This is a genomic window from Paenibacillus sp. FSL H8-0332, from assembly GCF_037963835.1.
GTDB classification, from domain to species: domain Bacteria; phylum Bacillota; class Bacilli; order Paenibacillales; family Paenibacillaceae; genus Paenibacillus_AQ; species Paenibacillus_AQ rhizoplanae.
Window position 1 is genome coordinate 1,613,490 of the sequence record NZ_CP150145.1, and the last position, 57,671, is coordinate 1,671,160.

Sequence of the window (57,671 nt, forward strand, 5' to 3'; positions counted from 1 at the left end):
GTGCGACTGGCTATGATCTCCTGGTAGATGGCGAGGTTCTGAATAATGAAGAATCGTTATCCTATAAGCATACTGGATTGGAACCCTATTCCTGGCATAATTATCGGGTCAGAGCGAAGCAGGGAAGCTTCCTTGGAGAATGGAGCGAACCGCTTACGATTTCAACAGTGCTCGGGATTCCGGGAAACGTAAAGACAGAGACCAAGAGCAATCAAATCCGATTATCCTGGGATTCAGTTAAGGGTGCTACCGGCTACGAAATTGAAGCTGACGGTACAATGATTGACAATGGCAGCAAGATTGCTTTCACACATACCGGTTTGTTGCCTAACACTAAGCACAATTATCGGATACGGGCCAAGAACACTCAGGTCGTCAGTGATTGGAGTGAATGGACTACGATTGTCACTGGGATTACAGCTCCAGAGGTACCTAAGAACCTTAGAGGCGAAGTTACTGTGAATTCGGTCCAGCTTGCCTGGGATTCAGTGAATGGTGCATCCGGCTATGATTTGGAAGTAGATGGACAGCTCATTTCGAATTCCAACCAGTTGGAGTACACACACAGCGGACTTGAGCCCAATACAATGCATGCTTATCGCGTTCGGGCTAAGAATGCAGGAGCGACCAGCGACTGGTCAGAGCTTTTGAAGAAAACAACGACTCCAGCATTAACGATTAAGCCGGATAAGGATTCTCAGCTTAATTTCGTAATGATCATCCCTTATAAAAGTGACAAATCCGAGCGCAGGGTTACCGTCACCTATAATGCCAAGGATCTTGAGGTCATGGATTTGCGTGCAGAGACTCCAGACATGGAGCTTGGGATTGGCAGTATTGCAGGTACACCAATCAATATAATCCAGTTTGAACCGGGAAAAATAGTCTTCAGCGTGCAAATGAGCAATAAGGCGGCGATGAACACTATTATCTTCACTGCCCTGACTAATCAATTTACTAAAGTAACCTATACCATAGAGTAGATTTTATAGCGGTAGGAGAGGAACTATGAAAGATATGCTGAAAAGATGGATATCTATTTTATGTGTTTTTGTAATGGTTACGTTAATTCTATTCCCAGGGGGATCACAGGTTAAAGCAGCGGGAGAGTCTAATATTATCAGCTTTGCTGATCTCCACTTTGATGGTTTCATAAAAACTGCTGGATGGGTTCCAGATATGGGCGAAATTGACTATATAACGTTAGATATGCCAGGAATTACTGTGAAAAACATACGTTTTGATTTATCTTCAAGAAAAATGAGTTACGATATTGCCTTGGATAAAGCAGCCATTATGACCTCAGGCTCCAGGACCTATTGGTTCTCAAACAATCAACGTTCCAGATATTTGGATATAAATGTTTATATGAGTAATTCAGGTAGTGGTGCAAGTGCGGGTACCTCCTCACATAGAGTTACCGAAGGCTTGAGCACGGGGGAATCAAATAATACTTTTATAACAAATATTAATGATTTAATTCCATATGAAGGTTTGGGACTATACGGTGAGCTTCCAACAAAGATTAGTGTCTTTGTAAGTGCTGGAGATGCCCAACATATCCCAAATCAATTTTATAATGGATGGAGAAACTCAATGGGTGTACCTCTCCCAGAGCAAAATCTAACCTCCAATGCAGCCCCTACAATAACCATACCAACACCGAACGGACAGCAGCTTAGTCCAAGCTCCCTGTTCATCCCTGTGATAGGGGTATCAGATTCGAACGGTGATGCGCTAGAACTGAAATATTATATAGATTCAGAGGCAGCTGCAAGGGAAAGTAAGACGATAACCAATACAGCTACAACTCAAAATGTATCCTTTAATCCATTGAACATAGCAGCTTTACCGGAAGGCAGCCATACCATCCGCTTTACAGCCAATGACGGAAAAGTCATCACCCAGAATTCTGTAACCATCTTTGTAGATAAATCCCCTCCGGTAATTGGAAATATCAATATTATTTCTTCTGACTCACAGGTTCAGATATCGGGAACAGCCACAGATTCCATATCAGGGCTGGATAACATTCCATATCGTTACACAGTCGGAAGTCAGTCGAGCGGCTGGACCACACAGCCAAGCTTTACGGCAACAGGATTAACTCCAAACACTGCATTTTATACCAAGATTGAAGCCAGAGATAAAGTGGGGAATAGTGCAGTCCATGAGCAGAATGTGTATACAAAAGCACAAGCTCCGGCAATATCTGTTCAGCAAAATGGTGAAACATCCTTAATCATGCAGCTTCATGATCAGAATGCTGCTTCAACCCAATATTTGATTCAAATGGGTACAGCTTATGTTACTTCTTCCGGTACTCTCAGTTCTTCGCCTGTATGGTTTACCCCGTCTAATAAGACGGTAGTTATTAACGGTTTAACAGCAAATACCTCTTACTCCTTCCAGGTAAAAGCAAGAAATAACGAAGGGGTAGAGACAGGGTTCGGAGGGCTGGCAAGCGGAACGACATTAGCCGCTGCACCTGGCGGAATTACTGCAGAAGCTTCACAGCAATGGATTAAGCTTGCATGGCCTCCATCAGCGGGTGCCTTAGGTTATGAGGTAGAGGCAGGTGGAGCGATTATCAATAATGGAACTTCTACTTCCTATACGCATAATGGATTATTACCCAATACTCAGCACACCTATAGAGTAAGAATTATCAACCCGGGAGGTACGAGTAGCTGGAGCCAGGCTTTTACTCAGATGACATTGCCCGAACCGCCGGCTTTTCCTAACAATTTATTGACAGTCCCATCGCAGAAATTCATTTCATTAACCTGGGATTTGGTTCCTCATGCTACGCGGTATGAAGTGGAAGCCGATGGAGTTGTGACAGACAACGGCACGCTTAACTCCTTCACGCACAAAGATCTGGAAGCTTCAACGGATCATACCTATCGTGTAAGAGCAGGTAACTTAGGAGGAGTGAGTGAATGGAGCGCACCTGCCGTACAGCAGACATGGCCTAATCCGCCAGAGACTCCCACGAAGATATCAGCAGTGCAGGATATTCATACGGTAACTGTGAAGTGGGACGAGATGGAACGGGCCAGCGGCTACGAGATTGAAGTGGACGGGCTAATTATCGACAATAAACAATTGACCAGCTATGCCCATGAAGGATTAGATGCACTTAGCGGTCATACCTATAGAATTCGCGCAGTTAATATAGGCGGGAAAAGTAAATGGAGCTCTCCTCTGGATGTAACCACTCATCCGGAAATACCGGATGTACCCACGAACATAATGACGACCGCGGATGAGAGTCAGATTACTGCATCGTGGCGCACCGTTCCTCATACGGATAGTTACGATATTGAAGTGGATGGCGGAACTATAATCACTGTAAAGGATAACCTGTTCGTGCATGACCAGCTCGCTGCAGATTCCAAGCATACGTATAGAATCAGAGCCGCTAATATTAGCGGAACAAGTGAATGGTCCAAACCTATAACTATGGCTACCATGCCTGCAGGAATAAACACAGAATCCTTAACAAATGTAGTAGCGGTAGTGACGAATAAGTCCATTACCCTGTCGTGGGATACTGTTGCAGCAAATGCACGATATGAAATAGAAGTGGACGGCAAAGTATTGGATAACGGTGCAGATACGATTTACAATCATACCGGACTACGTGCAGAAGAGTACCATCTCTACAAAATCAGAGTAAAGCAAGGAAATGAACGTGGAGACTGGGTGGCAGTATTAGCACTCTCTACACTTCCTAACCTGCCTGACTCCCCTTCCAAAATAGAGGGATTTGCCCAAAACAACTCGATTGAATTGCGCTGGGAGAAGATGGACGGGGCGAATGGCTACCAACTAGAGGTAGACGGGAAAACGATAGATGTCGGTAACAATATAACCTATCAGCATAACGAGCTTACTTCAGGAACCGCTCATACGTACCGGGTAAGAGCAAAAAATACATCAGGAGTGACTGCCTGGAGCCCTTCTCTACAGAAGAGTACTACAAGTCCGGATTACGTTCTTAAAGTCAAGAAGGATAAGGAAGCAAGTCTGACTCTGCTGGCTCAGAATGTGCAGGATTTCAGTGAACTGGAATTTGTAGTGACCTATAATCCGGATGAGCTTGAATTAATCGATTCATATGATTTCACTCCAGCCAGAGATCTCTCTAATGGAAGGATTACCGGTTCTAATTTAACTGCAACCTATACCCCTGGGAAAATCACATATTCCATCGATCAGAATGTTGTCCCGGGAACCTCTTGGTCTGGTGAGATTACCACGCTCACCTTCAAGTCGAAAATAACCGGCGAGAGCAACGTAAAAGTTACAGTAGATTGAATGATACTGAAGGAGAATGGTAATGATCCGCAAGCGAAAATACAGATATATATCCATAGCAATCATAGTGGCTCTGCTGGCTGAAGCTGCTATCGTGACCTTTCCAAGACTTAACCGGGATTCAGCAGTAGAAGAGTCTTCCCAGCAGCAAGATGAGCAGACGGCTGCAGAGCTCTCTAACCTTAGCGGAGTTGCGGCAAAACAAATTCTAGCCATGAAAAAGTCAGGTTCTTCATGGAATGAAATTACGGAGACTCTAAAGCAGCAGCTTCCGGCGAACAATACTGAAGACAAGCAGGGGCGTTCAAATCTCCTTCATGAGGCTGGTCTGGGTGAGGAATTACTTAAGGAACTTCGTCAGAAGGGCTTCCAGGATGACGAGATCATGGAAGCTAAAATGCTGACGGAGAGAACTATGCAGCAGTTAAAAGAAGTAGTCAGCAGTGTAGCATCTATTGTGGAGAAGCCGGAAGCAACCTCAGAACCATCCGGTTCGGCTGAGGAGGATTTGCAGTCTGCGTACGTAACGATTAATGAGCAATTTAATGAGGGGGAGGCAGTTACTCTCCTTCTTACCTTGCAACAGGAGTTCGGTTCCATGGAAGCTGTAATGAATGAATACTTACTGTCGCTTCAGATTGGGCTGAATCTCAAGGACTACATTACTGATCCCAAACAGTATCAGGAAAATAAAGAACAACAAACTATTACACTCAAAGAGAGTGAGATTGTAACACTGGACTCTCTTGAAAAGAGGATGCTGGAGCAATTACAGCATGCGAATGAAGCACCCAATCGTGAAGACAAAGAGAAGGCTGCTGACCCGATAAATCTTGTAACGGAAGACAAGGAGTCACTGATTCCGGATATAAACCCGCCTACGGTGCAGGATGTGAGGCCGGAAAATCCGGGTGAAGCGGTCAGACAAGAAATTCAGGCAATGAATCCTAATTATAAATAGAGGAGCTAAGAGGAATGAACAAACGTAAGGTACTTCGGATTTTCGCTTTTATAATCATTCTGATATTGGTGTTCCAGGCAGGGGTAATGGCCTATGCCAAAGTGGCCGTTACTCCTAAAGCGGAGACTGAAGATAGTCATGGAATGAACGCTGGACCTGTACAGTCTGAAGTGGTTCAGAGTTCATATGATCAGTTCCTGAAAGAATTCAGTGTTCAAGAGACCTACCGTAAGCAGATTGAAGAGCTGGTTGCTGGCGGTTATAGCCGTGCAGCTGTTTTGACCGCTTATGACTTCTTATACCACAATTTCGGTAATGTGAATGAGTGGGCTGCTATGCTGGAGGCCAGAAATACAGGCAAGACCTGGGAGGAACTTTTCACACAATACCGTGAGACTCATAAAGAATTTATCCCCAGATCCTTCGAATCAGAAGAGCTTGAACTTCTAATGCAGGTGCAAGGAGCAACCTCTGACGATATTATGATTGCAGACCGACTATCTTTCGTAACCGGTAAGCTGTTTGGAGATTTACTGACTACGAAGCTGAAAAGTGGTAAATGGAGCAGTGTTTTTGAACGGGAAAAGGTATTGTACAGTGGAAATCCGTTTCCAAGAGTTCGGATAACAGAGGAAGAAGTTCGTAAGTATACTGGGGACAGCAAGCTTTCCGATCAGCAGGTTACACATGCTTTTGTATTGGCACAGAAGCTTGGGGAGTCTGCCAAAGTTGTAGTTACCCAAGTCGCGCAAGGAATTTCAGATGAAATGATCATGGCCCAAACCTATACAGAAAAGTACGGGCAATAATTTAGCAGGCAGACGGGGGTAACTTTGTGAAGAAAGCATGTATCCGAATATCATTGGCTTCTTTTATCTTGATGATGTTTTTCTTACCGGCAGCAAGTGCCGAGACCTTACAGGATCAACTTAATAATCTGGTAGGGCCGAAACAAAAGTATAATACTATGCTCTCACCGGCATATTTAAGAACCAATGAAACGGTTGACGAAATTAGCCCTCAGAGTGGTTCACTAACCATCACTCAGACAGATTATGTCCTGCCTGGCAAGAATGGATTGGATCTTGAATTCAAACGAATTTATAAGAATGAAACAGCGAATGTGCAAGAGATGGAAGTGAATTATGTAGACGGAGCCTGGGTAGACAGAGCCTTCTCTTATGCCAAAACCTCCTCCTTCTATGAGGATAGATATAACCTCGGCATGGGGATGCGCTTCTCCTTCCCGAATATTGAAGTGAAGGTGAATTCGGACGGCTCCAGCCATAAGTTTTTGCATACAGACAGCGGTGATGTATATCGCCTTAAGCCTGCTAATCAAGATGGAGCCTATGTATTTTTACCGGAGGGTCAGACTGTGAAAGATGTGGTAGTCCGTGAAGCTGTCACTTATCAAAATGGACAAGCAGACGGAACCTCCAAGTACAAGATGACAGGCAAGGATGGAAAGAATACCTATTTCGCCGAAGACGGCCGGATCTTGGGAATCGTGGACCGGTATGGCAACACTATTAATTTTCAGTATGAGTCATTGAATTATTATATGGATGGTCATTCCATTAACAAGAAGCTGATCTCCAAAATTACGGATTCAGTGGGCCGCGATACAACGATTGAATACAAAGAGGATTTCAATTACACAGTAGGCCCGATCAGCATTGATTCTCCTGTAGGTGCGAACAACTATTATAACGCATCGCAAAGTCCCAATAATACGGATTCCGGAGATCTAAAGGGTAAGTTCCAAGTGATTGTCCATCTTCCGGGCGATAAAAGCATTGTGTATGACAAGTCAGCAGCGCTCGTTAATGATTCCAAGCATGTCATAAGAACCCGGCTGCAAAGGGTATATGACACGGATGCAAAACCGAAATTCATGTTCTGGTATGAGCAGCCTGATCTGGGCTTCACCTACTTCAACAAAGATAAATATTCCGCTTATTCCCGTTACGAGAATCTTGTACTGGTAGATGAAGTAAAGAGCAATAAGGCGAAGAGCTATGTATATAACACCTATACCAAACGGCTTAATGAAGGCAGTATGCAATACAGAAAGATTTTTGAGAGTAGTGATCTGATCAAGAAAGGGTTCGATCCTGCCAAACCAAACTTTCTGGATAAATTCATAACCGAAACCTATAACAAGAAGACCTACACCTATACTAATGAAGCTGACGGCTACGGCACCGCAGACTATAAGCAGGATGATAAGACTTATCTTAAAGATACATACCGTTATTACACAACCATCACAGATGTTAACGGCAGCACTGTCAAATATACATACAACGGTAATCAGGAAATGATTCTCACCGAGAAGCTGGGCAAGAATCACAAGGAGACCGTTACCAGTGAGCATGATGAGCTGAAGCTGGTCAAGAAACAGGAGACGCTTATCTATCAAGTGGCTGGCGGGCAGGCTACAGGTGAGCCGGTTCATTCCATTGAGAACTACCGTTATGATGAGTACGGCAATATGACCAGTCATACCGGACCTATCGCTGAACGTGACAGCAAGGGTTATCCGGTGAACAATGAACACACCGAACTATTCACCTATGATATTAATAAATATCATATTCTGACCCAGAAGACCTGGAAGCTGGATCAGAATAGGGCGGCTCAGACCAATTATGAGCTGGACAGTAAAGGCAATGTAATTAAAGAGAGCAAAGCCGCGAATGATCCGGCGAATCCCTGGCTAATCACAGATTACGTCTATGATTCCTATGGCAATCTGATCCGCAAAACCGTACATGACCGTTCGCAGGATTTCACCACTCACTATGAATATAGTATCGATGCCAATGGTACAAATACCAAAGGGGCTTACCTGACCAAGCAATATCAGCAGGCCGATGGCAAGACTTATGCCAAAACCTACGCCTATGATATGCAGACCGGCAATATAGTCAGCGAGATCGATGCCAATGGCAACAAGACATCGTATCAATACGATGCAGTAGGCCGTGTACTGAAGAACATCCGGCCGGATAATAAGGCAATGCAGTACGAATATCTGGAGAGCCCGTATGCGAACTTCAAGATTCAGTATACGGACGCGGGGAATTACAAGTATCTGAATGAATATGATATTCAGGGGAATTTGTTGAACCATAGCATCAATAGCCAAGGTGAATGGAAGAGGTTATCCTCCCTACAATATGATGCTTTTGGCAATCTGACTAAAGAAATGAATAGTAATGGACACAGTACTCGCTATGCCTACGACAGCAATCAGCAGATTGTGGAGAAATCCTTCTATGACAATGATAAGGCACTCAAGGCAGCTGTGAAAATTGATTATCAGATTAACTCTTCTCCCCAGTATCCTATGCTTATGACGATTACGAATGAAGAAGGCTATGGTAAGAGGTACTACTATGACCTTGAGAGTCAACTAGTCAAGCAAGAGGTTACGCCGGATCGTCAGACGTATTACGCCTCAACCTTCACTTATGACTATGTCGGCAACATCTTAACAGACACTGACGAAGGCAAGCATACTACCCGTTATACTTATGATGCCTTGGGAAGAAAGATTAGCGCCACTGATGCTCTGGGTAACACGACAGAATATGGCTATAATGCGATGGAACAACCTGTCTCCGAGAAAGCCCCTGGCGGTAAGATCACAGAGTGGATCTACGATGGATTGGGTAGAAATACCATTCAAAAAATCTATCAAGCGGGAGCTTCGGATTATTTCTATACCAATAGCCAATATGATGCGGTGAATAACAGGGTTAAACTTACGCAGGGGCTGTATTCAGCAGGAGTTAACAAGGATTCTTCAATAACCTCCTTTTCATATGATTCTCTCAACCAAGTGACAGACCAAAATGTCAGCCTGGACGCTGCTACCCGTTCACACACATCTAACGAATATGATGCAAACGGGAATAAAATTAAGATTGTAGAATATGCAGATTCAACTGGCGCTAAACAGATTGTACAGAATTATCAATATGATTTTGCCGGAAACATAACGTCAGAGACAGGATCATCCAAAGAAAAAGGGGATGACGGATCACTTGTAGAAAGAGGGGCCTATCAGACCTTAAACGAGTTTGACCTCGAAGGAAACCTGCTGAAGACGAGGCAATTCAATGGTACGGGTTATGATACTGAGGAGAATACGTACAATTATAGAAATCTTAAGGTATCTTCCTCCAAGCCTTTTAATGACAAGGGCCCTAGAGTCAGCCGTTATCAATACGACAAGTCTGGCAATCTGATTACCGAGACGTCAGTAATTGATGGAACTGAGCGGACAACCTCTTATACCTACGATGGATTAGGTTTCGCAATAGGGACAACCGATCCTCTGGGAAATTCAAGCCGTTATCTTTATGATACAATGGGCAATTTGCTTAAAACGGTAGATTCAAGATACTCTGCTCTTGCTATGGAAAAGGCTCCTGGCATTGAGAATGAATATGATGCAGAGAACCAGTTAATTAAGACTATTGCTTTTGACGGAACCAATCGTGAGGTCATTGCTTACAAGGAATATGATGGTAGGGACAACCTTATTAAGGATGTGGATGGAGAAGGGTATAATGCTACTCATCCAGAGCAGTCAATAGGTCTGTTATATCAATACAATGTTATTGATAAGCCTGTTGAGATTATCTCAGCCCAGGCTGCTTATGATAACAAACAGCAGGGCATCCAAAAAATCAGCAAACAGCTTATCTATGATGGTTCTGGTAATGTATTGAGCGAGACCGATGGGCTTGGTCATACTACTTCATATCTCTATGATCTTGGAAGCCGTTTGAAGCAAACAATATATGCTGACGGATCACGTACGACGGTCGATTATGATCTTACAGGTAAATGGGTCACTATTAGTACGGATAAGTCAGGCCAACAGACCAAAAGCTACAATACTATTTTTGGCTCTCCTTATCTAATAGAATATCCAGACGGCACCTCTGAGTCCTTCCGTTATTCAGCGCAAGGCGAATTGCTGGAAAGCATAGACCAGAATGGGAAGTCTGTTTACTACGGTTACGATTTAGCAGGTAATCAGATATCCAAAAAAGAATATATTCGTGCGGATGAGGCCAACACCTATTACCGCTACACCGTTATGAAATATGATGAAGCTGCTAAATTGCTCTCGACAGAAACCTTTCAACTCACTGTCTCAAAGAAAAATGGAGCTGTAACTCAGTCCAGCATGGGAGACCTTACCCAGCAGATTTATGATAAAGGCGGAAGAGTTATTCTGGTTACAGGACCGTTTGGCAGAGAGAGTAAGCAGGATTATGACCGGGCCGGAAATATCGTAACAACGTATCAAAAAATTAGCGATAATAATTATGATATTACACGGAACAGCTATGACTCCAGATCACGGCTTACCAAAAGTGCTTTACTGGTTAAGACTGCAGATATAAGTGCAGGTTTTTTACCGGGGGCTGTTTTTGACAATGAATATGTGGACCGTCTGGAGGCGGCAACAACCTATACCTATTCGAAGAATGATCAAGTGTTAAGCCAGAGCGATGCTAAGGGGAACACAACCTTATTCGAATATGATTATAATAAGCAATTAATGAAGAAGACGGACGCTATTAAAGGTTCAACGCTATATCAATATGATGCTGCGGGTAATGTACTAACCGAGACCAATTCAATTGGAATGCAAACCCGCTATGAGTATGATGCACTTGATCGTGTGCTGCGTAAAAGTCTGCCGGCTGCAGACGGCGGATTGGCTGTGACTCGATACATCTATGACTTAAGTGGTAATCTGATTCGGGAAATCTCACCTAATCAATACAACAAAGAATTGGATAGTACCAATCAGGTATTGGTTATGAAGGGGATTTCCTATACTTATGACAAGATGAACCGCAGACTATCTACAGTATCTCCTGAAGGGACGATTGTGGAATACCTCCAGTATGATGCTAAGGGACAGATGTCCAAAAAAGTGGATGGTCTCAGGTACTCAGGCAATATCGCCTCTTCCAAAGGTACAACCTATTTATACGATGGGCTTGGACGGCTGATAAAAGAAACCAATGTTCTGGGCTACAGTAAACGGTATGAATATGATGTGCTTAATCATTTGCTGGCACGAACGGATGAACGGGGCAACACGACTTCATATGAAGTCAATCCTGACGGAACACCTGGAAAAATTATTTATGCAGATGGTGCAGTATTTAAGTATACCTTTGACAAACTGGGCAGAAAGACTTCCGAGACGAATCCGCTTGGAGCAGTAACTACTACCAACTACACTACATTTGGCAAAGAAAAGTTTGTAAAAGACCCATATGGGTATACAGTTGAGAATAAATATGATCTTAACGGGAATCTAGTGTCGGTAAAAGATCAAGCTGGCAGCATAACCATTTTCAATTATGATGCCGGTAACAGGCTCATTGAAAAGAAATCTCCGCTTGCACTCGATGAGAGTAAGAACGTGATTTATGCTGTGGAGAGCTTCCAGTATGATGCGGCCGGAAATATGACTAAGAAGATTTTATTGGGATCAAAAGAGGATTCTGTAAGCCGGGAAACTACTTATATCTATTATGATAACAATCTGCTCAAAGGCATCACAGACAACAGCGGGGCAAGCTCTTCCATGGAGTATGACGAGAATGGTAATCTCATCAAATCAGAAAAGTTAAGAGATGCCGACCTAACAGATGTGGCGCAGTATGAGTATGATTCCCAAAACCGGATGGTGAAGCGGATAGGTTGGCTTGATAAGTCAACCCTTGAAGGTTATGCTACTCTGCCTAATCTAGCAGATCTACTTGATTCTTCCTATCCGAATAAAATCATGCAGATTACAACTTACAGTTACGACGTGCTTGGCAACAAAATTCAGGAAACAGATCCTAGAGCAAACGGATTCTTGTCCTCTGATTCGGCTAACCGAAAGGCATACACCGTAAATTATACCTACGATGCTATGAACCGCGTGGAGAAGGTAATTCGTGCTCTAGGTTCAACAGAGAGTGTAAGACAATACAGCTATGATACGGCCGGAAATAAAATTTCGGATAAGGATGAGAGGGGATACGTAACCAAGTATGCGTATGATCCAGTTAACCGGATTACTGTAGTCACTGATCCAGAAGGTAACAAGTTTACAACAACTTATGATCTGGCAGGAAATAAAATTTCTGATACCAATGCCAAGGGCTTCACTATGTCATATACCTATGACAAATTAAACAGGCTGACCCTAACTATTGACCCATATGGTACAGTGGTCAGCAAGAAAATTTATGATGCAAACGGCAATATAGTGAAGAGCATTGATGCTAAAGGTTATTCGGCAGGTGAGACCGATGAGTCCCGCTATGGAACGATTTATCATTATGATCTAGGCAATCGTGTGACTGCTGCTGTTGATCCGGTATTAGCTAGTAAGAATAGCACAAGTAAATTCACTACCGCTTATCAGTACAACATCTATGGCAACCTTATTCAAAAAACGGATGCTCTAGGCAGCTCTATTCGTTATGAATATGATAATGCTGGACGTTTGACTAAGGTTACTGATGCGCTGGGTGTGGAGGTCAGTTACAGCTATGACCGTATGGGAAACAAACAGTCCATGAAAGATGGACGGGGTAAAGTTACCCAATACCGCTATGGATCATATGGGGTACTGCTATCTGTCACGGATGCTGGCAATGCAACTATCAGTTACACCTATGATCTGGCACTAAACAAGCAGCGTATGATCGACCATCAGGGAAATAGTACACTATATTTATATAGTAATCAGAATCTGTTAACTGAGATGAGAGTAGTAGAGACTGGGGACAAAATTAACTATAGCTATGACGAAGCTGGAAATCGGACTGGCATGAATGACGAGAGCGGAACGTATAGCTACACTTATAATTCCCAGAATCAGTTGCTCCAAATTAGTAAAGACAGTAAGGTTCAGATCAAATACACTTACGATGTCATTGGAAATGTAGAATCGGTGACAGATACGTTGGGCTACACCACAACTTACCAGTATGACAAGTCCAGCCGGATGGCCCGTGTTGACTATGATGGTAAAGAAACTGCCTATTCCTATGATAAGAATGGCAACCGTACGATGGTACAGTATGAAGATGGCCTCAAGGAGGTCTATACGTACGATCTGAACAATCGTCTGCTAACCTTAACAAACAAGCGGAACAATGGTTCTGAGATATCCAGTTACCGTTATACCTATGATGATGCTGGCCGGCAGATTACCAAGACAGATAGTTTTGGATCAACTGCATACAGATACGATGATGCGGGTCGTATTAAGCAGGTAGAAGCACCAGGAAAAACGACAGTCTATGCCTATGACGGGGCAGGAAACCGGCAGTCTATGCTAGAGACCTACACCTCGCTGCAGCCTAGCAGTTATATCTTCCCGGATACCAAGCAAGCACTTCAGTATAAATTGAAGAAGAGTGAGTATCTGTATTCTTCAAGTAATCAGTTGATGAAGCTTGAAGAGCGGATGAGCGATACAACAGGGAAGGAGTTGCTGCTCAAAACTGTAGATTATCTTTTTGATAAGAACGGGAATGAGCTTAGTCAACGGACAGCCTATACCCAGCCTCATACAACAGCAATGCACCAGTCTACCGGGGGAGATACTTACGAGGCACAGACTAAAGAAATTAATAGTCTTATCGAAAAAGTAACTCAAGCCTATGACGGGTTCAACCGTTTAACGAAAGCTGTCAAGGTGAAGGCGGGAGACCGGACAACTGTAGATTATGTTTATAATGGTGACGGCTTACGGGTAAAGAAAACGGTAAGCAGTGCTAAAGCAGGGAATATAACAAAGGAAACGAATTATGTATATGACCGTCAGCACGTGATCCTGGAGATGGACGGAAGCAGCAAACTCAATGTACGTTACATCCGTGGTATTAACTACATTGCCAGAATGAATCAAGCTAAGGCATATTCCTACTATTTGTTCAATGGACACGGAGATGTTGTGCAGACTGTAACATCTGCAGGAGAAGTGCAGAACCAATATGATTATGATGTCTTTGGTAATCCTACTTTAAGCATCGAGTCCTATTCGGAATCCATCCGTTATGCAGGAGAGTATTATGATGGGGAGACAGGGCTGTACTACCTTCGGGCACGTTATTACGATCCGTACATCGGGCGTTTCCTGTCAGAAGACAGCTACTGGGGGGAAGACAATAACCCGCTCAGTCTCAATCTCTACACTTATGCCAATAATGATCCGATCCAGTATATCGATCCGACTGGTCACAAAGCAACGGCAAGTTCCATTCAAAGCCAGATCAACCGAAACGACGCTGCTGCGGACCACCTCGAGCATCTGTACCTGGCGAAGCAGAAGGCGTCTACACCGCCTCCAAAACAAGAGCCGGCAGCACCAGCGAAGCCTGGGCAGAATTCGACGAAGTCGGCTTCGTCGAAGCCAGCAAATAATAATAAGGCAACTCCACCAGCCACGGTAACAAAGCCGCCGGCAACATCAAACAGTGGCTCAACTAGTAGCTCACGTCCATCAGCAGCAGGAAGTGCAGCCGCCGCTGCAATATCAAAGCTGCAGCAGCAAAATACAGTTTTGGCAGCAGATCAGAAAAAAGTGAAGAAAGAGGAACAAGTTCTCCAGGCAGCTAAAACATCTGTTAAGAAAGATCCTCTACCTGTTAAGTCTTCTGCAAAGAATTCTGCCAGCGGATCTGTATTTAATTCAATAAAAAATGGAACGAAGAACTTAGTTGTAAATACCTACAATTTAATGATTGGTGACGATGCCAAACTGGCCTTCGGGAAGGACAAGTCGTTCTTGCAAAGAAGCGTAGGTTCTGCTAACTTGCTGCTTACTGCTGCTACTTTTGGTGGATCCGCAATTGTTAAATCTAGCGTTAAAGGTACTATCCAATTAACGGAAAAAGTAACAGCGAAATTTTTTACTTCAGCTGCGGTAAAGGATGCAGCAGAATTAGCTGGAAGTAAGGCGATTCAGAAATCAGTGCAGCACTCTAGTGCAGCAGTAGGAAGTCAGACTGTTCAGGAGATGTTGTCGAACAGCCAGAGTGGGCTGTATAGTAAACTGAGAAAACAAGGTATTCCAACCACTCTAACGGATGATGAGGTTAAGGCGGCTAATTCAGTTAATCTTAGGATGCAGGCTGAGGGGACGAGGGAAACTGGGACTGTCTGGGATAATATCAAAAGAACACAACCTAATAACCCAGGTACAAGCATTCCTAAATCATTTGAAGTAACAGTGAATGAGGAAAAGTATTGGGTGAATCCAAATGCTACTAAACATATGGTAGAGTATTCAACCAGAACTCTATCACATGGTCAAAAGTTAAATGAACAACAATTATTAAGCAGTTTTCAATCAGCTGTAAAAGAAGCTACGGAAAAGGGATATAAGTTTAATGAACCAAAAGTAGTTAGCAATTGGGAATTAATATTTAGTCCATCTAGGGAAGCTGGGCAATTACCAGTCATTAAACATGCCCTTTATATTCCTTAAACAGGGAGGAAGAAGATGCTAAAATTACAAGGGATATCACAAGATGAGATAAAATCTTATTTGGAGACAGACTTTTACGTACCTATAACCGTTGAGTTTCCTTTAAATGATATTCCATCAAAGGAGTTATTTTATTACAGGATATTTAATAACAAATCATCTTTCATTGAAGTCAAAGTAAACAGTGAGTCAAAGAAAATATTTAGTATTACAATAGTATCTATCAACGACATTGAATATTCTTCAAAAGAACTAACAAATTTTAGTGATATACCTAAATGTATAGGGAATCCAATAATTGATATTGATGTATGGAACGATAAAAAGATTATAGACTCAAAAGATAATTTTACAGTCATGTATGGTGATAATAAACTATTCTTTCTGCTAGAACGCATCGAACAAATTACACGAAGACTAGTTTTACCAAACATTGAGTTATTACTAAATACGAGCGATGAGATTGTGGGATATATATTCTATGATATTCCGGTTGATAAAAGGAAGGACTTAGAAGAAGGGATTGTTGCTTCAACAAATACAGCCATTTTCACTACACTAAACAAGTCGGAGGGGCTATCCAATGCCGAATGAATTTATCATTAAATCAACAACACATTTAACCTATGTAATACCCGTATAAAGATTTCTCCATATCGGTTGTACGCACATCAAATGCTTTAGTTTTATTGCTTAAATAACGCTATTCCATTGCATTTAACAGGTTAATTATGGTCAGATACTACCATAATTAACCTGTTTTTTTATCTTCGTTTCCTTACGGTTTTTCCGAATTTACTCGCAACTGTACAATATGCCGCTCGGATAGGAAGGCTATTTTAAACATTGCACCTCTACTCTATTCAATGAAGAGAACGCTGTTGAATATTTTAAAAGTAAATGTAAGGTGAAAAATATTTAACTAGTTGAGTTAAAGGAGATATCGATATGCCCAAAATGATGTGTAGTTGTGGGAAGATTCTGAATCTACAAGAAATCCCAAACAAAATACAATATAACTTTATTTCGGATGTGAATTACAATAATTATCACAGAAGTATTTATTCAGAAGATTTATATCAAGAAATGAACATGTTTTTTAAATGTTCAGATTGCGGAAGGCTATGGGGATTTTGGTAAGGTTTTGTTAAAAATCCTTGTGAGTATGTCCCAGTGAAAGATTAAAGTAAGATAAAGTCTTCATTAAACCTTGATTAGCTAGTAATGCGCTGAGACTGTACGAACAGGAAGTAGTAGTTTCTCCAGACTAGGGATGAAAATGATTTTACTGATCCAATAAGAGAGTAGATCCTTAAGAAGGCAACCATATAGGAGGGCAATGAATGGAGATTTTAAGATGGTTACAAGATTGGTACGCCTCACAGTGCGATGGAGAATGGGAACATGTTGGTGGCATTAGAATTACTTCTATTGACAATCCCGGTTGGCATGTTGCAATAACTTTAGACGGGTTGGAGATGGAGAATAAACAGATGGATGTAGTTCGAATAGAGCGAACTGATGATGACTGGATTTATTGTAAAAAACAAGATGGATGTTTTACTGGTGTGGGCGGTCCGGGGAATCTTGAGGAAATACTAAAATTTTTTTATCAGTGGGCAACAATTAATACATAAGGAGTGTGAATGTAATTATTATTTATAGCATAGTAAATGAACCCATACAACTAAATGTAGATTCTCTTGAACAATCAAACTTGGATAATCTAAACCTGCATAGAGCTATACTAAATAAAGAGAATTTATGCGGAGCAAGTTTAATCGGAACCAATTTACGTGGTGCTGAGCTAAGAGAGGCAAATTTAAGTAGAACGAATTTAACAAGCGCTTTATTAATGGTGGCGATGCTTGAAAATTCTAATTTAGAGTCTTCAAACCTTACAAATGCCAAGCTAACAGGAGCTATCTTAAGTAATGTTAACTTAAATAATGCTATTTTAGTCGGAGCTGATGTATGGAAGACTGATTTTAAAGGTTCAAAATTAATGGGAGCTAATATGGTGTGCGAAAGGATACAAGATTGCCTTTTAGAAGGTGCCATGTTCGATGATAACACCGTTTGGCCATTGGGGTTTGACCCTTTGGAATACGGAGCAATTATGGTTGGAGATAAATAATCCTAAGGAATAAAGCCTTCGTGAAACCATCCCCAATATCATCCAATCAGAATTAAATACACGGAGAAATCCCCCATAACGACAACCCTACATAAGCGAAGACACCAGCCCTGCTTTCCTTTAGTGAAAATCCTTTTCTGCTGCTTGTTGCAATAGCCTAAATTCATTTCTATAGAACTCAATCAAGCCGTCCCGCTTCATCCATGCCAGCTCTCTGGATAGGGCGCTGCGGTCTACGTCCAGATATTCGGCCATCGCTTCCCGGTCAAAGGGAATTGTAAAAGTTTCGGCTCCAGCCTCACGCCTAACTCTTGTTAAATAAGTTAAAACCTTATCCCGAATAGTCGGCATGATCAGACAATCATTCCGGTCATGCAGTTCTAACGCCCGCTCGGCAATACTATCGAAAAGATTACCAAGTAATTGTTCGTGTGCCATACATAACTTTGTGCAAGGACTCAATATGTTTTGGATAGGAATAAACAGAACTTCAAGAGGTTCTATGGCCTGTACTGACATAGGGCATCTTCTTCCACGGCTGGCTGCTGTGAGAACAGCGGTATATCCACCCGGGTAATGGAGGGATACAATAATTTGTTTTCCTTTGACGTTCAATTTCGTACTTTGAGCGGTACCTTGCAATATGATGCCGACATCATCAACGAAATCGCCCTCCCGGACTACCATCTCATCTTTTGCATATTCTTTCCGTGTGGCTGACAGACATTTAAGCATTTGGGATATATCACTTAAGGAAATCCCTGAAAATAAACGTGATTGACATAGGGACTCTAAGTTATTCATAAGAGGCTTCTCGTTGCACGTGCAACATCCTTTTTATTTTTACTATACTATATTAATCATACATACACACGAAGTTTAGCTACCTTGTCTAACGTCAGAACGGAGGAAGAACAATGCAAGCGAAAGAAGATTCAATCAAAGCGAGAAACCGGCTGTTAGCCTCCAAGGTCATTAAAAACCTGCAAAACAGAAAGTTTGAGGCTTATTATTGTGATAATGCCATTGAAGCTGTAGAAAAGGCACTATCCTTGATTCCTGAGCAGTCCTCAGTATCATGGGGCGGGTCAGTCACACTTGAGGAAATCGGGCTTCTTAATCGGGTACGTCAAGGCAGCTATACAGTCACTGACCGTGATACAGCGCAGACCATGGAGGAACGTTATGATCTCATGCGCCAATCTCTTTTGTGCGACACCTATTTAACCAGCTTTAACGCTATCAGCGAAGATGGGATATTGGTCAATATCGACAGTGTGGGCAATCGGGTGGCAGCGATTACTTTTGGACCGAGAAGTGTGGTTGCTGTCGTTGGGATGAATAAGGTCTGCAAGACGGCTGAAGACGCAGTGATAAGAGCCAGAACCTATGCCGCCCCCATTAATGCAAACCGTTGTTCGGTTTCATCCAGCCCATTTTTACATTCGCCGCAAAAAACGCCCTGCCTAATCAATGGTGCTTGCGGAGATTGTAAATCAGATGATTGTATCTGTTCTTACATCGTCGAAACAAGAATGTGTAAAACAGCGGGGAGAATAAAGGTTATCCTCGTTGGCGAGTCTTTGGGATTTTGAATAAGGATTAATAGCGGCTTAAGGGTAGAAGAATCTCATCTATCCCAAGCCGCATTTTTATATTTGGGAGAAAGTGTTGTTTTGAAGTTAGACTGAATAGCAGAGACAGAATATACTGATGGGAGCAGCATTGAAAAATATTCGGAGGCAACTATTCAAATGACAACTGCGCGAAAACAACTGGAACGGACGATAGATGCAGAAGACAGAATAATCATGGCCCATTACAATGATCAAACGGTCAGAGTATACCAAGCGTATAATCACAAAATTGCAGATGAGGTATTAAGGCTTGGACAATTCGGACCTTCTTTTAGAATAGATAGAATGACTTGGATTAAGCCGTCCTTCTTGTGGATGATGTACCGGGCAGGGTGGGCGACCAAAACGGATCAGGAACGGATATTGGCGATTGATATCACCAGAGAGGGCTTCAATCATATTTTGTCACAGGTAGTCCTGTCCTCATATGATCCTGACCTATACGTTTCCCAAGAGGAATGGCATATGAAGTTACAGGATTCCCAAGTGAGATGTCAATGGGACCCTGACAGAGATATCCATGGGAACAAATTACCGGGAAGAGCCATCCAGTTAGGCTTAAGAGGCGAGATGGTGCATAATTACATTCATAAATGGATTGTAGAGATTCACGACATCACAGAGTACGTAGCCGATACCAGGGAAGCGATACAATCCGGGACGTTCAGCATGGATCTGTTGTCTAAGGAGACCCCGTATCCTGTGGAGAATTCTATTAAACGAACCTTAGGAATACTTAAGATGGGGACCACGGGGTGATTTTATTGGCATCATTTGTATTATTACTTAAAGAATTTGAAGACGAATTTAAGGTTGTTTACCGATTTGGACCAAATGACCTGGAGATGGGGAAAATTGAAAGTTACTAATGATTTGGGCAAGTTTAGAAAAGCGGTTATATGGAAAAATGAGTTACCTTCAATCCCTATTAAATTGGGCCAAGAACTTGAAATTACATTGGAACTGTCTAGACCAATAGTTTCTGAGGATAAAAAACTGGCTTTGGAATTGAAACTTCCACGGAATAGTTCATACTATGCGTTATTGGGAATAGAATTCATAGCTAATCAAACATCAAAGTTAATAATAAAAACCGTAATAGGGGATAGTTCCAACTCTATGTTCCATTCTGAATTAGAGCAGGGTAAAGAAAACATCTATTCAGGTATTCCTGCTGAATATGCTGAAATAATTCTAAATTCTGCAAAAGAAATTGCTATTGAATCAAAGTGGCTTTATTCAGGAAGAATTACATTTGCTTGTGGTGCCCACAGCGTAGTTGGTTCTAGCGAAGCAATTTTTTCCAAAGTAACTAAGGTATTGATGGTTTTATTGCAAAATGAACTAACGGCGGATACTTTTTTAAGTGACGATTCGGTCATTCTTTTAGAAATGGATAAATAATATGGTCGTTATATTAGTTATAGTTGCACAAAAGACAAGGAGAACCCATGAACATTAAAGTATTGATCGTAGAGGATGACCCGATGGTGGCGAAGTTCAACCGCCATTATCTGGAGCAGGTTCCGGGCTTTGAATATGTAGGCTGGGCTGTGACTGGGGATGAGGCGTTGATTCTGCTGGAGGAACAGCAGGTGGATCTGATTCTGCTGGATATTTATATGCCGCGTGTCAGCGGGCTGCAACTGCTCTCTACTCTGCGGGAGCAGGGGAGCAAGGTGGATATCATTGTGATCTCCGCCGCCAGTGACAATGCCAGCATCCGCAAGGCGCTGCAGAACGGGGCCGTGGATTATTTGATCAAGCCGTTTGAGTTTGCCCGCTTTCAGGCGGCCTTGTCGGCGTATCGTGAGGATTATAAGCTGATGCACAAGGAGCATCTCAGCCAGGAGCAGCTGGATAAGCTGCTGCGGCATTCGCTGGGGACAGAAGAGGAGAGGTTCGCTGCGCTGCCGCTGCCTAAGGGGCTTGCCGAAGGCACGCTGGAGAGCATCTGGAGCACGATTAACCGGCTGGAGAGCCCGGTGTTCTCCACGGAGGATATCAGCAGCCATGCGCCAATCTCGCGGATCTCGGTCCGCAAATATCTGGCTTTTCTGACGGAGGCAGGCATTCTAGAGATGGAGCTTAGCTACGGGGCGGTAGGCAGGCCGGTGTATATGTATAAGGTGAGACCTGAAGGGCATGAACTTATCCGTAAATATCTATAAGTAGCTAAGGGTGGAAGGAGCTGGAGCATGGAACTGCATGAAGCACTGAAGAAGGTTAGAAGCAGGGAAGACTTCACAGCATTCCTTGGTCTGTTGGCTAAGGATTACAGCGCGAATCCGGGTGAATGGGAGAATGGCAGTGTGGAGCTGTATCTGGAAGGAGTCCAATCCTGGGTGGAGGATATGGATGGATATTATGAGAATCTGAAGCGGCCCGCGCCGCAGAATATCGACTGGAGCTTCATCGCAGGCATACTGTATGCCGGAAAAATATACGAATGAGCAAGGGAGCCGGCCGCACAAATAAAACGGAGTCACGGTTGTCCCAAGGCTGCCCCAGGCGTTCCATGACTCCATATAGCCGTCACATTAGCTGTGAAGGTTATTAAGCTATGCCATACATAAGCGTGCGCAGAATCAATCGAAGGCCTGCTGCAGAGCCAGCGGACTGAACTCGTTAATGATTTTGTAGGCTACCAGGTGCGGGTTGTTCATGTCATTGTCATAAATAATCATGTGATGCTCGCCCTTCAAAATAATGTCGAACCGCTGCTTCCGGTCGGCCTGGACGATGGTCATGTAATAGCTGTACTTGTTGTCTGTGTTGACATTGCGGGCGGATTTCATCAGGCGGACGCCGGAGAAATCATCGTAGATCCGCTTAATCGCTTCCGGCTCGGTGAGCACAACATCCTTCTGTTCACCGGGAACAGAAGACAGGCGGGTAATTTCCAGTGCAGCGATATCTTCCAGACGGATGGTTCGGGCAACTACTCTTTTAAATGAAGTATAGCGGCTTGCGGTGTAGCTCATCAGGGAGACACCGGCTGCTGCCAGAACAGCACCGGCCAGCCAATATTTTTCGCTTTTTTCCATAGTTTCTGCTCCTCCTAGTGATACGGTTGTATAAGCTCCAATTATAAATCTATAAACACATTCAAGCAAATTCACTACCTTTATTTACTTTATCATTTCTTTAATTACTAAATATTCTTGTCAGGGCTCCTTCAGGTTATGATGATTGTGAAAATATGCACAATTACAATTGGAGGAGAACAGAATGAACAGAAAGAGATGGGGAAGTCTGCTGGGCAAAGGGTTGCTGCTGGCAAGTCTGGTGGTATTGCCTGCATGTAACAGCACCAAAGGGGAGTCTACGGACATCGTAATTATCGGCGGCGGCGGCGCGGGAATGACTGCTGCCATTGAAGCGCATAATCAGGGAGCCAAGGTTATATTGATCGAAAAAATGCCTATGCTTGGAGGCAACACCGTCCGTGCGGAAGGCGGGCTGAATGCGGCAGGAACACCTTATCAGGCAGCGGCTGGCATCAAAGACAGTCCCGAGCTGCATTTCGAGGATACCATGAAGGGCGGCAAAAACCTCAATAACCCGGAGCTGGTCAGAACGCTTACGAACGGTGCGGCGGCTTCAGTGGAGTGGCTGAAGGAGAATGGAGCCGAGCTGTCTGAAGTGGGACGCGCAGGCGGGGCAAGCGTGAACCGGATTCACCGTCCGGCAGGCGGGGAAGCGGCCGGGAATTTCATCGTAGTCGCGCTGAAGAAGAAGCTGGAGGAGTACAAGATTGATGTGCGCCTGCGGACGACGGCCGATGAGATCGTCAAGAATAAGGACGGCGTGGTTACCGGCGTGAAGGTGACGGATAAGGATGGCAAGCAGTACACGATTAGTGCGAATTCCGTTATCCTGGCGGCTGGCGGTTTTGGAGCCAATATGGACATGATCAAGGGGTACCAGCCGAAGCTGGAAGGGTTCTCTACCACTAACCATCCAGGCGCAACCGGCGATGGTACAACGATGGCAGAGAAGATCGGTGCCAAGCTAGTAGACATGAAGGAGATCCAGATTCATCCGACCACCATTCCGAATCAAGGCGTGCTGATCACGGAAGGGGTACGCGGAGACGGTGCGATTCTGGTCAATAGCGAAGGCAAACGGTTCACGAATGAACTGCTGACCCGCGATGTCGTGTCCCGGAATATTCTGGCCCAGTCCGGCAAAGTAGCTTACCTGATCTTCAATGATGAGCTGCGTGCGAACCTGAAGGCCACCGAGGTTTATTTTGGAATGGATCTGGTCAAAGAAGCGGCCACACCTGAAGAATTGGCGGCACAGATTGGTATAGATGGCAAAGCACTGGCGGATACACTGAATACGTATAATGGCTTCGTTGCTTCCGGTAAGGATACAGAGTTTGAACGGCCGGATCTTGAGCTGTCTTTTGAAAAGGGTAAATATTATGCAATTCAGGTAACACCCGGAATCCACCATACCATGGGCGGAGTAGCGATTAACACTCAGGCTCAGGTGCTGGATACCAAGGATCAGGTCATTGCCGGGCTGTATGCTGCGGGCGAAGTAACCGGCGGGGTACACGGCGCGAACCGTCTGGGCGGGAATGCACTGGCAGACATCACTACCTTCGGCCGGATTGCAGCGGATGAAGCTGTGAAGGCACTTAAGAAATAGGAATTTACAGAAGGAGGAATTACTCATGCACAAGTGGACAAAAACCTTGCTGTTCTCTGCCCTCGCGGCTGCAACAGTACTTACGGCGGGATGCTCTTCATCTTCCGGCAAGTATGTGGACGGGACGTATGATGGAACAGGCAAAGGGGTCAAGAGTGATATTAAAGTGGCGGTAGAAATCAAGGATGAGAAGATCGACGCCATTACCGTAGAGGAGCATAAGGAGACGCAGGCGATGATCGATGCGGCCGTGGAGAATACCATTCCTGAAATTATTGAAAAGCAAACCACAGAAGGCGTAGACGCCCTCTCCGGTGCTTCCGGCTCCAGCGGCGGGATTATTGAAGCGGTGACCCAGGCGCTGGAACAGGCCAAGAAGCAGTAAGCCATCATTCAATTGCTTATAAAAGAGTTGTGGTCATATAACCCGAGCAAGCCCAGCCCTCCTGTCTCCGGCAGAACGGTTGGGCTTGCTTCTTCATTGTTCCATCCCCCCGAAGCGATCCCCGGGAGTAGCTTTACAAATTCAAGTTCAACTAATATAGTTCGAATGGTATAGGAATATGGGACATGAAGGGAGGTCTTCGCACCAGTGGCCAGGAAAAAAAACTACAGTCTGCGCACAATGATCGCCGTTATGGTGTCTGCCGTTGTCCTGCTGGTATTGCTGATTTTATATTTTATTTTCCGGAATCAGATTATTCCACAGACCCGGCAGGCGCTGGAGGATAAGGCGATTACGATTGCCCGTACTATCGCCCTGATTCCGCTGGTCTCGGAGGGGCTTAGTGAAGGCAACAGCAAGGAGATTCAGGACTACACCTCAAGGATCGCCCGCCGCAATGATATTATGTTCGTGGTAGTGACAGATATGAAGGGTATCCGCTACTCCCATCCGGATGCCTCGCTGGTCGGACTGCCCTTTGCGGGAGGCGGTCAGGAGATATCGCTGCGCGGAGGGGAGAGCATCTCCGAAGGGGCAGGGCCGCTCGGCAGATCATTGCGCGGCTTCGTGCCGGTCTATAACAACCGGGGGCATCAGGTGGGTGTGGTTATTGCGGGTCTGTCTCTGGAGCGGGTCGAGCGGCTGGTCCTGCTGAATGAGTGGACGATTATTGCCATTCTGGTCTCGGGAGCCTTACTGGGAGCGGGGGGAGCATTCATTCTGGCGGCCCAGATCAAGCGGATGGTGTTCGGGATGGAGCCGGAGGACATCTCCAAGCTGCTCCAGGAACGCAGTGCGATGCTGGAATCCACGCGTGAGGGTATTATTGCCGTAGATCAGCAGGCGCGGATTACCATCCTTAATATGGAGGCGCAGCGGCTTCTGCGGGCAGCGGGGATTGGCGGGAGCGCCATGAACCGGCAGATTGCCGAGTTTTGGCCGGAGCTGGGTCTGGAGCGGGTATTGGCTGAGGGAGAGGGGATACAGGACCAGGAGCTGGAGCTGGGAGACAGCTCTTTACTGGTGAACAGCCTGCCAGTCCGGGTGAACGGTAACATCGTTGGCGCGATTGCCACCTTCCGGGATGAGACCGAGCTGGCTGTGCTGGCGGAGAAGCTGTCGGGAGTCTCTGTCTATGCAGAAGCGCTGCGCTCCGGTGCCCACGAGTTCATGAACAAGCTGCATGTCATTATGGGCATGACCCATATGGGCCTGTATGATGAGCTGCAGCAATATATTCTGGGAACGGTAAGCAATTACCAGAAGGAGATTGGGTCGATCACGAGACAGATCAAGGACCCGGTGATGGCGGGATTTCTGCTGGGGAAGCTGAGCCGGGCACGCGAAGCGGGGATGGAGCTGCTGCTGACCGGAGACAGCTATTTGCCGGAGCCGGCTGATCCGCAGGTGATTCATGAGCTGATTACGATTGCCGGAAATCTGCTGGATAATGCCCTGGAGGCGTTGGGGGAGCTCCGTGAGCAACCTGTGAAGCGGGTGGAGCTTGCTTTTCAATATGAAGAGGGGCGGCTGCTATGCGAGGTAAGCGACAACGGTCCGGGAATTCCGGCGGGCCTGGGGGAGAAGATCTTCGTTCAGGGCTACTCCTCCAAGGGTGAACAGCGGGGCATCGGCCTATATCTGGTGAAGAAAAGTGTAGACAAACTCAAGGGCCATCTTGAGCTTGCCGCCGGCTGCGGGTCGGGAGCGCATTTTATCGTGGATGTGCCATATGAGGTGAAGGAAGAGGAGGGCGTGTGAACATTTAAAGGCACACGCTGATTACTTTAGTTACAAAACTCTTTAATAACTTACGGAAGGTTCCACAAACCGCTTCTTTGACGCTATGATAATTGTGAAAATATGCACAAGGGGGCAAGACTTACATGAATAAGAGATCAACAGCGGCGCTTATCCTCGTTCTCTCCGTTATGCTTGTTATTGCAGGCTGCGGAAACAACAATGCGGGCAGCAGCAAGAATGAGAGCAAGGGAACAAACAGCGCGACCACTGAGCCTGCAGCAACGGCTGCACCTAAAGAGACAGCAGAAGCCGTGTCGGGAGCATCCGAAGCGAGCTATACTCCGTACGATCAATTAAAAGATAAATACGATATCGTCATTGTCGGTGCAGGCGGAGCAGGTATGTCTGCGGCGCTCGAAGCGAAGGCAAGCGGCATGAACCCGGTGATTCTGGAGAAGATGCCGATGGCTGGCGGGAATACAACGAAATCCTCCTCGGGGATGAATGCATCACAGACCAAGTTCCAGAAGGAGCAGGGCATCGAAGACAGCAACGAGCTGTTCTATAATGAGACGCTAAAAGGCGGCCATGACACGAACAACAAGGAATTACTTCATTTCTTCGTGGATAACTCCTCAAGTGCCATTGACTGGCTGGATTCGATTGGCATTCGCTTGAACAACATCACCATTACCGGCGGAATGAAGGAAAAGCGTACCCATCGTCCGGAGGACGGCTCGGCAGTGGGACAATATCTTGTAGCAGGACTCGTCCGCAATGTTCAGGAGCAGGGAATTCCGCTGTTCGTCAATGCGGATGTGAAGGAGCTTACGGTACAGGACGGTAAGGTGAACGGCGTGAAGGTGCTGTTCAACCAGGCCGACGACAAAACGATCAGCGCAGCAGCAGTTATCGTAACCACCGGCGGCTTCGGTGCCAACAAGGAGCTGATCTCCAAAGTCAGACCGGACCTGGAAGGTCTGGTCACCACTAACCAGATTGGCAGTACCGGCGACGGCATCGCCATGATCGAGAAAGTCGGCGGAACTACCGTAGACCTGGATCAGATTCAGGTTCACCCGACCGTGCAGCAGGAGAAATCCTACCTGATCGGTGAAGCGGTCCGGGGCGAAGGAGCTATTCTTGTATCTGCTGAAGGCAAGCGCTTCGGCAACGAGATGGATACCCGTGACAAGGTAACGGCTTCAATTAATAAGCTTTCTGAGAAATCCGCTTATCTTGTATTCGACGCCGGAGTCAAATCCCGTGTCAAGGCGGTAGATCAATACATCAAGATGGGTGTGGTCAAGACCGCAGATACCATCGAGGCACTGGCGGATCAGATGAAGGTTCCTGCCGCTGCACTTAAGACTACCGTGGATACTTGGAACGGTGCTGTGAAGAGTAAGTCGGATACCGAGTTCGGCAGAACTACCGGTATGGATAATGATCTGTCCGGTGCTCCGTATTATGCCATTCAGATCGGCCCTGGTATTCACTATACGATGGGCGGAGTGGTGATCAACACCAACACAGAAGTCTTGAACAAAGACGGCAAGGCGATTACCGGCCTGTTCGCGGCAGGAGAAGTGGTCGGCGGGCTGCACGGCGAGAACCGCATCGGCGGTAACTCGGTAGCCGAGATTATTATCTTCGGACGTCAGGCAGGAATCAAGTCGGCTGAATTTGTAAAAGCGCAATAAGCTATTATTCCATATTGTTGTTATGTAAAAGGGATGCCCCGCAGCCGTCACAGGCTGTTGCAGGCATCCCTTTTTGAAAATATAAGAATTTATATGTTTCACACGATAAATTATCCTTCTATTTCTCGCTGAAACGCTGCCGTCCTTTAAAAGGACGGCAAAGCCGTTTCCACTTGTCCTCTTGCCGTACTATACCGTTTAAGCCTCTATAGCCGGGGAGGGCGCAGGCTTCGCCGAACGGGTCAGCGAGAACAGCTCAAGCTCCGGGCGGCTTTTGCCGGACAGCGTATCTGCAAGCAGCTCGGCGGCAATCATGCTGTAGACCGTGCCGTTTCCGCCATAGCCTTCAATGAAGTAGCAATGCGGGAATTCCGGGTGCGGCCCCATATAAGGCAGTCCGTCACGGGTGGAGCCGAAAACCGCTCCCCAGGAATATTCGGCCTTGATTCCTTGAAGTTCCGGGAACAGGGCCGTAAGCTCCTCGACCAGCCGCTCACACTGGGAAAGGACCCTGACCTCACGCCGCTCCACGCTGGTAAGCTGCTCATCCTTGCCTCCGGCGATAATCCGGCCTTCCGGAGTGGTCCGGAAATACAGATAAGGCCGGGCCGTTTCCCAGAGCAGGCTCTGCTCATGCCATTTTGGAAGATGTGGCAGAGGCTCGGTCATAATAGCATAGGTGTTGATCAGCTCTGCTCCCCGGTCCTTCTTCATCTCCTGGGTCTCGTACCCCATAGCAAAGACAACCTTCTTCGCAGAAATCCGCCCCTGTCCGGTATGACAGATTACGCCGTCTGCCTTGTATTCATAATGAAGGGCTTCGGTATGCTCATAGACCCTTACCCCGCCGGAGTGCGCTTTATGAATCAGGCTGTGTACGGTGCGCAGCGGATTGGTTTCCGCATCTCCTTTAGCATACAGCGCACCTGGTTTGGAAAAGGCATAATGGGCACGGATCGTCTCCTCCTCCCAGAATTCCGAATCGAAGCCGTGCTTCACCAGATTCTCATTCTCCAGCTTCAGCATAGCTACATCTTCCGGCGTACTGGCGTACAGCAGACTGCTGCGCTCAATAATCTGCGGATCGATGTCCAGCTTGCCGGGCAGCTCAAGAATCGCACGCATGGCCTGCTGGCAGAGTTTGTAGAACAACACGCCATTCTCTTCCCCGAAAGTATTCATGCAAGCTGTCAGTGATTTGTCATTGGCGATTTGCAGCAGTCCCGTATTGGCGTGGGAGCTTCCGGTGCCGACCGTCCTTTTATCGATTAGAACCGTATCTGCTCCGGTGAGGGACATGCGGTAAGACATCATGGCTCCGCCCATCCCGCCGCCCACAATGAGACAGTCGCAGGTAATGTCTTCCGCAAGCACCGGATATACCGGAGGCTCAGGCAGTGTGTGTTCCCAGGGCAGTTGCCCGCTGACGAGTTTCATAAATCTGTTCGCTCCTTTATGTCATTCAGAGTAGTATTATTTGCACTATTGAAGAGTCTCATGCGTCAAGTCCCTAAAGATTATTCATCAAGTGTGAGCTTGCTTAATGTACCTTCCGGCACATAAACAGCCTTCCCCGGAAGCATACTAAGGAACGCTTGAACAACCAGAAGGAGGGACTACCGAACATGCAATCTAACCAAATGCAGGCACTTAGCGGAAAAGAGTTGGAATACATCACCGATTCCATTTCCAATGAGGATTTGCTGATTAAGCAGCTCGCGGCTACAGCCGGAACCACTCAGAACTCTGCCGTGCAGGGGATCTGCATCCAGCAGATTCAGAGTCATACTCACCACATGGATATGCTGGTACAGCTACTCCATCAGCATCAGCAGTACGCACCGACACAGCCGCAATAACAGGCAGAACCCACAACTTTGAAGGAGGTTTTACTGTGTACGCACAGAATGGAACACCGTTTATGGCGGATGAAGATTTACTCTACACGATTTTGGCCGATTTGAAGCGGACAGTCCGCGAGTACACCACAGCAGCTACAGAATCGAATTGTCCTGCCGTCAGACGGGTATTCAATGATTTGACGATGGATACCCTCAGAATTCAGGGTGAATTGTACATGAAGATGTCGCAAATGAACATGTACGCTGTTCCGGGTAAAGCGCTGCGCCAGGATGTGGACAAGCAGATTCAAAGTGCCCAGCAGACCCAGCAGAAGCTGCAGCAGTTCGTGCGTGAGAAAACAGGCGGGGCAGGAGCCTATAACCAGGCTTCGAATGTTTCGCAGCATCAGCCGAACGTCCAGCAGCATCACAATGGTTCCTATTATATGTAACCATGGCGCTGGCCCGGTGAAGCATTAGAGCGCTTACCCGGCCATGCAGGAGAAAATACAAAGCGAATGAAGCCCTATAGCCCCGCCTCGGCGGGGTTATTTTGTTTGCAGAACGGTACTTTTCATGTCATATTAATACTAAACTCTTTTTTGCAGGAGGCTTGAGAATGAATGAATTGAAGAGGAAAGTGCTGGAACTGCTCAAGGAGGACGCGCGAAGCTCAACCGCATTAATGGCGACCCTGCTTGGTGCGGAGGAAGAAGATGTCAAGACCGTGATTGCCGAAATGGAGCAGGACCATGTCATTGTGAAATATGCGACGGTTGTCAATTGGGATAAAGTCGATGATGAACGGGTGACGGCGCTGATCGAGGTGCAGATTACTCCGGAACGGGGCCGCGGCTTCGAGGGCATTGCCGAACGGATCTATCTGTATCCGCAGGTTAAATCCGTCTATCTGATGTCTGGCGCTTACGATCTGCTGGTGGAAGTGGAAGGCCGCAATCTGCGCGAGGTCGCTAATTTTGTGTCCGAGAAGCTGTCACCGATTGATGCCGTGCTCTCTACCAAGACGAACTTTACGCTCAAAAAATACAAACAGGACGGTATCATCTTTGAAGAGCATGAGGAAGACAACCGTCTGATGATATCTCCGTGAAGGATGTAATGTCATGATTATTAATAACGCTCAGCACACAGGAGATAAAGGCAAGTCGATGAACGCTTATTTGGCCCCGCTGGTCCAGCAGATTCAGCCTTCGGGCATCCGCAAGTTTTTTGATCTGGCGGCAGGCAGCAAGGATATTATCTCGCTGGGTGTCGGCGAGCCGGACTTCAAGACGCCCTGGCATGTCAGAGAGGCCTGCGTCTATTCACTCGAACGCGGCTTCACCGGCTACACATCTAATGCCGGAATGCCTGAGCTGCGTGAGGGTATTGCCGAGTACCTGGAGACCCGCTTCGCCGTGAAGTATGATCCTGCGAACCAGATTATCGCCACAGTCGGCGGCAGTGAGGCTATTGATTTGGCCCTGCGTGCCCTGATCGCCCCGGGAGACGAGATTCTGATTCCCGAGCCTTGTTACATCTCTTATTCTCCGATTACGGCTATCGGCGGTGGTATTCCGGTAGGTATTGAGACCTTCGGGAAGAATAACTTCAAGCTGACTGCCGAAGATCTGGAGGCCAAAATTACCCCGCGCTCCAAGATTCTGATTCTCTGCTATCCAAGCAATCCGACGGGCGCGATCATGAGCCGTGAGGATTGGGAGCCGATTGCCAAGGTGGTCGAGAAGCATGATCTTATCGTCATCTCGGATGAGATTTATGCCGAGCTTACGTATGGAAGCAACCATGTCAGCTTCGCTTCGCTGCCGGGGATGCTTGACCGGACGATTCTGGTCAGCGGGTTCTCCAAGGCCTTCGCCATGACCGGCTGGCGGATGGGCTATGCCTGCGGCCACCCGGACCTGATCTCTGCCATGCTGAAGATTCACCAGTATACCGTCATGTGCGCGCCTTCGATGGGCCAGGTGGCTGCGCTTGAGGCACTCACTAACGGGATGGAAGAGAAGGACCGTATGACAGACTCTTATAACCAGCGCCGCCGGCTGATTGTCAAGGGGCTGCGGGAGGCGGGGCTGGAGTGTCATGAGCCGCAGGGTGCCTTCTATGCATTCCCAAGTATCCAGGCCACTGGGCTGACCTCCGACCAGTTCGCCCAGCGTCTGCTGCTCGAATATAAGGTCGCTGCTGTTCCGGGAAGTGTCTTCGGCCTGGGCGGGGAAGGCTATCTGCGCTGCTCCTATGCCACTTCGGTGTCCCAGTTGAATGAAGCGGTTGAGCGAATTGGGGCATTGGTCTCACAGCTGGCCCGGGAAGGAGCCTGACAAGGCTCGACAAAGAAGTAAATCGAACTATAGCCGATCACCTTCTAATATGGTATTATTTTACTCTAAGGACAAGAAACACCTGTAATACACTTACATGGCCCTCTTATTCCGGGAATAAAGGCGCTTCATATCTGGTCGCATAGAACTGCACGGTTCTAATCCGGATGACGCGCGCGATACTTTTATTAGGAAGGGTGATTGTGCTGAGCGCAGATTATTACTTATCCTCCTATGGCGGGAAATGTGGTTCCGGAAGCGGGCTACCTCGCGCCAGAGGAGATGCGAATGCACGCAGGCTCTCGCTGGAAGACGAAATTCAGATGCTCCGCAGCAGAATGGAACAGCTCTTTATGCAGGAGAATTCCTTTACCTCGGATAATGTAATAGCAATCAGCAGCTTGCTGGATCTCAAGATTAATGAGTATATGAGAGGCCGCCACCGCAAGAGCAATTAATACAGCAGGATTATACGAAGCGGATGTCTTCCTTTTGGGAGATGTCCGTTTTTTTTGAATAATGAAGTACCGGAAGGTGGAGTCTGAAATGATCAAGGCATTCAAAAGCGAGTCTGGCAAAGAACAGGTTCTAAAGTCCTATAACCAGCTTCTTGACGCGTGGGGGACGGAATGTCAGGAGCTTGATGTGGAGACCCCCTATGGGATAACCCATTGGTATAACAGCGGGAGCAGCCGGAGCGGATCAATCGGGAACTGGTGGCTTTTTTGAAGGGGAATGGGGGAGAGTGATTATATAAAATAACCCCCTGTGCTGGTCCGAAGACCTATCAGGAGGTTAGCACTGTTACTCTGTTAGTTTACCTTGAACGTGGCCACCGCCTGCTGCAGCCCATCGGCCATCTTCGCCAGCTCAGTAGAGGCTGCGGCTACCTCCTCCATGGAGGCGAGCTGCTCCTCGGAGGCCGCGGCAGCGCTCTGGGAACGCTCTGCGGCCTGTTTTGCCACATCAGCCATCTCGGCCACGGAGGAGGTCAGCTCCTCGGTTCCGGCCAGCAGCTGCTCGGAGGAAGCAGACATCTCATGAACCTGGGTGTTAATCTCGCCAATGCCGCTGAGAATATCCGTGAACAGACGCCCGGCCTCGCCTACCATCCGCGAGCCTTCCTGAACGGCCCCGGCATTGGCCAGCACCGCCTCTGAGGCTGCCCGGTTACCCTGCTGGATCTCGAGAATCAGGGTGCTGATATGACCGGCAGCTTCGGCTGTCTGTTCGGACAGCTTCTTCACCTCACCGGCTACCACGGAGAAGCCCCGTCCGTATTCGCCCGCTCTGGCGGCCTCAATCGCCGCGTTTAAGGCTAACATGCCGGTCTGATCGCTGATGCCTTTGATCAGACCAATGATGTTGCCGATCTGCTGGGATTGTGCGCTAAGAGAGGTAATCATGCTGGAAGCATCTGCGGCGGTCCGCTCCATCTCTTCCATCTGGTCCACCGCCTCCGTAATGATGGAATGCCCGTTCTGCGCCTGGCCTGCCGCCCGCCCGGCCGCTGCGGCGGTGTCCATCGAGGCCTCCGCGATCCGCTGTACACCGGCAGCCATCTCCTCCATCGCTCTTGCAGACTCGCGGGTGGACTGAAGCTGCTGATCCGCTCCGGCTGACAGATCCTGAATATTCTCCACAATAGCCTCTGTGGTGTGATTGGTCTGATTGGCGCTCGACATTAATTCCTCCGAGGTCGAGGCGACTTGCAGGGAGTGATCGGCAATCGTCCCCAGGAGTCTGCTCAGATTGGTAATCATCTGGTTCAAATGCCCGGCCATATTGCCGAATTCATCCTCGCTGTCCACCTCCAGCTTCCCCGTGAAGTCTCCGGCAGCCATCTGCTGGGACATCTCATTGACACGGGTCAGCTTACGGGTAATATAGCGGCTGTACAGATACACAGCAGCTACTGTCAAGACAAGACCCACAAAGCTAACCAGCAGAATAGACCTTAGCAGCCCCTTAAGCGGCGCATACAGCTCCTGCTCCGGCATAGCGAGACCCACGGTCCAGCCGGTATCCGGCAGTTTTTCATAATACATCTGAATGGTCCCGCCGGAATCGGCATAGGTTACCATTCCCTGATTCTGCTGAAGCATTTCCGCTCCTGCTGCGGCCAGGCTTGCATTTGGTTCGGCGTTTATTTTCAGCTGCATATTCTTCTCGGCATCCGGTCCGGCAATGTAATTCCCCTGCTTGTCCAGCAGGAAGGCCCAGCCTGTATTCCCGACCTTGGTCTGTTCGATCCTGCTCTGCAGCGTCTTGAGATCAATATCTCCGGCCAGCACCCCCAGCATGGTATTCGTGGTATCCCGGAAAGGAACAGCAAACGTAGCCATCGTTGTCCCTGTAATTGTGTCATAGAATGGATCTGTAAACGCTGCATGCTCCCTGCCAATGGTGTACCAGCTCTGCCCATGATAATTATAATCGGGGTCATTGTACTGCTCGGTAGTCACAATTTTGTCGCCGTCGCGGTGGGCATAGGTGGAGAAGTACTTCAGCTTGCTGTCATACCGTCCGGGTTCAAAATAAATACCCACACCATATGTATCCGGATTGGCCTTCAGCGCACTAGACAGCATAGTCCGGTATTGATCCAGTGTGAATTCAGCAGCGTGGCTCTCCAGCGTCCGTGCCAGAACCTCGGGAACCTTGCTGTGTACACTTAAGTTTCCATTAATTTCGTTTGAAATATCCGATATCTGTACATTCATTTTTTGCGTAACCTCGCGCTGGATAATGCTTTTGGAATACATGTACGATAACAGAGCGACCAGCACCAGCGTGATCAGAAAGATGGGCAGGATGAATGCAAATGTTCTCATACGTATGCTTTTGAACCGGAGCCTGGAAATCCCCTTGTGAACAACATTAGCCATGTTAATCCCCCCATTAGATAGTGAAGCTATTGATACCTTTATTGAATATCATCGGCTGGAGAATTGATTTTGTTGTTACTTTTTGTCGAAAAAAATAAAATAATGTCGTAAATTCTGAGTCTAAGGGTTACGACCAGAGGCGGAGACGGCGGCAGACCCGGGCCTGATGTCCGCATCCAGTTGTAGGCATATAATGAATATTCAAGAACATTACAGAGTACGGGCTGGAACTGTACTGTAATAGGAAAGAGGAGGATATTCATGCTGCATGATCAGCTACTGAGGGACCCGTATACATATAACGAGCTTACGTTGGAGGGGACGGGGGCGGGGGCGGTTAATCCGGCAAATGGACGGCAGTATCCGTGGAAGCACGGGTATTTGGCTTTTATGGAGGAATCGGATGCCGCAGGCAGTAACTTGAAGTACCTGGAGCTGTACAACCGGATTGCCCGTTTCTACCGGCTGTCCAACAAGCTGTATTTCGCGCTGAAGTTCGGCGGAGAACGCAGGTATAGAGAGCAGTTCCTGTCTTCGCTTGAGCTACGCGGCGGTGAGCGTGTGCTGGAGACCTCGGTGGGCAGCGGCGATAATTTCCCGTACATAAACGTGAAGGCCGAGCTGTACGGGTTGGATATTTCCAGCGGAATGCTGAAGCAGGCGGTGCGCAATCTGCGGCGGTGGAAGCTGGAGGCACATCTGTTCCAGGGGACCGCAGAGAGGCTGCCTTTTCAGGACAACAGCTTTGACTGTGTCTACCATGTTGGCGGAATCAATTATTTCAGTGATCCGCATGCTGCGGTACTGGAGATGATCCGGGTGGCGAAGCCCGGCACCAGGCTGATGATTGCCGATGAGACGCAGAAACTGGTGAAGGGAACGTACGGGAAGGTGCCGGTGGTTAAGGGGTATTTTGCAGAGGGCGCGGACATGCCGGAGATGCTTGGGCTGATTCCGCCGGAGATGCTGGAGGTAGTGTACAAGGAAGTGTGCAAGGGCCTCATGTATTGCATTACTTTTCGTAAGCCATGAGGCAGGTGGAGCAGGATGACAATTAAGGCTTCCGCTTAAGGGAGTTATTTACATATCGAAAACGGTGATCTTTGTTTGCCACCCTACCTAAGAACGATTACACTATTACTATGTGATTTGCAACTTAGGAGGGAAGTATCATGGCGATCTATACGCGTACGGGGGATAAGGGCGAGACCTCGGTGATTGGCGGCCGGGTAGGCAAGGACGATGTCCGCGTCGAGGCTTACGGCACCATTGACGAGCTGAACTGCTTCGTTGGCCAGGCACGGAGCCTGATGGAGGACGAGCGGTTTCTAGATGTCCGCGAGCAGCTGCTGGAGATTCAGCACGAGCTGTTTGACTGCGGATCGGATCTGGCGTTCGTGAAGCTGAGTGAGAACCGCTATAAGGTAAAAAGCGAGATGGCCACCCGCCTGGAAGGCTGGATCGATGTGCTTCAGGCCGAGAATCCGGTGCTGGAGCGCTTCATCCTGCCCGGCGGAAGTCAGCTGTCCTCGGTGCTGCATGTCTGCCGGACGGTTTGCCGCCGGGCCGAGCGCCGGGCAGTGACGCTGGGCCGCAGTGCGGAGATTAACCCTGAGGCGGTAATCTATCTGAACCGGCTGTCCGACTATTTCTTCGCCCTGGCCCGCGCCGCCAACACCCGGCTGGAGATTGCTGAAGTAGAATATCTGCGCAGCAAAAAGGTGTTCCGGAACAAATGACCAGCTATTATCCGCCCATCTCCTATATAGTGCCGCCGTCCGAGGACGGCTGGCTGCTCAAAACCATTCTGCAAAAGCGGATGGAAGTCTCCCGCAAGCTGCTCTCCCGGCTCAAAATGACAGACCTCGGCATTACCCTGAACGGAGAGCGTGTCTATATCAGCGTCAAGGTGAACAGCGGGGATCAGGTCCAGATCCGAATGGAGGAGGAGACGTCAGAGGATATTTTGCCGCAGCCGATTCCCTTCGAGATTCTGTATGAGGACGGGCATCTGCTTGTGGTCAGCAAGGCCGCAGGAATGATCGTCCATCCGACCCACGGCCATTATACCGAGACCCTGGCGAACGGTGTGGTCCATTACTGGGCAGAGAAGGGCGAGCGGGTCCGCTTCCGCCCCGTACACCGGCTGGATCAGGAGACCTCCGGGGTGCTGGTGATTGCTAAGAATCCGTACAGCCACCAGCACATCTCCGAGCAGATGATTGCCGGAACGGTGGACAAGCGGTATACCGCGTTCGTGCACGGTGTTCCTGCTCTGCCCAGCGGCGATATCGACGGCCCGATCGACCGCGACCCGCTGGAGCCGCACCGGCGGATCGTGACGCCGGACGGCTATCCCTCCTTGACCCGGTATGAGGTCAAGGAGGTCTATGGCAGCGCCGCTTCACGCGTCGAGCTGAAGCTGGAGAGCGGGCGCACCCACCAGATCCGGGTGCATATGGGGTCGGTCGGCTGCCCGCTGATCGGTGACGGGATGTACAGTCACCCGCTGTATGGGCAGGCGGCTGGCAGCCGGGCGGAGGCGGCAGCGCCGGGCGGGGAGCGGCGTGCGGGAGAGTCGGCGGTGACCGTAGGCGGCGAGAAGCAGCAGGTGAAAGAGCTGGCGGTGACCGCAGACGGTGCGGCGCTGTCGCCGGACGACGCCGCCCGGCTCGCGCAGATCGCGGAGCTGGACGCGGCCATTCCGCGCCAGGCGCTGCATGCGGTGCGGCTGGCCTTCCGGCATCCGGTGACACATGCCGAGCTGGTGTTCGAGGCTCCGCTGCCGCCGGATATGGCGCTGCTGCAGGAGAAGCTCCGGCAGTCGGCGCGGTAAGTAAGCGCCGGATATGTTCTGGCCGCAGCTGCCATCTGCAGCAGCATGCAACATTTTACATGTACTTTATATTTTTATATAGAAGGAGAAGCCGATGAGTGACCTCAAGGTATATCAATATCCGAAATGCAGCACCTGCCGCAGCGCAGTGAAATGGCTGAAGGAAGCAGGGCATGAGCTGGAGCTGCAGCATATCGCAGAGCAGCCGCCAACCGTGGAGGAGCTGCGCGAACTGGTGAAGCACAGCGGGCTGCCGCTGAAGAAGTTTTTTAATACGAGTGGTGAGGTCTACCGGGAGCTTGGCCTGAAGGACAAGCTTGCAGACTTAAGCGAAGACGAGCAGCTCGCGCTGCTGTCCGCACATGGGATGCTGATTAAGCGTCCGGTAGTCACTGATGGCAAGAAGGTCACCGTAGGCTACAAGGAAGACCAGTACGCTGAAGCTTGGAGCAACGCCTAAATTAAGGAATACAAGGAGAGGTTACACATGAGCACAGCAACAGAAATGAAGGGCCGGGTCATGATCGTCGATGGAATGGCTCTGCTGTTCCGCGCTTTTTATGCTACCTCTTATGGTGGATATATCCGCAAGACCCGCGCCGGGCTGCCGACGAATGCGGTGTATGGATTTTTGCAGTATTTTTTCGACGCGGTGAGTACGTTTGAGCCTTCACATGTGGTCTGCTGCTGGGATATGGGCAAGGGCACGTTCCGCTCGGAGAAGTATGACGGGTACAAGGCGAACCGCATTGACGCGCCGCTGGAGCTGATCCCGCAGTTCGACCTCGTGAAGGAGGTTGTGGCGGAGCTGGGTGTGCCGAATATCGGCCTGGTGGGGTACGAGGCAGATGACTGCATCGGTACACTGGCTTCGTGCTACAGCGGGGAGTCGGAGGTCTATATTCTAACGGGGGACCACGACATGCTTCAGCTGGTGAATGACAGCGTCAAGGTCGTGATTATGAAAAAAGGCCGCTCCAACTATAAATTGTATGATCCGGCTGAGCTTTTGGCAGAACGGGGCCTTACTCCTGCGCAGGTGATCGACTTGAAGGGCTTCATGGGCGACACCAGCGATAATTATCCCGGCGTGAAGGGCATAGGCGAGAAGACCGCCACCAAGCTGCTGACGGAATACGGCACGGTGGAAGGGGTCATTGAGAACCTGCATCTGCTGCCTAAGGGCGTACGCGCCAAGATTGAAGCGGATCTCGACATGCTGCATCTCTCCAGGGAGCTGGCGGAGATCCGCTGCGATGTGCCCGTAGTCTGCGAGCTGGCCGAATGTCTCTGGGAGCTGCAGCGGGATACGGCGGCACGCAAGTTCCAGGAGCTGGAGTTCGGCAGCCTGATGCATCTGATCGGCGGAATCGCCGAGGTGCGGGATGACCGGGGGATCGTGCAGATTGAGCTGGGGGATCTGGGCTGAGGCCGGAATAGACAGCAAACCAAACAAGACAGTAGATACTCACCTATCGTGAGCGTGTACTGTCTTGTTTGCGTGTGAAGAGATAGATCGCATTATCCTCAGAGGGCGGCACAAGCAGGCGGGATAATTCCTCATTCAGCTCCATGCTGAAATGCTTAGCCTTATCATACGCGTCGAAGTCACCGGTGATCGCCGGGTCTCTTGTGCCGATTACAATATACAATTCTACAGATTCCGTATTAAAAACATGCTTCTCATACGGGTTGCCGGGCACCGGCCAGGAACAAAGCACAACCTTAGGAGCGTATTTGCTCAGAGCGGCTTTGGCATCGGCTTTTTCCACAAAATCCGGGTAGGTGATATAATGCGCCCAGCTATAATCATCGGTTGCCCGGCAGGCTGTGCCGTTATCGTTAAGGAATCTCGTCAAGGTACCGTCACCCGCACCAATCTCCAGGCACTCCTTATCCCCGATCAGAGCGGACAGGCGCTTGATTAACGAACGGGAATAGAAGCAATAGATCCCTTGTTTATTGACAAGCGGCATCAGCATCCGGGGGCGGATAATCAGCTTCCAGCATACCCGGAACAGAGGGAGCGATACGGGCTTGCGTACAAGCTTTTCCTTGAACAGGAGCTTCTGCAGAATATAACCGTCCCAGAGATTGAACCGGACAGGCCCGGAGGCTGATTCGGCTGACACCGCTAATTGCAGCTGTTCGATCAGATAAATGGCAAAGCGGGCTTTAATAATATTAGGAAGAAAAGCGTTAATGGTGGTTTGATTAAAGCCGCTTTTGACAATTTTGCTCTTCGCTATTTTGGCGCTGCTTGTATAGCTGGCGAGCAAATTATGGATCAGGTTGGCGCGCTTTTGGCTCGATAGGGCATTGATCTCAAGCAGCACTTCTTCCTTGTACTCCGGATATTCTGACAAAAGCGTGCGGGTATCGGTCTCATTCCTCAGAATTTGCTCGGCGGCCGTCTTGCTGAAGGTTAGCGCTCTCAGGTCCCGGCTCAAATGACAATACCCTCGCAGTGATCCACCTCATGCTGGATAACCTGCGCCGTAAATCCGGTAAAGCTATCCCGGTGCTTCTTGAAATTATAATCGAGGTACTCTACCTCAATATAGTCGTATCGTTTCGCCGGGCGTACGCCTTCGAGCGACAGGCAGCCTTCCTCAGTGTCATAAGGACGGGCACGCTTGACGATCACCGGATTGATCATCGAAAGGGTCAGCTGCTGCTCGACGCGGATGGCAATGATGCGTTTATTGATGCCAATCATGTCCGCAGCCATGCCGACGCACCGGTCGGAGTTGGCGTTCAGGGTCTCCACAAGATCCATTAACACGGGCAGATCCTTTTCCGTAGCCGGAGCAGACTTCTGGCTTAGAAGCGATATATCTTTACTGATAGGTCTAATCATCATACTCTCCAATTATGCTGTATTTGTGTGTCCATAATATCATTTTTGGCGGGGAAGTGAAATGCGGGAGTGCGGGAAGTTCTGCTTAAGATAAAGATTGACGAACCGGAGGAAGCTTGATTATAATGTTAATATAAGTGTTAAATGATTAACAAATATATTAATCTAAAGAGGAGCGTTAACTTCCCATGGCAGAACGCATTGTACTGAACACCGACATCCGCAAAGGTAAGATTGACCGCAACATCTACGGACATTTCGCTGAGCATCTTGGACGCTGTATCTATGAAGGCATCTGGGTTGGCGAAGATTCCCCAATTCCGAACACTAAGGGTATCCGCAACGACGTAGTGGAAGCGCTTAAGGAAATGAAGATTCCGGTACTTCGCTGGCCGGGCGGCTGCTTCGCCGATGAATACCACTGGAAGGACGGTATCGGCCCGAGCGAAGAGCGCAAGCGTATGATTAACACACACTGGGGCGGTGCGGTAGAGAATAACCATTTCGGTACGCATGAATTCATGCTCCTCTGCGCGATGCTGGAATGTGAGCCGTACATCAACGGTAACGTAGGTAGCGGAACTGTTCAAGAGATGTCCGAGTGGGTGGAATATCTGACCTTCAACGGAGTCTCGCCAATGGCTGAGCTGCGTCAGAAGAACGGCCAGGAAGATGCCTGGAGTGTCAAGTATTTCGGCGTGGGCAACGAGAACTGGGGCTGCGGCGGTAACATGCGTCCTGAATTCTATGCCGATCTGTACCGCCAATATCAGACGTATGTACGTAACTATGGAGACAACAAGATCCACCGGATCGCGTGCGGGGCGAATGCGGATGACTATAACTGGACGGAAGTGCTGATGCGCGAAGCTACCCGCTTCATGGATTCCCTTACCCTGCACTATTACACCCTGCCTAATTCGGACTGGAATCATAAGGGCGCGGCTACAGGCTTCGGAACAGACGAATACTTCACAACGTTGAAGAAGGCACTGTTCATGGATGAGCTGGTTACCCGCCATATCGCTATCATGGATAAATACGATCCTGAGAAAAGAGTCGGCCTAATCGTTGACGAATGGGGCACCTGGTATGATGTTGAGCCGGGTACGAACCCGGGCTTCCTCTACCAGCAGAACACGATCCGCGATGCGCTGGTGGCCGGCTTGACGCTGAATATTTTCCACAAGCACAGTGACCGTGTACGGATGGCGAACATTGCCCAGACCGTGAACGTGCTGCAGGCTGTTATTCTGACCGAAGGCGAGAAAATGCTCCTGACTCCAACCTACCATGTATTCAACATGTACAAGGTGCATCAGGATGCAGAATTGCTGGAGCTGACTGTGGACAGCCCGGTATACAGCTATGAAGGCGTAGAGATTCCTGAAGTCTCGGCTTCGGCTTCAGTCAATGCTGAGGGCATCATTCATGTCAGCCTGTGTAACCTGAATCACGCATCATCGGCAGTGTTACCGCTTGCCCTGCGCGGACTGGCTGGTCAAGCATCCGTAAGCGGAACAACGCTGGCCGGAGCTTCCATCGATGCCCACAATAGCTTTGAGCAGCCGGAAGCTGTAACTCCGCAGGCATTCAACGCCTTCAAGCTTGAAGGGGATACGCTGACTGTAGAGCTGCCGCCAATGTCGGTAACGGTACTGGCCATCACTCCACAAGCCTAAGGAGAGAACCGGATGACAACCACTTCAGCCTGCAAAGGATGCCGGGAGGAGTACAAGGTCACGGAAGCGCAGATTGCCCGCATTCTGGCGTCCTCCATGTTCAACCCCGGCAATACCGCTTCAGACGAGGTTTATGCCGAGCGGCTTGCGCTTTGCGGGGCTTGCCCCAAGCTGCAGGATGGCGTAACCTGTACCGCCTGCGGCTGTATCATTCCCGTTGTTGCCCGGCTGAAGGCCCGCAGCTGTCCGCTGCCGGGCGGCGGAAAGTGGCAGCCGGTGGCGGAATGACGGCCCACGCCTGACGGCATGGGGCCAGGCGAAATAGATAGGCTAGAAGCCGCTCTTGCCATAAGAGACGGATCGATCACCGATAGCCCCTCCAACCTGCATAATGCGGTGGTTGGAGGGGCTTTTTTTGCGTTGTGGAGGAGAGGGGGAGGAAGAGGAAATGAGAGGGATAAATCCCTCTGATGCGGCTGAAAGTGGGCTGGATGAGGAAAAGAGAGGGATAAATCCCATTGATGCCGCAGAAAGTGGGCTGGAGGAGGAAATGAGAGGGATAAATCCCACTGATACGGCGGGAAGTGGGCTGGATGAGGAAAAGAGAGGGATAAATCCCTCTAATGCGGCGGGAAATGGGCTGGGTGAGGAAAAGAGAGGGATAAATCCCTCTAATGCGGCAGAAAGTGGGCAGCTGAGCGGAAATGAGGAGTAGTGGCTCCCAAAGTAAATCAAAAACTAACCTAATTAGTCTAACTATCTAACCAATCAAACCAATCAAAACTAATTAGTCTATCAATCTTCCTATCCAACCTATCTAACAGACAGCCTGCTAGATAGCTACCAGACGAGCCTTTATAAAGAACCCGGAATATCTGCCACACCATCCGTATAAAACAGCTCAAACACAAGATCCTCGTTATAATTCCCGAAGCCCTTGCCGAACAGGGTGAGACCGCCGATGTGCTCGGCATCCTCCTCCACAGAGAGCCGGAAGGTCCATTGTTTGTTACGGATGCCTACCTGATCCAGGGTGACCTCGGACAGCTTCTGCCCATCCATGAAAGTGCCCGTCTGCGTAATCCGCAGCTGCTTGAGCAGGCCGTATTGATTGGTGAGTGCAGGCCACCAGGCTGGTGTGTATTTTCCCGGATTATCTCCGTAGTCACCGGGGCTGGTCCAGAAGCCGAGCGATTGTCCGTTCAGCGTGAAGGTAATATCCGACGGCCAGTTGTTGTTGACCGACGGGGCTTCGGAGGCAATCTCCATCGTGATGGCAAGCTCCTCCGGCTGCTGGCTCGACAGCAGGAAATTCGGGATTTTATACTCGACGAACCCCTTGCCGAACCAGAGAATCCCGGCGTTCACCCGCTCCTGATCCCAGAAGTAACGGGGATCGTCAAAGTGCCCGATGACCCTCTCTGTCGTAGACAGTCCGCAGGTAGGCTCGATCTGGAAGTCGGAATAATGCCCCACCGGAATGTCCTTGCGGTATCCTCTGCGCGGAGTCCGGGCCTGTCCCGGAAAAACAATCTCAGCCCCGTCGGCGGCCAGTGTACAGATCTTCTGCAGACCGCTTTTGCCGGGAGCCATATGGCTGCGGATCAGCCCGGCGGCTTCGAGCTTGCGCACATGCATGGTCATAATCGCACTGCTGAGCTTGAGGGCTGCGGCCAGCTCCTTCACGTTCATGGGGGTATCGGACAGCAGCCGCAGCATATGCAGGCGCACGGTACTGGACAGGGCCTCGTACACAGGCAGAGATTGTTCAGTTAGATCAAGTTTCATCGGATGCCTCCACGTTCAGGTTATATAGTTAATAATTATATTACTCAAATAAAATTTCTACAAGCCAAGATTGTCCGCAGGCCAGCTTTTCCAATTTATATCACAGACACGCTAAGCCGAGTCCGCTATGATGTGAGATGAATTAGCGGTGAAACAAGGTGCTCTTGTCGGAAGCGGCAAGGGATAACAGGGAATCGGGTGCAACTCCCGAGCGGTCCCGCCACTGTATGGAAGAGCTGCACTTCATAATGTCACTCGGGAAGCCCCGGGGAAGACGAAGCCTGCGGCGCCTGTATTCCAAGCCAGGAGACCTACCTTGTCGACGCACACCACGACTCTACGCGGATAGGAGCGGTGTACGGATAGGTTAATGAGAAGAGGCGTTCTGCCCTGATGGACCGGAGGAATCTTGAGTGTAGAGAGGCCCCCCGGTTTATAGCTGTTGGATACAAGGATACGGCCCCTAGTGATGGGACGATGAGAAGCACCTTGTTCCGCTTAGCCACGGGTTGCGCGCTCTATCGAACTTGCCTGCGTACATACACTCCCACCCTTTAGGGTGGGTTTTTTTGGCTTTAAAATCTTTAACGGGAAATGAACAAACATGGAGGGTGACAAATGAAAAAGCACAGATGGTGGAGCTTTGCGGCACTGGTTGCCGGATTTACGGTGTACTTTATGCTGAACGAACCGGGTACGGCCCGCGCGATGCACATTATGGAAGGATTCCTGCCGGTAGGCTGGGCGGTATTCTGGTGGGCGGCGTTTGTTCCGTTCTTTGTCCTGGGAATCTTCAAGCTGAGAGCCATGACCCGGGAGAACCCTGAGCTGAAGCTGCTGCTGGGTCTAGCTGGGGCGTTTACCTTCGTCCTGTCTGCGCTCAAAATGCCTTCCGTTACCGGAAGCAGCTCCCACCCGACCGGTACCGGTCTTGGTGCGGTAATGCTGGGGCCGCTCCCTATGAGCGTAATCGGCTCGATTGTCCTGCTCTTTCAGGCGCTGCTGCTGGCGCACGGCGGGATCACTACGCTTGGGGCCAATGCGTTCTCGATGGCGGTGGCGGGTCCTTTTGCCGGATATGCAGTGTATAAGCTGATGATGAAGCTGCCGGACCGCGAGAAGCTGGCCTTGTTCTGTGCGGCTGCGGTGGCTGATCTGAGTACGTATGTAGTGACTTCCTTTCAATTGGCGGTGGCTTTTCCGGCGGCGGATGGCGGCGTTCTGACTTCTTTTCTCAAATTCGGGGGCATCTTTGCCGTGACGCAAATCCCGCTGGCCATCAGTGAAGGGCTATTAACGGTACTGCTGTGGAATTGGCTGAAATCATATAGCCCGAATGAATTGTCGCTTCTGAAACGCAAGGTGAACGGAGGAAGAGCCTAATGAGCAATAAATGGAAAAATGGGTTGATGCTGCTGGTTGTTATTCTGCTTGTCATTCTGCCGCTGCTGCTGGTCAATGGGGAATTCGGCGGGGCCGATGATGCGGCTGAAGGTGTGATTACCGAGATTAATCCAGATTATAAGCCGTGGTTCAAGCCGCTGACCGAGCTGCCGGGTGAGACGGAGAGTATGCTGTTCGCATTGCAAGCAGCGATTGGTGCCGGTGTGATCGGTTATACCTTGGGGCTGCTCAAGGGTAAGCAGGGCGGGACGAAGCAGCCTAGCAGCAAGTGATCCGGCGGATTGACGTTCTCTCCTACAATAATGCTCTGCGCCAGTTGTCCCCGATGTGGAAAAGCTCGTTCGCAGCCCTGATGTTCCTGCTCTCTTACACCGTACATCCTGTACTACAGGCTGCAATCACCCTATGGATGATGTCCTGGTGTATATTGCAGGCCCGTATTCCCTTCCGTGCTTATGGCATGCTGTTCGGCACAGCGTTGCTGTTCTATGCGCTTAGCGTACCGGCACTGCTTGTGGAATTCGGGCATCCGGCTGCGGGAGAGGCAGGGATATTCCCGCTTCCGGGACTGAATCTGCCGGTATATGTCACAGCGGCCGGGCTTCAGCGGGCAGGGGAGCTGCTGGCCCGAATCTCTGCTTGCATGAGCTGTTTCTTCTTCCTGATGTTTACTACTCCATTCAGTGAGCTTTTGCAGGTGCTGCGCAGGCTGCGTATGCCGCAGATTGTCCTGGAGCTGATGCTGATTATGTACCGCTTCCTGTTCTTGCTGAGTGATGCAGCGCATGGTCTGCTGCTGGCCCGCCGGCTGCGCGGAGGCCGCCGGGGTTACAAGGCTATGCTGCGGGAGACTGCGGCCATGGCAGGAGCGCTGTTCGGCAACACGATGCACCGTTATTACGGATTATCGCAGGGGCTGCTGGCCCGCGGATTCACAGACGAGATTATTCTCCCGCCTTATACTGCGCGTCCTGTACCGCGGCGGTATACCGTTCAGGCTTATGCCGGTATTGCGCTACTGCTGCTGGCTGAGGCGTACTTTATCACTAACACATGAAAGGAGCCGGCCATGGTTCAGGAATCTAGCTTGGCTTGTGAGGGAGTGGTCTTTCACTATCCGGATACGAAGGAGCCTGCACTGCATGAACTGACGTTCTCCATCCCCGCAGGCAGCAAGACGGCAGTGCTCGGCCATAACGGTTCGGGTAAATCGACGTTGTTCCTGCATGCCGTCGGCATTTTGCGCCCGCAGCAGGGTACGGTTCTGCAAGGAGGGAAGGCGTTATCCTACTCGAAAAAAGAGCTGGCCGCTCTGCGGCGGAAAGTGGGCCTGGTTTTCCAGGACCCCGAGCAGCAGCTGATCCTCAGCACACCGCTGGAGGATGTGTCGTTCGGGCTGCGCGGCAGCGGCATGGCAGAACCGGTTATTGCTGCGCGCTGCCGGGAGGTCATGGAGCTGCTGAATCTGACCGATCTGGGCGATAAACCGATTCACCAGCTTAGTCTTGGCCAGAAAAAACGCACGGCACTCGCCGGTGTGCTGGCTATGGAGCCGGAGCTGATTCTGCTGGATGAGCCGACCTCGTATCTGGACCCGTTATCGGAAACGCAGATGCTGAAGGGGCTTGAAGCCATACATGATAAAGGGACAACCGTAGTTATGGCTACGCATGATATGGACCTGGCCTACCGCTGGGCGGACTGGATTATTGTACTGGAGCATGGAAGATGCCGGGCGGCGGGGACACCGGAGGAGATTTTTGCGGGACGGGAGGAGCTATTGTCCATTGGTCTGGGATTACCGCTGTTGGCTGACTTATGGTTCAGTCTGCCTGCCAGCCTGACCGCAGGTCAGAGCGCTCCCCGCACCGCCGACGAATTCAAAGTGAAGCTGCATAAGCTGCTGGAGCTCGACCACAGCTATTCATGAACGGGGGAAGAAGAATGAACAAACAAGGAAAACTGCTGATTATCGGCTTCGGCCCCGGAGCGCTGGAGCATATTACCGGCCGCGCACTGGCTGCGCTGGATGAGAGCGAGGCGGTCATTGGCTATACCACTTATGTAGATCTGATCAGGCCGCTGTTGCGGCATCAGGAGATTGTCGGCACGGGAATGACCGAGGAGGTCAGCCGGGCCCAGGAGGCCGTCCGCAGAGCAGAAGAAGGGCAGACGATTGCGGTAATCTCCAGCGGCGATGCCGGTGTCTACGGAATGGCCGGGCTGGTCTACGAGGTGCTGATTGAACGCGGCTGGAGCCGCTCAGATGGGGTACAGGTCGAGGTGATCCCGGGAATCTCGGCGATCCAGTCCTGCTCCTCACTGTTGGGGGCCCCGATAATGCATGATTCCTGCACGATCAGCCTGAGCGATCATCTCACTCCCTGGGAGAGCATTGCTGCGCGTGTGGAAGCGGCGGGGGCGGCGGATTTCGTCATTGCGTTCTATAATCCGCGCAGCGGCAGACGGACGCGCCAGATTGAAGAAGCGCGGGGCATTCTGCTGCGTTACCGTGATCCGGCTACACCGGTAGGCATTGTCAAAAGCGCCTACCGTGACCGCCAGCAGACCGTCGTAACCACGCTGCAGGATATGCTGGAGCATGAGATCGGCATGCTCTCGACAGTGGTGGTCGGCAACTCTGCTACCGTTGTCTATGAGGACCTTATGATTACGCCGCGCGGATATGAGCGCAAGTATAGTCTCGGGGCACAGACGCAGACACTGAAGCCGCACGAGCGGCTGCGCACGGCAGCTGAGCCTTGGTCACTGGCTGCGGCGGAGTCCGGGCAGGCAGAGGGGGCAGCTGGAGCCGGAGCGGCACAAGCTGTGGATGCGGGGAGAGCAGCAGAGTCTCCCTTCGAGCTGGAGATTGCTCCGGCAGCCGGCAGCCGCAGCTTCAGCGGCGATCAGATGAAGCTGCTGGCTGAGCTTGCGGGCAGCGAAGGGCAATTGGTCTATACGAAGGACGGGTATTTCCTGCTGCGCGGCAGCCGGAGTGAAGAAGCAGAGGCAGGAGCAAGGCTGCTGGAGGCCGGACTGAATGTAAGTACGCCTGGAGATTACGTGAAGGTGAAAACCTGCGGGTTCTGTGAGCTGCGCAGAAGCGGGGCGTTAAGTGCTGCTGTCCGGCTGAACACCCTGCTGCATGGACTCGCTGTGCCCAGAGAGCTGCACATCAGTGTAGCCGGCTGCGGGATGGCTTGCAGCTCCGCTGTGCTGGATGATATCGGACTGGTAATGTCGCGCGGCAGCTATGAGTTGTATCTCGGCGGCAAGAAGTCCGGGCGGGGTGCCCATGCCGGGATTGTGGTGCGTGAAGGGATGGACGAAGAGCAAGCGGTAGCCGCTGTAGCTGCCGCAGTTGAGGACTACAGGGCTCATGGCGGGGAGCAGGAGCGGTATCATGCGTTCCGGGAACGGATGGACAGCGCAACAGGGAGTGCAGCCCATACATCCGATAACGATAACAGCAAAGAAGGAGTGCAGACGATGAGAACGGTATTACTGGTGGGACACGGGAGCCGGGTTCAAGCGGGAAATGAGGAGTTGCTGGAATTCACCCGCCTGCTCGCGGCCCGTAAGCCGGAGCTGAAGGTCGAGACCTGCTTCATAGAGCTGGCCTCGCCTTCCATCGCTGGCGGAATTGCCAGATGCATTGAGGGCGGTGCGGCGGAGATATACGTAGTGCCGATTATTTTGTTCGCGGCGGGGCATTCCAAGCTCGATATTCCAATGGCCATTGACGAAGCCAAGCAGAGATATCCCGGGGTGAAGTTCATCTACGGGCGTCCGCTGGGGGTGCAGGACCGTGCCGTCGATATTCTGCTGGAGCGGATTCAGGAAGCAGAACGACTTCCACTCCTGCAGGTGAAGGCGGCTGGCGGAATGGACCTGGACCTGTGCGGGAACGGTGCATCCACGATTGAGGATAAGGACACCATCGTACTGCTGATGGGACGCGGGGGCAGTGACCCGGATGCTAACAGCGATCTGTATAAAATAAGCCGGCTGCTCTGGGAGAGAACAGGCTACCGCAGCGTGGAAAGCTGCTTCATTGCCATCGCCAAGCCTTCGCTGCCGGACGGGCTTGAACGCTGCCTTGCACTGGGTGCGCGCAAAATTATTGTTCTGCCGTACCTGCTGTTCACCGGAGTGCTAATGCAGCAGTTCGCTGAGAGAGTGGCGCAATTCGCAGCGGAGCATCCCGGGCTTGAAGTGCAGATCGGCGGCACGCTGGGCGCACATCCGCTGCTGGTGGATATGCTGACAGAGCGGATCGAGGAGACGCTGGAAGGCCGTGCCTTCAGCAACTGCGATAACTGCAAATACCGCGATGCAGCCTCATTGCATCATCACCATCATGGTGAGGAGGAGCACGGGGAGCATGGGCATGGACATCACGGGCATGGGCATCACAGTCATGAGGGACATGGACACGGGCGCCATGAGCATGGAGATGAAGAGCACGGACACGGACACGTACATCACTGCCATGAGAAACATGGGCATCACGAATGTGCGCATCACGGGCATGAGGAACATAGGCACGGGCACCACTGCCATGGGAAGCATGGGCATCACGAGTGTGCGCATCACAGGCATGATGAACATGGGCACACGCATCACGCGCATGAGCATCACTGCCATGGGCGGCATGATGTAACGGAGGCGGCGGCTCCGGCAGACGATCTGGCGCTTCGCCAGCCGCGATGATCTTCATGTTATGCGGCACCAGCGACGCCCGGGAGCTGGCACAGAGTCTTACGCGCCAAGGCCTGCCGCTGCAGGCCAGCGTGGTGACGCCCAGCGGGGCAGAACGCCTTATGGCCGCAGGCATCCGCACCCGCGTCGGCAGACTGGACCGCGCGGCGATGATTTCTTTGCTGCAAGCGGGCGGGTACCGTGCCGTGGTGGACGGCAGCCATCCTTTTGCGCTGGAGGCCCATGCCAATGCGATGGAAGCTGCTGCTGCGCTGGGATTGCCTTACTTCCGCTACGAGCGGCAGAGTCTTATCTATAACAGCCATCCCCGGCTGTTGCTTGTGCATTCCTATGAAGAGGCTGCGCGCAAGGCTAAGGAGCTGAAGGGCTCTGTGATGCTGACCACTGGCGGCAAAACGCTGGAGATTTTTGCGGAGGAGCTGCTGGGAGATCCGGATATCCGGCTGACCGTAAGGCTGCTTCCTTGTCTGGAGAATCTGGAGAAGTGCCAAGCCCTTGGGATCGAGCAGCGGAATATTATTGCGCTTCAGGGCCCTTTTAGCAGAGAGATGAATGAGGCCTTATACCGGCAGTATGGCACCCGGGTGATGATTACCAAGGAGAGCGGGGCCGAGGGCTCGGTGGATGAGAAGCTGCATGCCGCGCTGGATATGGGGTTATATGTGATTTTGATTATGCGGCCGGGGCTGTCCTTCGGGGATGGCGGAACGGTGTTTGATTCTTTTGACGAGATTACGGCTGCTGTGAAGCATGTGCTGCTAATGACAAGGGAAGAGGGATGAATGTGGATTTCGGGACAGAGTTCAAGCCGGTGACCGTACAGCCGCAGGAGATAGAGGGTCTAAGCTTTCAGATGATTACGGAGGAGCTGGGTGAACATTCGTTTAGTGCACTGGAGTACCCGATTGTACAGCGGATTATTCATGCTTCGGCTGATTTTGAGCTGGGACGCAGTCTGGTGTTTCATCCCGGGGCGATTGAGGCGGGGATTCACGCCATGCTGCAGGGCAAGCCGATTATAGCGGATGTGCGGATGGTGGAGGCGGGTATTGCTAAGGAACGGATTCAGCGGTACGGCGGCGAGGTCCGGGTACATATTGCAGATCCTGATGTGGTGGACGAGGCGAAGGCGCTGGGAACCACAAGGGCGATTATCGCAACGCGCAAGGCCTGCGCCCAGGCACCGGGGGGAATCTATGTCATCGGCAACGCGCCGACTGCCCTGCTGGAGCTCATCCGTCTGGTAAAAGCAGGCGCCGCCCAGCCAGGCCTCGTCATCGGCATGCCCGTTGGCTTTGTCTCGGCGGCGGAATCCAAGGATGAGCTGCGCAAGCTGGATATTCCCTTCATCACCAATATCGGCCGCAAAGGCGGCAGTACGATTGTGGTCGCCGCAGTGAACGCACTAAGTCTGCTGGCCGTCCGCCGGGCGGCGGGCGAGCTGGATTAGCTTGATCAGCTGATCACGGATCAGGCGGCTGGAGGGTTCTTACCAACTACCAGGTAAATGTGCTTACTGTGCGGATTGCGGTAGCGTGTGGGTTGAGTGATTGTATTTTGTGCAACAGAATTCGTAATTTTATAGTTGAAATCCGGTTCTGTTGTAGTTCATACACTTGATTTTTGGATAAGGGCTCCAAAACACCTCCCTCACCAAATTCTAATGTACAAAATGCAGCAGATTCACTTTTTTGGCGGATATGGGGTTTAACTAATGTACAAAGTGCAGTGGAGCCAGAAAGACTAGAAAAATTTGTATGTAAATCTCCTGATTTGCTTAGAAGCAGCAGTATAATCAGGTTATATAGAGAGTAAGACAAGTTATCTGCCCAGGGCTAACGCTTAGAGGATAGGCTTCAGTGATGTGCAGATTGTGAGGATTCATTCTTAAACCATCAGCAAAGAGGGATTGCCATGACCAAGGAAATACCGGATCAAGCCGTCAGGCAGAACCGGAGCCAAGGAAGCGGGGAGGCAGGGGCGGGGCAGGTAGAGCAGGCAGAGCAAGCGTATGTACTCGGATTCGATCATGCAGCTGAGCAAATAGAGCAAGCCAGCCGCCCCGAGTTCGATCAGGCAGCCCGGCAGGTGGAGCACGCAGCCGTCCACGAGATCAAGCAGATGGCCGGGCAGATACAGCAGGCTATCGAACCCGGATTGCCCGGATTTGCTCAGGCACTCGAAGTGTTCGCACAAGTGCGCGGCCCCGGATTGCCCGATCCCGAATCCGCAGAGACAACCCCCGCTCCCCCGCTCCGCAGGGGCTACACGACAGGGGCCTGTGCCGCAGCGGCAGCTGCAGGTGCGGCAACCCTGCTCATTACAGGGGAAAGGCTGCCTGCGGTAGAGATTGATCTGCCAGCCGGGTTCCTTCATACCTTTGAGCTGACTGGCTGGCAGCGTACAGGATCACACACGGCAAGCTGTGCCACCGTCAAAGATGCCGGAGACGACCCGGATGCGACACATCTGGCGTGGATCGAAGCGGCGGTGAGCTGGCGTGATCAGCCGGGCGTGGAGATTGACGGGGGCCGCGGTGTCGGCCGGGTGACCAAGCCGGGCCTGCCGGTTGGCGTGGGAGAGGCGGCGATTAATCCGGTGCCCCGGAGGATGATTCAGGAGGCGGTAACCGCCGTACTGGAGGAGCACGGTGCAGCGCGGGGTCTTAGGGTAGTCATCAGCGTGCCGGAGGGCGAGAGCATCGCCCTTAAGACGCTGAATCCCCGGCTGGGTATTCTGGGCGGCATTTCGATCCTGGGCACGCGGGGCGTGGTGACCCCATTCTCCACTGAGGCCTATAAGGCGAGTGTGGTTCAGGCCATCTCGGTGGCGGCTGCGGCGGGGAACCGGCAGGTTGTGCTGACTACAGGCGGCAGCAGCGAGAAATACGCCATCGCGATGTTCGCGGAGCTTCCGGAGGAAGCTTTTATCCAGATGGGGGAATATGTAGGCTTCTCGCTGGAGCATGCGAAGGCTTACGGGCTTCGCAAGGTTACCTTCGTCGGGATGGCAGGCAAATTCTCCAAGGTGGCGCAGGGGGCCATGCTGATTCACTCCAAGAACGCGCCCGTCGATTTCGGATTTCTGGCCTCCGTTGCGGCTGGTGCGGGAGCGTCCCTTGGGCAGGTGCAGGAGATTGCGGCCGCTAACACAGCCTCACAGGTCGTGGATATGATGACTGAGGCGGGGAATCACACTTTTTTCGAGCAGCTGTGCAGGCATGCCTGTGAACAGAGTCTGGCGCATATGAACGGAGGCATGATTGTGGAAATGGTGCTCATTACAATGAAGGGCCGGGTGCTGGGAAGGGCGGAGATTCATGGATAACCTGATTTATGTGATCGGGATCGGTGAGGATGGCGCCGGCGGCCTGACACCGGATAGCTTAAGCATAGTGAACAACAGCGAGGTGCTGCTGGGCGGCGAGCGGCAATTGAATTTTTTCAGCAGGTATAGAGGGGAGAAAATCGTGCTGCAAGGCGGGCTGAAGCCTTTTACAGACAAGCTGGAGGAGGTGTGGCGTGAGCGGCGGACGGTGGTGCTGGCCTCGGGGGACCCGTTCTTTTTTGGAATTGCCGGGTATCTCGTCCGCAGGTTCGGGCCGGAGCATGTGGAGGTGATCCCCCATTATAGCAGCGTGCAGCTTGCGTTTGCACGGCTGGGGGACAGCTGGCAGGATGCGGAGCTGATCAGTCTGCACGGTCGTCCCATTCAGGGACTGGCCCAGCGGATCGACGGCAAGCACAAAATCGCCCTGTTGACAGACGAGAACAACACTCCTGCGGTCATTGCCGCATATTTGCGGGAGTTCGGGATGATAGAATATGAGGCGTTTATCTGTGAGCGGCTTGGCGGGGCGGAGGAAGTCTGCCGGTTCTGGACGCTGGAGGAGATGTTGACCAGGGAGTTCTCAGCGCTTAATGTCGTGATCCTGCGCCATAAGCAGGAGGTCTCTGCTCCTGTGCGGCGCGGATTCGCTTATCCGGACGAGGCATTCCGGCAGCGTAAGCCGGAGAAAGGCCTGATTACGAAGCGCGAGGTCCGCGCGCTGGTGCTGTCGGAGCTGAACCTGTCCGAGGATGCAGTCGTGTGGGATATCGGCTCCGGCTCGGGTGCGGTGGCTGCGGAATGTGCGCGGATCGCCAGACTCGGGAAGGTTTACGCCCTGGAGAAAAGTGCTGAGAATCTGCCAAATATGGCAGCGAACCGCTTGAAATTCCGGGCGGATTTCGAAATCATCCAGGAGAAGGCACCGCAGGGATTAGCGGCTTTGCCTGACCCGGACGCGGTCTTCATCGGCGGCAGCGGCGGTGAGCTGGCGGCTATTATTGCGCAGAGTGCCGCGAGGCTGCGGCCTGGCGGCCGGATTGTGGTTGGGGCGATCACGGTGGAGACGCTGCATGGCAGCATGGAGGCGCTTAAGGCCGCCGGACTGGCCTGCGAGGTCACGATGCTTCAGGCGTCACGCGGCAAGCCGATTCTCGGCATGACCCGGTTCGACGGAATGAATCCCGTCTATGTGGTCAGCGGCCGGAAGCTTCATTAATCATCAGACAATAACGAAGGAGGAACCCGCAATGAAGACCGATGTAACTTCGCCGCGTGAGCAGGCTGCGGACGGACAGGAAATATCGTCAGGAGAAGCGGCCGGGACGCTGTGGACAGAAGCAGCGATACAGGCGGCCAGTGCGTTATTTGACCCGCTGGATGCAGAAGAGCTGGTGCTGGAGGAAAGACTGACTCCCCGGGCGCTCGGAACGTTATACGGCGTAGGCGTCGGCCCCGGCGACCCGGAGCTAATCACGCTTAAGGCTTGCCGACTGCTGCGGGAATGTCCGGTGATTGCCTACCCGGCCACTAAGAAGGGCGGCAAATCCTACGCCTATGAAATCATTGAGCTGCATGTAGACCCGCAGGACAAAATCATGCTCGGACTGGTCTTTCCGATGACGAAGGACCCGGAGCTGCTGGCAGGCGGCTGGACCCGAACGGTAGAGCTGTGCTGGAGAGAGCTGAAGCAGGGCCGGGATGTGGCTTTTGTGACGGAAGGCGATCCTAATCTCTTCAGCACCTTCATTCATCTGTCCCGGCTGATGCAGGAGCTGCATCCCGGTGTGCCGGTCGTCTCGGTTCCGGGAATTTCCTCGGTGCTGGGCGCGGCGGCCGCGCTGGAGCAGCCCCTGGCAGACGGCAATCAGCGTGTGGGGATCATCCCGGCTACGGACGACAGGGAGGCGCTTCGAGAAGCACTGCTGCATCATGATACGGTGGTGTTCCTTAAGGTGGCCAAGGTGCTGGATCTGGTGCTGGATGTGCTGGATGAGCTGGGCTTGTCCGGCCGCGCCTCGGTGGTAACCAAGGTAACCTCCCCCTATGAGACCGTCTGGCGCGATGCGCGGGACCTGCGGGGCAAGGAAGTGGAGTACCTGAGTCTGATGGTGGTGAGCAAATGACGAATAAGCTGTTGGAGCCAAAAGTATATATTGTCGGTGCCGGACCGGGCGACCCGGAGCTGATCACGGTCAAAGGCAGCCGGATTCTGCGCTCGGCAGATCTGGTGCTGTATGCGGATTCGCTGGTCAGCGAGGAGCTGATCCGCAGCGCTAAGCCCGGTGCGCAGGTGCTTCGGAGCTCGGGCATGGATCTGGAGCAGCAGGTGGAGCTGATGATGCTTGCTGTGCAGTCCGGTAAAAGCGTAGCCCGCGTCCACACCGGAGACCCCGCCATGTATGGAGCGATTCTGGAGCAGATGTCGCTGCTGAAGCTATGCGGCGTCGCTTACGAGATTGTGCCTGGCGTCAGCTCGGTTTTTGCCTCTGCGGCGGCGCTTGGCGCAGAGCTGACCGTGCCGGAGCTGACGCAGACGGTCATTCTGACCCGTGCGGAAGGGCGCACACCCGTGCCTGAGCGCGAGCAGCTGCGCAAGCTGGCAGAGCATCACTGCACGGTGGCGCTGTTTCTAAGTGCATCACTGGCTGGTCATGTGAGCAGTGAATTTCTGGCCGCAGGCTGGAGCCCGGAGACCCCGGTGGCGGTCGTGAAGCGGGCCACTTGGCCGGATCAGCAGATTCTGCGGACAACGGTCGAGAAGCTGGAGGCGGACCTGCGGGATGCCGGCATCACCATGCATGCCATGATCCTGGCCGGCTGGGCACTGGACCCCGGGCTGACGGACCGCGATCAGCACCGCTCCAAGCTGTATGACAAGACCTTCACCCACGGCTGCCGGGAAGGAATCGGCTCCGGTGAGTAAGCGGTATGCGGCTGTTGCCATTACACGCAGTGGGATAGAGCTGGCTGTGAGGCTCGGCGGGCGGCTTGGCGGGACTGAGGTCTTTGTCTATGCCAAATATAGCGGCGGGCTGGAGGCGCGGAGCGGGGAGATCACTGTTTTTGACGGACCGGTCAGAGGGTTGCTTCCCAAGCTGTTCGGGAGCTATGAGGCGGTCATTCTGTTCTTCTCGCTGGGGGCGGCTGTCCGGCTGACGGCTCCGCTGCTGCAGGATAAAAGAACCGATCCAGCCGTCATCGTCATCGATGAGCGCGGGGAGCATGTCATCAGCATGCTCTCCGGCCATCTCGGCGGAGCAAACAGGCTGACGCTGGAGATTGCGGAGCTGCTGGGCAGCCATCCGGTGATCACTACAGCTTCGGATGTGCAGGGCACCTTCGCTGTCGATCTGCTGGGCCAAGAGTATGGCTGGCGCGCGGACAGCTTCACCCCCATGAAGGGGGTTAGTGCTGCGCTGGTTAACGGGGAGCCGGTGGCTTTTGTGCAGGAGAGCGGGGAACGTGACTGGCTGCCGCTAGGTGCTGAGGTGCCGGAGCATGTCTTTATGTTCGCAAGCAGGGCTGAGCTTCGGCATAACGGACGCAGCTTCAGCGCAGCGATTGTGGTAAGCGACCGGGTGGCGGCGGAACCGGAGGAGGACGCACCGGCAGATACTGCTCTGGCCGAGTACACTGTAGTGTATCGCCCCCGCAGTCTGGTGCTTGGACTCGGCTGCAACCGCGGGACGTCTGCGGAAGAGCTGGAAGCCGTGGTCCTGCACACTCTGAATGAGCTTCATCTGTCGCTCCATAGTGTGCGGAATGTGGCGACGGCCGGGATCAAGGGGGATGAAGCAGGACTCTTGGCCTTGTGTGCTAAATACAAC

The 57,671-nt window shown here is 50.7% G+C and carries 50 protein-coding genes and 1 riboswitch (2 of these 51 cut by a window edge); of the genes, 43 read left to right on the forward strand and 7 right to left on the reverse strand.

Annotated elements, in window-relative coordinates; all coding sequences use genetic code 11:
- The 8 genes from NST43_RS06940 to NST43_RS06975 form a co-directional block, all read left to right on the forward strand.
- On the forward strand, positions 1-983 hold the final stretch of the coding sequence (locus NST43_RS06940) for a PA14 domain-containing protein (protein ID WP_339223335.1). Its footprint begins 3,136 nt before the window's first position; the window shows 983 of its 4,119 coding nt (coding positions 3,137-4,119); its start codon lies off the left edge, out of view; its stop codon occupies positions 981-983.
- Positions 984-1,008: 25 nt separating this feature from the next.
- Positions 1,009-4,323, forward strand: a complete 3,315-nt coding sequence (locus NST43_RS06945; RefSeq protein ID WP_339223337.1) for a fibronectin type III domain-containing protein — start codon at positions 1,009-1,011, stop codon at positions 4,321-4,323.
- A gap of 22 nt (positions 4,324-4,345) precedes the next feature.
- A complete protein-coding gene (locus NST43_RS06950) occupies positions 4,346-5,284 on the forward strand; it encodes a hypothetical protein (protein WP_339223339.1) in 939 nt (312 codons plus the stop codon).
- Between the two features lie 14 nt (positions 5,285-5,298).
- Positions 5,299-6,093, forward strand: coding sequence for a hypothetical protein (locus NST43_RS06955; protein WP_339223340.1), 795 nt, complete (start codon positions 5,299-5,301; stop codon positions 6,091-6,093).
- A 26-nt stretch (positions 6,094-6,119) separates the two neighbouring features.
- Positions 6,120-15,821, forward strand: a complete 9,702-nt coding sequence (locus NST43_RS06960) for an RHS repeat-associated core domain-containing protein (protein ID WP_339223343.1) — start codon at positions 6,120-6,122, stop codon at positions 15,819-15,821.
- A 15-nt stretch (positions 15,822-15,836) separates the two neighbouring features.
- Positions 15,837-16,415 (forward strand): hypothetical protein, encoded by a 579-nt coding sequence (locus tag NST43_RS06965; RefSeq protein ID WP_339223345.1) that lies wholly within the window; start codon positions 15,837-15,839, stop codon positions 16,413-16,415.
- A gap of 749 nt (positions 16,416-17,164) precedes the next feature.
- A complete protein-coding gene (locus NST43_RS06970; protein WP_339223347.1) occupies positions 17,165-17,458 on the forward strand; it encodes an immunity 53 family protein in 294 nt (97 codons plus the stop codon).
- A gap of 5 nt (positions 17,459-17,463) precedes the next feature.
- Complete coding sequence (locus tag NST43_RS06975) at positions 17,464-17,958, forward strand: pentapeptide repeat-containing protein (protein ID WP_339223350.1); 495 nt, start codon at positions 17,464-17,466, stop codon at positions 17,956-17,958.
- A 120-nt stretch (positions 17,959-18,078) separates the two neighbouring features.
- On the opposite strand, the gene NST43_RS06980 is transcribed toward NST43_RS06975, so the two are convergent.
- On the reverse strand, positions 18,079-18,762 hold the full coding sequence (locus NST43_RS06980; RefSeq protein ID WP_339223351.1) for a Crp/Fnr family transcriptional regulator: 684 nt from the start codon (positions 18,760-18,762) through the stop codon (positions 18,079-18,081).
- 113 nt (positions 18,763-18,875) lie between these two features.
- On the opposite strand from NST43_RS06980, the gene NST43_RS06985 reads away from it, so the two are divergent.
- From NST43_RS06985 to NST43_RS07005, 5 genes are all read left to right on the forward strand, one after another.
- Complete coding sequence (locus NST43_RS06985; RefSeq protein ID WP_339223352.1) at positions 18,876-19,553, forward strand: lactate utilization protein; 678 nt, start codon at positions 18,876-18,878, stop codon at positions 19,551-19,553.
- A gap of 159 nt (positions 19,554-19,712) precedes the next feature.
- Positions 19,713-20,354 (forward strand): DUF4291 domain-containing protein, encoded by a 642-nt coding sequence (locus NST43_RS06990; RefSeq protein ID WP_339223354.1) that lies wholly within the window; start codon positions 19,713-19,715, stop codon positions 20,352-20,354.
- Positions 20,355-20,429: 75 nt separating this feature from the next.
- Positions 20,430-20,999, forward strand: coding sequence for a hypothetical protein (locus NST43_RS06995; RefSeq protein WP_339223356.1), 570 nt, complete (start codon positions 20,430-20,432; stop codon positions 20,997-20,999).
- 47 nt (positions 21,000-21,046) lie between these two features.
- On the forward strand, positions 21,047-21,766 hold the full coding sequence (locus NST43_RS07000) for a response regulator (RefSeq protein ID WP_339223358.1): 720 nt from the start codon (positions 21,047-21,049) through the stop codon (positions 21,764-21,766).
- A gap of 27 nt (positions 21,767-21,793) precedes the next feature.
- Positions 21,794-22,048, forward strand: coding sequence for a hypothetical protein (locus tag NST43_RS07005; RefSeq protein ID WP_209991468.1), 255 nt, complete (start codon positions 21,794-21,796; stop codon positions 22,046-22,048).
- Between the two features lie 135 nt (positions 22,049-22,183).
- Here NST43_RS07005 and NST43_RS07010 read toward each other — a convergent pair whose 3' ends face one another.
- On the reverse strand, positions 22,184-22,642 hold the full coding sequence (locus tag NST43_RS07010) for a hypothetical protein (protein ID WP_339223361.1): 459 nt from the start codon (positions 22,640-22,642) through the stop codon (positions 22,184-22,186).
- Positions 22,643-22,826: 184 nt separating this feature from the next.
- Between NST43_RS07010 and NST43_RS07015 the strand changes: the two genes are divergently transcribed.
- The 4 genes from NST43_RS07015 to NST43_RS07030 all read left to right on the forward strand — a co-directional run bounded on the left by NST43_RS07015 (position 22,827) and on the right by NST43_RS07030 (position 28,148).
- Positions 22,827-24,257 carry a flavocytochrome c gene (locus NST43_RS07015; protein ID WP_339223363.1) on the forward strand — a complete coding sequence of 477 codons (1,431 nt, stop codon included), beginning with the start codon at positions 22,827-22,829 and terminating at the stop codon, positions 24,255-24,257.
- A gap of 25 nt (positions 24,258-24,282) precedes the next feature.
- The gene (locus NST43_RS07020; protein WP_036696731.1) at positions 24,283-24,642 is read left to right on the forward strand and encodes an FMN-binding protein; all 360 of its coding nucleotides are present in this window, start codon (positions 24,283-24,285) and stop codon (positions 24,640-24,642) included.
- 207 nt (positions 24,643-24,849) lie between these two features.
- Complete coding sequence (dcuS, locus tag NST43_RS07025; protein WP_339223366.1) at positions 24,850-26,463, forward strand: DcuS/MalK family sensor histidine kinase; 1,614 nt, start codon at positions 24,850-24,852, stop codon at positions 26,461-26,463.
- 125 nt (positions 26,464-26,588) lie between these two features.
- The gene (locus NST43_RS07030; protein WP_339223368.1) at positions 26,589-28,148 is read left to right on the forward strand and encodes a flavocytochrome c; all 1,560 of its coding nucleotides are present in this window, start codon (positions 26,589-26,591) and stop codon (positions 28,146-28,148) included.
- Between the two features lie 198 nt (positions 28,149-28,346).
- On the opposite strand, the gene NST43_RS07035 is transcribed toward NST43_RS07030, so the two are convergent.
- On the reverse strand, positions 28,347-29,585 hold the full coding sequence (locus NST43_RS07035) for an FAD-dependent oxidoreductase (RefSeq protein WP_339223371.1): 1,239 nt from the start codon (positions 29,583-29,585) through the stop codon (positions 28,347-28,349).
- Between the two features lie 188 nt (positions 29,586-29,773).
- Here NST43_RS07035 and NST43_RS07040 point away from each other — a divergent pair, with 188 nt between their 5' ends.
- From NST43_RS07040 to NST43_RS07065, 6 genes are all read left to right on the forward strand, one after another.
- The gene (locus NST43_RS07040; RefSeq protein ID WP_339223373.1) at positions 29,774-30,007 is read left to right on the forward strand and encodes a hypothetical protein; all 234 of its coding nucleotides are present in this window, start codon (positions 29,774-29,776) and stop codon (positions 30,005-30,007) included.
- A 35-nt stretch (positions 30,008-30,042) separates the two neighbouring features.
- On the forward strand, positions 30,043-30,441 hold the full coding sequence (locus NST43_RS07045; protein ID WP_339223375.1) for a spore coat protein: 399 nt from the start codon (positions 30,043-30,045) through the stop codon (positions 30,439-30,441).
- A 167-nt stretch (positions 30,442-30,608) separates the two neighbouring features.
- Positions 30,609-31,100 (forward strand): Lrp/AsnC family transcriptional regulator, encoded by a 492-nt coding sequence (locus tag NST43_RS07050; protein WP_036696743.1) that lies wholly within the window; start codon positions 30,609-30,611, stop codon positions 31,098-31,100.
- Between the two features lie 13 nt (positions 31,101-31,113).
- Positions 31,114-32,331: an aminotransferase class I/II-fold pyridoxal phosphate-dependent enzyme gene (locus tag NST43_RS07055; RefSeq protein ID WP_339223377.1), complete on the forward strand. Its 1,218-nt coding sequence runs from the start codon at positions 31,114-31,116 to the stop codon at positions 32,329-32,331.
- Between the two features lie 203 nt (positions 32,332-32,534).
- Complete coding sequence (locus NST43_RS07060; RefSeq protein ID WP_339223379.1) at positions 32,535-32,789, forward strand: aspartyl-phosphate phosphatase Spo0E family protein; 255 nt, start codon at positions 32,535-32,537, stop codon at positions 32,787-32,789.
- Between the two features lie 88 nt (positions 32,790-32,877).
- Positions 32,878-33,060, forward strand: coding sequence for a hypothetical protein (locus tag NST43_RS07065; protein WP_339223381.1), 183 nt, complete (start codon positions 32,878-32,880; stop codon positions 33,058-33,060).
- An 83-nt stretch (positions 33,061-33,143) separates the two neighbouring features.
- Here NST43_RS07065 and NST43_RS07070 read toward each other — a convergent pair whose 3' ends face one another.
- The gene (locus NST43_RS07070) at positions 33,144-35,165 is read right to left on the reverse strand and encodes a methyl-accepting chemotaxis protein (protein WP_339223383.1); all 2,022 of its coding nucleotides are present in this window, start codon (positions 35,163-35,165) and stop codon (positions 33,144-33,146) included.
- Between the two features lie 315 nt (positions 35,166-35,480).
- On the opposite strand from NST43_RS07070, the gene NST43_RS07075 reads away from it, so the two are divergent.
- The 5 genes from NST43_RS07075 to NST43_RS07095 all read left to right on the forward strand — a co-directional run bounded on the left by NST43_RS07075 (position 35,481) and on the right by NST43_RS07095 (position 39,484).
- Positions 35,481-36,251, forward strand: coding sequence for a methyltransferase domain-containing protein (locus NST43_RS07075; protein WP_339223385.1), 771 nt, complete (start codon positions 35,481-35,483; stop codon positions 36,249-36,251).
- A gap of 140 nt (positions 36,252-36,391) precedes the next feature.
- The gene (locus tag NST43_RS07080) at positions 36,392-36,958 is read left to right on the forward strand and encodes a cob(I)yrinic acid a,c-diamide adenosyltransferase (protein ID WP_209991455.1); all 567 of its coding nucleotides are present in this window, start codon (positions 36,392-36,394) and stop codon (positions 36,956-36,958) included.
- The gene (locus NST43_RS07085; RefSeq protein WP_339223388.1) at positions 36,955-38,055 is read left to right on the forward strand and encodes an RluA family pseudouridine synthase; all 1,101 of its coding nucleotides are present in this window, start codon (positions 36,955-36,957) and stop codon (positions 38,053-38,055) included. The genes NST43_RS07080 and NST43_RS07085 overlap by 4 nt, the downstream gene beginning before the upstream one ends.
- A gap of 94 nt (positions 38,056-38,149) precedes the next feature.
- On the forward strand, positions 38,150-38,515 hold the full coding sequence (locus NST43_RS07090) for an arsenate reductase family protein (protein WP_076083731.1): 366 nt from the start codon (positions 38,150-38,152) through the stop codon (positions 38,513-38,515).
- Positions 38,516-38,542: 27 nt separating this feature from the next.
- Positions 38,543-39,484, forward strand: coding sequence for a 5'-3' exonuclease H3TH domain-containing protein (locus tag NST43_RS07095; protein WP_339223390.1), 942 nt, complete (start codon positions 38,543-38,545; stop codon positions 39,482-39,484).
- 43 nt (positions 39,485-39,527) lie between these two features.
- Here NST43_RS07095 and NST43_RS07100 read toward each other — a convergent pair whose 3' ends face one another.
- Positions 39,528-40,505, reverse strand: a complete 978-nt coding sequence (locus NST43_RS07100; RefSeq protein WP_339223392.1) for a hypothetical protein — start codon at positions 40,503-40,505, stop codon at positions 39,528-39,530.
- Positions 40,502-40,918 (reverse strand): peptide deformylase, encoded by a 417-nt coding sequence (locus NST43_RS07105; protein ID WP_339223394.1) that lies wholly within the window; start codon positions 40,916-40,918, stop codon positions 40,502-40,504. The genes NST43_RS07100 and NST43_RS07105 overlap by 4 nt, the downstream gene beginning before the upstream one ends.
- Positions 40,919-41,103: 185 nt before the next feature.
- Between NST43_RS07105 and NST43_RS07110 the strand changes: the two genes are divergently transcribed.
- The 3 genes from NST43_RS07110 to NST43_RS07120 all read left to right on the forward strand — a co-directional run bounded on the left by NST43_RS07110 (position 41,104) and on the right by NST43_RS07120 (position 43,312).
- Positions 41,104-42,597 (forward strand): alpha-N-arabinofuranosidase, encoded by a 1,494-nt coding sequence (locus tag NST43_RS07110; protein WP_339223396.1) that lies wholly within the window; start codon positions 41,104-41,106, stop codon positions 42,595-42,597.
- A 12-nt stretch (positions 42,598-42,609) separates the two neighbouring features.
- On the forward strand, positions 42,610-42,885 hold the full coding sequence (locus tag NST43_RS07115) for a DUF6171 family protein (RefSeq protein WP_036722478.1): 276 nt from the start codon (positions 42,610-42,612) through the stop codon (positions 42,883-42,885).
- 160 nt (positions 42,886-43,045) lie between these two features.
- Complete coding sequence (locus NST43_RS07120) at positions 43,046-43,312, forward strand: hypothetical protein (RefSeq protein WP_339223399.1); 267 nt, start codon at positions 43,046-43,048, stop codon at positions 43,310-43,312.
- A gap of 140 nt (positions 43,313-43,452) precedes the next feature.
- On the opposite strand, the gene NST43_RS07125 is transcribed toward NST43_RS07120, so the two are convergent.
- Complete coding sequence (locus NST43_RS07125; protein WP_339223401.1) at positions 43,453-44,385, reverse strand: helix-turn-helix domain-containing protein; 933 nt, start codon at positions 44,383-44,385, stop codon at positions 43,453-43,455.
- Positions 44,386-44,524: 139 nt separating this feature from the next.
- Positions 44,525-44,719: riboswitch (cobalamin riboswitch) on the forward strand.
- A 284-nt stretch (positions 44,720-45,003) separates the two neighbouring features.
- On the opposite strand from NST43_RS07125, the gene NST43_RS07130 reads away from it, so the two are divergent.
- From NST43_RS07130 to NST43_RS07185, 12 genes are all read left to right on the forward strand, one after another.
- Positions 45,004-45,768, forward strand: coding sequence for an energy-coupling factor ABC transporter permease (locus NST43_RS07130; RefSeq protein ID WP_209991446.1), 765 nt, complete (start codon positions 45,004-45,006; stop codon positions 45,766-45,768).
- The gene (locus tag NST43_RS07135) at positions 45,768-46,061 is read left to right on the forward strand and encodes an energy-coupling factor ABC transporter substrate-binding protein (RefSeq protein WP_339223403.1); all 294 of its coding nucleotides are present in this window, start codon (positions 45,768-45,770) and stop codon (positions 46,059-46,061) included. Before NST43_RS07130 ends, NST43_RS07135 begins: the two co-directional genes overlap by 1 nt.
- Positions 46,058-46,846, forward strand: a complete 789-nt coding sequence (gene cbiQ, locus NST43_RS07140; protein ID WP_339223405.1) for a cobalt ECF transporter T component CbiQ — start codon at positions 46,058-46,060, stop codon at positions 46,844-46,846. Before NST43_RS07135 ends, cbiQ begins: the two co-directional genes overlap by 4 nt.
- Before the next feature lie 12 nt (positions 46,847-46,858).
- Positions 46,859-47,719 (forward strand): ABC transporter ATP-binding protein, encoded by an 861-nt coding sequence (locus NST43_RS07145; RefSeq protein WP_339223407.1) that lies wholly within the window; start codon positions 46,859-46,861, stop codon positions 47,717-47,719.
- 14 nt (positions 47,720-47,733) lie between these two features.
- Positions 47,734-50,505, forward strand: coding sequence for a precorrin-3B C(17)-methyltransferase (cobJ, locus tag NST43_RS07150; protein ID WP_339223409.1), 2,772 nt, complete (start codon positions 47,734-47,736; stop codon positions 50,503-50,505).
- Positions 50,502-51,296, forward strand: a complete 795-nt coding sequence (gene cobK, locus NST43_RS07155) for a precorrin-6A reductase (protein ID WP_339223411.1) — start codon at positions 50,502-50,504, stop codon at positions 51,294-51,296. The genes cobJ and cobK overlap by 4 nt, the downstream gene beginning before the upstream one ends.
- 2 nt (positions 51,297-51,298) lie before the next feature.
- A complete protein-coding gene (locus tag NST43_RS07160) occupies positions 51,299-51,964 on the forward strand; it encodes a precorrin-8X methylmutase (RefSeq protein ID WP_339223413.1) in 666 nt (221 codons plus the stop codon).
- Between the two features lie 761 nt (positions 51,965-52,725).
- Positions 52,726-53,841: a cobalt-precorrin-5B (C(1))-methyltransferase gene (locus tag NST43_RS07165; protein ID WP_339225359.1), complete on the forward strand. Its 1,116-nt coding sequence runs from the start codon at positions 52,726-52,728 to the stop codon at positions 53,839-53,841.
- On the forward strand, positions 53,834-55,060 hold the full coding sequence (gene cbiE / locus NST43_RS07170) for a precorrin-6y C5,15-methyltransferase (decarboxylating) subunit CbiE (RefSeq protein WP_339223415.1): 1,227 nt from the start codon (positions 53,834-53,836) through the stop codon (positions 55,058-55,060). Before NST43_RS07165 ends, cbiE begins: the two co-directional genes overlap by 8 nt.
- A gap of 31 nt (positions 55,061-55,091) precedes the next feature.
- Positions 55,092-55,967, forward strand: coding sequence for a precorrin-2 C(20)-methyltransferase (gene cobI, locus NST43_RS07175; RefSeq protein ID WP_209991438.1), 876 nt, complete (start codon positions 55,092-55,094; stop codon positions 55,965-55,967).
- Positions 55,964-56,767, forward strand: coding sequence for a precorrin-4 C(11)-methyltransferase (gene cobM, locus NST43_RS07180; RefSeq protein WP_339223418.1), 804 nt, complete (start codon positions 55,964-55,966; stop codon positions 56,765-56,767). The genes cobI and cobM overlap by 4 nt, the downstream gene beginning before the upstream one ends.
- A protein-coding gene (locus tag NST43_RS07185; protein WP_339223420.1) for a cobalamin biosynthesis protein crosses the window boundary here: on the forward strand, positions 56,715-57,671 show its 5' portion. It continues 228 nt past the right edge of the window; the window shows 957 of its 1,185 coding nt (coding positions 1-957); the start codon lies at positions 56,715-56,717; its stop codon lies beyond the right edge, outside the window. The genes cobM and NST43_RS07185 overlap by 53 nt, the downstream gene beginning before the upstream one ends.

Excerpts from the sequence above, each read along its gene's own strand:
- NST43_RS06945 (WP_339223337.1), top strand. The coding sequence starts at position 1,009 with ATGAAAGATATGCTGAAAAGATGGATATCTATTTTATGTGTTTTTGTA.
- NST43_RS06950 (WP_339223339.1), top strand. The coding sequence starts at position 4,346 with ATGATCCGCAAGCGAAAATACAGATATATATCCATAGCAATCATAGTG.
- NST43_RS06955 (WP_339223340.1), top strand. The coding sequence starts at position 5,299 with ATGAACAAACGTAAGGTACTTCGGATTTTCGCTTTTATAATCATTCTG.
- NST43_RS06965 (WP_339223345.1), top strand. The coding sequence starts at position 15,837 with ATGCTAAAATTACAAGGGATATCACAAGATGAGATAAAATCTTATTTG.
- NST43_RS06970 (WP_339223347.1), top strand. The coding sequence starts at position 17,165 with ATGGAGATTTTAAGATGGTTACAAGATTGGTACGCCTCACAGTGCGAT.
- NST43_RS06980 (WP_339223351.1), bottom strand. The coding sequence starts at position 18,762 with ATGAATAACTTAGAGTCCCTATGTCAATCACGTTTATTTTCAGGGATT.
- NST43_RS06985 (WP_339223352.1), top strand. The coding sequence starts at position 18,876 with ATGCAAGCGAAAGAAGATTCAATCAAAGCGAGAAACCGGCTGTTAGCC.
- NST43_RS06990 (WP_339223354.1), top strand. The coding sequence starts at position 19,713 with ATGACAACTGCGCGAAAACAACTGGAACGGACGATAGATGCAGAAGAC.
- NST43_RS06995 (WP_339223356.1), top strand. The coding sequence starts at position 20,430 with ATGACCTGGAGATGGGGAAAATTGAAAGTTACTAATGATTTGGGCAAG.
- NST43_RS07000 (WP_339223358.1), top strand. The coding sequence starts at position 21,047 with ATGAACATTAAAGTATTGATCGTAGAGGATGACCCGATGGTGGCGAAG.
- NST43_RS07005 (WP_209991468.1), top strand. The coding sequence starts at position 21,794 with ATGGAACTGCATGAAGCACTGAAGAAGGTTAGAAGCAGGGAAGACTTC.
- NST43_RS07010 (WP_339223361.1), bottom strand. The coding sequence starts at position 22,642 with ATGGAAAAAAGCGAAAAATATTGGCTGGCCGGTGCTGTTCTGGCAGCA.
- NST43_RS07015 (WP_339223363.1), top strand. The coding sequence starts at position 22,827 with ATGAACAGAAAGAGATGGGGAAGTCTGCTGGGCAAAGGGTTGCTGCTG.
- NST43_RS07020 (WP_036696731.1), top strand. The coding sequence starts at position 24,283 with ATGCACAAGTGGACAAAAACCTTGCTGTTCTCTGCCCTCGCGGCTGCA.
- NST43_RS07030 (WP_339223368.1), top strand. The coding sequence starts at position 26,589 with ATGAATAAGAGATCAACAGCGGCGCTTATCCTCGTTCTCTCCGTTATG.
- NST43_RS07035 (WP_339223371.1), bottom strand. The coding sequence starts at position 29,585 with ATGAAACTCGTCAGCGGGCAACTGCCCTGGGAACACACACTGCCTGAG.
- NST43_RS07040 (WP_339223373.1), top strand. The coding sequence starts at position 29,774 with ATGCAATCTAACCAAATGCAGGCACTTAGCGGAAAAGAGTTGGAATAC.
- NST43_RS07050 (WP_036696743.1), top strand. The coding sequence starts at position 30,609 with ATGAATGAATTGAAGAGGAAAGTGCTGGAACTGCTCAAGGAGGACGCG.
- NST43_RS07055 (WP_339223377.1), top strand. The coding sequence starts at position 31,114 with ATGATTATTAATAACGCTCAGCACACAGGAGATAAAGGCAAGTCGATG.
- NST43_RS07065 (WP_339223381.1), top strand. The coding sequence starts at position 32,878 with ATGATCAAGGCATTCAAAAGCGAGTCTGGCAAAGAACAGGTTCTAAAG.
- NST43_RS07070 (WP_339223383.1), bottom strand. The coding sequence starts at position 35,165 with ATGAGAACATTTGCATTCATCCTGCCCATCTTTCTGATCACGCTGGTG.
- NST43_RS07075 (WP_339223385.1), top strand. The coding sequence starts at position 35,481 with ATGCTGCATGATCAGCTACTGAGGGACCCGTATACATATAACGAGCTT.
- NST43_RS07080 (WP_209991455.1), top strand. The coding sequence starts at position 36,392 with ATGGCGATCTATACGCGTACGGGGGATAAGGGCGAGACCTCGGTGATT.
- NST43_RS07085 (WP_339223388.1), top strand. The coding sequence starts at position 36,955 with ATGACCAGCTATTATCCGCCCATCTCCTATATAGTGCCGCCGTCCGAG.
- NST43_RS07090 (WP_076083731.1), top strand. The coding sequence starts at position 38,150 with ATGAGTGACCTCAAGGTATATCAATATCCGAAATGCAGCACCTGCCGC.
- NST43_RS07095 (WP_339223390.1), top strand. The coding sequence starts at position 38,543 with ATGAGCACAGCAACAGAAATGAAGGGCCGGGTCATGATCGTCGATGGA.
- NST43_RS07105 (WP_339223394.1), bottom strand. The coding sequence starts at position 40,918 with ATGATGATTAGACCTATCAGTAAAGATATATCGCTTCTAAGCCAGAAG.
- NST43_RS07110 (WP_339223396.1), top strand. The coding sequence starts at position 41,104 with ATGGCAGAACGCATTGTACTGAACACCGACATCCGCAAAGGTAAGATT.
- NST43_RS07115 (WP_036722478.1), top strand. The coding sequence starts at position 42,610 with ATGACAACCACTTCAGCCTGCAAAGGATGCCGGGAGGAGTACAAGGTC.
- NST43_RS07120 (WP_339223399.1), top strand. The coding sequence starts at position 43,046 with ATGAGAGGGATAAATCCCTCTGATGCGGCTGAAAGTGGGCTGGATGAG.
- NST43_RS07125 (WP_339223401.1), bottom strand. The coding sequence starts at position 44,385 with ATGAAACTTGATCTAACTGAACAATCTCTGCCTGTGTACGAGGCCCTG.
- NST43_RS07130 (WP_209991446.1), top strand. The coding sequence starts at position 45,004 with ATGAAAAAGCACAGATGGTGGAGCTTTGCGGCACTGGTTGCCGGATTT.
- NST43_RS07135 (WP_339223403.1), top strand. The coding sequence starts at position 45,768 with ATGAGCAATAAATGGAAAAATGGGTTGATGCTGCTGGTTGTTATTCTG.
- NST43_RS07145 (WP_339223407.1), top strand. The coding sequence starts at position 46,859 with ATGGTTCAGGAATCTAGCTTGGCTTGTGAGGGAGTGGTCTTTCACTAT.
- cobJ (WP_339223409.1), top strand. The coding sequence starts at position 47,734 with ATGAACAAACAAGGAAAACTGCTGATTATCGGCTTCGGCCCCGGAGCG.
- cobK (WP_339223411.1), top strand. The coding sequence starts at position 50,502 with ATGATCTTCATGTTATGCGGCACCAGCGACGCCCGGGAGCTGGCACAG.
- cbiE (WP_339223415.1), top strand. The coding sequence starts at position 53,834 with ATGGATAACCTGATTTATGTGATCGGGATCGGTGAGGATGGCGCCGGC.
- cobI (WP_209991438.1), top strand. The coding sequence starts at position 55,092 with ATGAAGACCGATGTAACTTCGCCGCGTGAGCAGGCTGCGGACGGACAG.
- cobM (WP_339223418.1), top strand. The coding sequence starts at position 55,964 with ATGACGAATAAGCTGTTGGAGCCAAAAGTATATATTGTCGGTGCCGGA.